At 62.1% G+C, this 55526-nt stretch carries 53 protein-coding genes (1 of these 53 only partly in view); 22 read left to right on the forward strand and 31 right to left on the reverse strand.

Annotated elements, in window-relative coordinates:
* Positions 1-844 carry the 3' portion of a flagellar protein MotY gene (locus LMH93_RS05785; protein ID WP_230064915.1) on the forward strand. The gene continues 137 nt to the left of window position 1, outside the view, so only the last 844 of its 981 coding nucleotides appear in the window; its start codon lies beyond the left edge, outside the window; the stop codon is at positions 842-844.
* 733 nt (positions 845-1577) lie between these two features.
* Complete coding sequence (locus tag LMH93_RS05790; protein ID WP_003254941.1) at positions 1578-2795, forward strand: argininosuccinate synthase; 1218 nt, start codon at positions 1578-1580, stop codon at positions 2793-2795.
* 67 nt (positions 2796-2862) lie between these two features.
* On the opposite strand, the gene LMH93_RS05795 is transcribed toward LMH93_RS05790, so the two are convergent.
* Positions 2863-3345: a hypothetical protein gene (locus LMH93_RS05795; protein ID WP_012051399.1), complete on the reverse strand. Its 483-nt coding sequence runs from the start codon at positions 3343-3345 to the stop codon at positions 2863-2865.
* 368 nt (positions 3346-3713) lie between these two features.
* Between LMH93_RS05795 and LMH93_RS05800 the strand changes: the two genes are divergently transcribed.
* Positions 3714-4337, forward strand: coding sequence for a response regulator transcription factor (locus LMH93_RS05800; protein ID WP_003254939.1), 624 nt, complete (start codon positions 3714-3716; stop codon positions 4335-4337).
* Positions 4338-4407: 70 nt separating this feature from the next.
* On the opposite strand, the gene LMH93_RS05805 is transcribed toward LMH93_RS05800, so the two are convergent.
* The 7 genes from LMH93_RS05805 to metG all read right to left on the reverse strand — a co-directional run bounded on the left by LMH93_RS05805 (position 4408) and on the right by metG (position 10110).
* Positions 4408-4584: a PA3496 family putative envelope integrity protein gene (locus tag LMH93_RS05805; RefSeq protein WP_003254937.1), complete on the reverse strand. Its 177-nt coding sequence runs from the start codon at positions 4582-4584 to the stop codon at positions 4408-4410.
* 104 nt (positions 4585-4688) lie between these two features.
* On the reverse strand, positions 4689-5327 hold the full coding sequence (nth, locus tag LMH93_RS05810) for an endonuclease III (protein WP_003254935.1): 639 nt from the start codon (positions 5325-5327) through the stop codon (positions 4689-4691).
* 4 nt (positions 5328-5331) lie between these two features.
* Positions 5332-5856, reverse strand: a complete 525-nt coding sequence (locus LMH93_RS05815) for an Rnf-Nqr domain containing protein (protein WP_003254934.1) — start codon at positions 5854-5856, stop codon at positions 5332-5334.
* Complete coding sequence (locus tag LMH93_RS05820; RefSeq protein ID WP_230064916.1) at positions 5849-6451, reverse strand: RnfABCDGE type electron transport complex subunit G; 603 nt, start codon at positions 6449-6451, stop codon at positions 5849-5851. Before LMH93_RS05820 ends, LMH93_RS05815 begins: the two co-directional genes overlap by 8 nt.
* A complete protein-coding gene (locus LMH93_RS05825) occupies positions 6448-7419 on the reverse strand; it encodes an RnfABCDGE type electron transport complex subunit D (RefSeq protein ID WP_230064917.1) in 972 nt (323 codons plus the stop codon). The genes LMH93_RS05820 and LMH93_RS05825 overlap by 4 nt, the downstream gene beginning before the upstream one ends.
* A complete protein-coding gene (locus LMH93_RS05830) occupies positions 7416-7964 on the reverse strand; it encodes an Rnf-Nqr domain containing protein (RefSeq protein ID WP_019750608.1) in 549 nt (182 codons plus the stop codon). Before LMH93_RS05830 ends, LMH93_RS05825 begins: the two co-directional genes overlap by 4 nt.
* Before the next feature lie 106 nt (positions 7965-8070).
* Positions 8071-10110: a methionine--tRNA ligase gene (gene metG, locus LMH93_RS05835; protein ID WP_003254925.1), complete on the reverse strand. Its 2040-nt coding sequence runs from the start codon at positions 10108-10110 to the stop codon at positions 8071-8073.
* Positions 10111-10268: 158 nt separating this feature from the next.
* Here metG and apbC point away from each other — a divergent pair, with 158 nt between their 5' ends.
* The gene (apbC, locus tag LMH93_RS05840) at positions 10269-11363 is read left to right on the forward strand and encodes an iron-sulfur cluster carrier protein ApbC (protein ID WP_230064918.1); all 1095 of its coding nucleotides are present in this window, start codon (positions 10269-10271) and stop codon (positions 11361-11363) included.
* Positions 11364-11614: 251 nt separating this feature from the next.
* On the opposite strand, the gene LMH93_RS05845 is transcribed toward apbC, so the two are convergent.
* Positions 11615-11824 (reverse strand): cold-shock protein, encoded by a 210-nt coding sequence (locus LMH93_RS05845; protein WP_003254922.1) that lies wholly within the window; start codon positions 11822-11824, stop codon positions 11615-11617.
* 327 nt (positions 11825-12151) lie between these two features.
* On the opposite strand from LMH93_RS05845, the gene dcd reads away from it, so the two are divergent.
* Positions 12152-12718: a dCTP deaminase gene (dcd, locus tag LMH93_RS05850; RefSeq protein WP_003254920.1), complete on the forward strand. Its 567-nt coding sequence runs from the start codon at positions 12152-12154 to the stop codon at positions 12716-12718.
* A 94-nt stretch (positions 12719-12812) separates the two neighbouring features.
* Positions 12813-13040 (forward strand): hypothetical protein, encoded by a 228-nt coding sequence (locus LMH93_RS05855; protein ID WP_003254918.1) that lies wholly within the window; start codon positions 12813-12815, stop codon positions 13038-13040.
* Positions 13041-13046: 6 nt separating this feature from the next.
* Here the strand turns inward: LMH93_RS05855 and pdeM are convergent, their stop codons facing one another.
* The 7 genes from pdeM to LMH93_RS05890 all read right to left on the reverse strand — a co-directional run bounded on the left by pdeM (position 13047) and on the right by LMH93_RS05890 (position 24124).
* Complete coding sequence (gene pdeM / locus LMH93_RS05860; RefSeq protein ID WP_230064919.1) at positions 13047-13697, reverse strand: ligase-associated DNA damage response endonuclease PdeM; 651 nt, start codon at positions 13695-13697, stop codon at positions 13047-13049.
* Complete coding sequence (locus LMH93_RS05865; protein ID WP_230064920.1) at positions 13694-16144, reverse strand: ligase-associated DNA damage response DEXH box helicase; 2451 nt, start codon at positions 16142-16144, stop codon at positions 13694-13696. The genes pdeM and LMH93_RS05865 overlap by 4 nt, the downstream gene beginning before the upstream one ends.
* Before the next feature lie 67 nt (positions 16145-16211).
* Entirely contained in the window at positions 16212-17327 is a 1116-nt protein-coding gene (locus tag LMH93_RS05870) for a succinylglutamate desuccinylase/aspartoacylase family protein (protein ID WP_230064921.1), read from the reverse strand.
* Between the two features lie 113 nt (positions 17328-17440).
* The gene (locus LMH93_RS05875) at positions 17441-19099 is read right to left on the reverse strand and encodes an ATP-dependent DNA ligase (protein ID WP_003254911.1); all 1659 of its coding nucleotides are present in this window, start codon (positions 19097-19099) and stop codon (positions 17441-17443) included.
* Entirely contained in the window at positions 19096-20112 is a 1017-nt protein-coding gene (locus LMH93_RS05880) for a ligase-associated DNA damage response exonuclease (RefSeq protein ID WP_230064922.1), read from the reverse strand. The genes LMH93_RS05875 and LMH93_RS05880 overlap by 4 nt, the downstream gene beginning before the upstream one ends.
* Before the next feature lie 126 nt (positions 20113-20238).
* Positions 20239-22680 carry a penicillin acylase family protein gene (locus tag LMH93_RS05885; RefSeq protein ID WP_121782949.1) on the reverse strand — a complete coding sequence of 814 codons (2442 nt, stop codon included), beginning with the start codon at positions 22678-22680 and terminating at the stop codon, positions 20239-20241.
* Positions 22681-22783: 103 nt separating this feature from the next.
* Positions 22784-24124 (reverse strand): aminotransferase-like domain-containing protein, encoded by a 1341-nt coding sequence (locus tag LMH93_RS05890; RefSeq protein ID WP_012051411.1) that lies wholly within the window; start codon positions 24122-24124, stop codon positions 22784-22786.
* A gap of 172 nt (positions 24125-24296) precedes the next feature.
* On the opposite strand from LMH93_RS05890, the gene LMH93_RS05895 reads away from it, so the two are divergent.
* From LMH93_RS05895 to LMH93_RS05910, 4 genes are read left to right on the forward strand one after another with little or no spacing between them, the layout of a single operon-like run.
* Entirely contained in the window at positions 24297-25010 is a 714-nt protein-coding gene (locus LMH93_RS05895; protein ID WP_003254905.1) for a serine O-acetyltransferase, read from the forward strand.
* Positions 25007-25795: an alanyl-tRNA editing protein gene (locus tag LMH93_RS05900; RefSeq protein WP_004576216.1), complete on the forward strand. Its 789-nt coding sequence runs from the start codon at positions 25007-25009 to the stop codon at positions 25793-25795. Before LMH93_RS05895 ends, LMH93_RS05900 begins: the two co-directional genes overlap by 4 nt.
* Positions 25792-27003, forward strand: a complete 1212-nt coding sequence (locus tag LMH93_RS05905; RefSeq protein ID WP_100774495.1) for an MFS transporter — start codon at positions 25792-25794, stop codon at positions 27001-27003. The genes LMH93_RS05900 and LMH93_RS05905 overlap by 4 nt, the downstream gene beginning before the upstream one ends.
* Complete coding sequence (locus tag LMH93_RS05910) at positions 27000-27902, forward strand: pyridoxal-phosphate dependent enzyme (RefSeq protein ID WP_014860070.1); 903 nt, start codon at positions 27000-27002, stop codon at positions 27900-27902. Before LMH93_RS05905 ends, LMH93_RS05910 begins: the two co-directional genes overlap by 4 nt.
* Before the next feature lie 167 nt (positions 27903-28069).
* On the opposite strand, the gene LMH93_RS05915 is transcribed toward LMH93_RS05910, so the two are convergent.
* From LMH93_RS05915 to LMH93_RS05930, 4 genes are read right to left on the reverse strand one after another with little or no spacing between them, the layout of a single operon-like run.
* Positions 28070-28267: an SEC-C metal-binding domain-containing protein gene (locus LMH93_RS05915; protein WP_003254900.1), complete on the reverse strand. Its 198-nt coding sequence runs from the start codon at positions 28265-28267 to the stop codon at positions 28070-28072.
* Positions 28268-28274: 7 nt separating this feature from the next.
* Entirely contained in the window at positions 28275-28748 is a 474-nt protein-coding gene (locus LMH93_RS05920; RefSeq protein ID WP_003254899.1) for an LEA type 2 family protein, read from the reverse strand.
* A 2-nt stretch (positions 28749-28750) separates the two neighbouring features.
* Entirely contained in the window at positions 28751-29227 is a 477-nt protein-coding gene (locus LMH93_RS05925; RefSeq protein ID WP_003254897.1) for a YchJ family protein, read from the reverse strand.
* Between the two features lie 2 nt (positions 29228-29229).
* Positions 29230-29724, reverse strand: a complete 495-nt coding sequence (locus LMH93_RS05930; RefSeq protein WP_003254896.1) for a DUF6231 family protein — start codon at positions 29722-29724, stop codon at positions 29230-29232.
* 159 nt (positions 29725-29883) lie between these two features.
* On the opposite strand from LMH93_RS05930, the gene LMH93_RS05935 reads away from it, so the two are divergent.
* From LMH93_RS05935 to LMH93_RS05945, 3 genes are all read left to right on the forward strand, one after another.
* Positions 29884-30576, forward strand: a complete 693-nt coding sequence (locus LMH93_RS05935) for an OmpA family protein (RefSeq protein WP_003254894.1) — start codon at positions 29884-29886, stop codon at positions 30574-30576.
* Between the two features lie 89 nt (positions 30577-30665).
* Positions 30666-31385 carry an OmpA family protein gene (locus LMH93_RS05940; protein ID WP_003254893.1) on the forward strand — a complete coding sequence of 240 codons (720 nt, stop codon included), beginning with the start codon at positions 30666-30668 and terminating at the stop codon, positions 31383-31385.
* Positions 31386-31484: 99 nt separating this feature from the next.
* Entirely contained in the window at positions 31485-31760 is a 276-nt protein-coding gene (locus tag LMH93_RS05945) for a DUF1145 domain-containing protein (protein ID WP_003254892.1), read from the forward strand.
* Positions 31761-31882: 122 nt separating this feature from the next.
* Here LMH93_RS05945 and LMH93_RS05950 read toward each other — a convergent pair whose 3' ends face one another.
* Positions 31883-32347 (reverse strand): CopD family protein, encoded by a 465-nt coding sequence (locus LMH93_RS05950; RefSeq protein WP_003254890.1) that lies wholly within the window; start codon positions 32345-32347, stop codon positions 31883-31885.
* 98 nt (positions 32348-32445) lie between these two features.
* Between LMH93_RS05950 and dinG the strand changes: the two genes are divergently transcribed.
* From dinG to pdxH, 5 genes are all read left to right on the forward strand, one after another.
* A complete protein-coding gene (gene dinG, locus LMH93_RS05955; protein ID WP_003254889.1) occupies positions 32446-34590 on the forward strand; it encodes an ATP-dependent DNA helicase DinG in 2145 nt (714 codons plus the stop codon).
* A gap of 79 nt (positions 34591-34669) precedes the next feature.
* Entirely contained in the window at positions 34670-36904 is a 2235-nt protein-coding gene (locus tag LMH93_RS05960; RefSeq protein WP_230064923.1) for a beta-galactosidase, read from the forward strand.
* Positions 36905-37037: 133 nt separating this feature from the next.
* The gene (locus tag LMH93_RS05965) at positions 37038-38183 is read left to right on the forward strand and encodes an EstA family serine hydrolase (RefSeq protein WP_004576208.1); all 1146 of its coding nucleotides are present in this window, start codon (positions 37038-37040) and stop codon (positions 38181-38183) included.
* A 99-nt stretch (positions 38184-38282) separates the two neighbouring features.
* Entirely contained in the window at positions 38283-39260 is a 978-nt protein-coding gene (locus LMH93_RS05970) for an OmpA family protein (protein WP_003254886.1), read from the forward strand.
* A gap of 19 nt (positions 39261-39279) precedes the next feature.
* Complete coding sequence (pdxH, locus tag LMH93_RS05975) at positions 39280-39927, forward strand: pyridoxamine 5'-phosphate oxidase (protein ID WP_003254885.1); 648 nt, start codon at positions 39280-39282, stop codon at positions 39925-39927.
* Positions 39928-39966: 39 nt separating this feature from the next.
* Here pdxH and LMH93_RS05980 read toward each other — a convergent pair whose 3' ends face one another.
* Entirely contained in the window at positions 39967-40200 is a 234-nt protein-coding gene (locus LMH93_RS05980; protein WP_003254884.1) for a hypothetical protein, read from the reverse strand.
* Between the two features lie 147 nt (positions 40201-40347).
* On the opposite strand from LMH93_RS05980, the gene LMH93_RS05985 reads away from it, so the two are divergent.
* Positions 40348-40812, forward strand: a complete 465-nt coding sequence (locus tag LMH93_RS05985; protein ID WP_003254883.1) for a glycine zipper 2TM domain-containing protein — start codon at positions 40348-40350, stop codon at positions 40810-40812.
* Positions 40813-40880: 68 nt separating this feature from the next.
* Here the strand turns inward: LMH93_RS05985 and nhaA are convergent, their stop codons facing one another.
* From nhaA to LMH93_RS06000, 3 genes are all read right to left on the reverse strand, one after another.
* Positions 40881-42074 (reverse strand): Na+/H+ antiporter NhaA, encoded by a 1194-nt coding sequence (gene nhaA, locus LMH93_RS05990; protein ID WP_029380530.1) that lies wholly within the window; start codon positions 42072-42074, stop codon positions 40881-40883.
* A gap of 294 nt (positions 42075-42368) precedes the next feature.
* Positions 42369-43976, reverse strand: coding sequence for an NAD(P)/FAD-dependent oxidoreductase (locus LMH93_RS05995; RefSeq protein WP_003254881.1), 1608 nt, complete (start codon positions 43974-43976; stop codon positions 42369-42371).
* A gap of 103 nt (positions 43977-44079) precedes the next feature.
* Positions 44080-44754 carry a COG3650 family protein gene (locus tag LMH93_RS06000; RefSeq protein WP_003254880.1) on the reverse strand — a complete coding sequence of 225 codons (675 nt, stop codon included), beginning with the start codon at positions 44752-44754 and terminating at the stop codon, positions 44080-44082.
* A gap of 155 nt (positions 44755-44909) precedes the next feature.
* On the opposite strand from LMH93_RS06000, the gene LMH93_RS06005 reads away from it, so the two are divergent.
* Complete coding sequence (locus tag LMH93_RS06005; protein ID WP_181726247.1) at positions 44910-46328, forward strand: IS1182 family transposase; 1419 nt, start codon at positions 44910-44912, stop codon at positions 46326-46328.
* A gap of 104 nt (positions 46329-46432) precedes the next feature.
* On the opposite strand, the gene LMH93_RS06010 is transcribed toward LMH93_RS06005, so the two are convergent.
* The 5 genes from LMH93_RS06010 to LMH93_RS06030 form a co-directional block, all read right to left on the reverse strand.
* Complete coding sequence (locus LMH93_RS06010; protein ID WP_003254879.1) at positions 46433-47134, reverse strand: ABC transporter ATP-binding protein; 702 nt, start codon at positions 47132-47134, stop codon at positions 46433-46435.
* Complete coding sequence (livG, locus tag LMH93_RS06015) at positions 47135-47902, reverse strand: high-affinity branched-chain amino acid ABC transporter ATP-binding protein LivG (protein ID WP_003254878.1); 768 nt, start codon at positions 47900-47902, stop codon at positions 47135-47137. It lies immediately after the preceding gene.
* Positions 47899-49155, reverse strand: a complete 1257-nt coding sequence (locus LMH93_RS06020) for a high-affinity branched-chain amino acid ABC transporter permease LivM (RefSeq protein ID WP_003254877.1) — start codon at positions 49153-49155, stop codon at positions 47899-47901. The genes livG and LMH93_RS06020 overlap by 4 nt, the downstream gene beginning before the upstream one ends.
* Entirely contained in the window at positions 49152-50075 is a 924-nt protein-coding gene (gene livH, locus LMH93_RS06025; RefSeq protein WP_003254876.1) for a high-affinity branched-chain amino acid ABC transporter permease LivH, read from the reverse strand. The genes LMH93_RS06020 and livH overlap by 4 nt, the downstream gene beginning before the upstream one ends.
* Positions 50076-50262: 187 nt before the next feature.
* Positions 50263-51378: a branched-chain amino acid ABC transporter substrate-binding protein gene (locus LMH93_RS06030; protein WP_019750618.1), complete on the reverse strand. Its 1116-nt coding sequence runs from the start codon at positions 51376-51378 to the stop codon at positions 50263-50265.
* Between the two features lie 360 nt (positions 51379-51738).
* On the opposite strand from LMH93_RS06030, the gene LMH93_RS06035 reads away from it, so the two are divergent.
* Positions 51739-52050, forward strand: a complete 312-nt coding sequence (locus LMH93_RS06035; protein WP_012051427.1) for a DUF2288 domain-containing protein — start codon at positions 51739-51741, stop codon at positions 52048-52050.
* A gap of 192 nt (positions 52051-52242) precedes the next feature.
* The gene (locus LMH93_RS06040; RefSeq protein ID WP_003254870.1) at positions 52243-53130 is read left to right on the forward strand and encodes an NAD(P)-dependent oxidoreductase; all 888 of its coding nucleotides are present in this window, start codon (positions 52243-52245) and stop codon (positions 53128-53130) included.
* On the opposite strand, the gene LMH93_RS06045 is transcribed toward LMH93_RS06040, so the two are convergent.
* Complete coding sequence (locus tag LMH93_RS06045; protein WP_230064924.1) at positions 53030-55294, reverse strand: putative bifunctional diguanylate cyclase/phosphodiesterase; 2265 nt, start codon at positions 55292-55294, stop codon at positions 53030-53032. The two genes, LMH93_RS06040 and LMH93_RS06045, sit on opposite strands and share 101 nt — an antisense overlap.
* Between the last annotated feature and the right edge of the window lie 232 nt (positions 55295-55526).

The following is a 55526-nucleotide window of genomic DNA, read 5'->3' on the forward strand; positions in this document are numbered from 1 at the left end:
CGAAGGTTTCGGCAGCGGTACGTTCGTGCGTCGGGCAGGCGAGCAGCCGGTGTTCCAGCTGCGGTCGGACAGCAATGTACTGGGTGCCGGCACCGCCAGCCTGCTGGCTGCGGCAGCGCCGTGGCAACCTGGGCGTGGCGATATCAACCTGGGCAATGTGCGTATGGCCCGCAGTGGCGTGCTGTTCAGCTCCTCCCAAGGGCAGGCCAGCCGGCTGATCAACGGCTTGCTCGACGGGCGTAGCACCGTCGTGCGCAACTACACCGGTGAGGCGGGCAGGCCGATGGAGGTGCGTGTGCTGCCGGTCAGCTTCGCCAAAGCCTACAATGACTATCAGGTCTGTGCTGGCAAGCTGTTGCCGATGAACTACGACCAGGTGCGCCAGACCCAGGTGGGTTTCCCCGGGGGCGGTATCGAGCTGGATGCAGCAGCCAAGGCGCGGCTGGACGTGATCCTCGATTACATGAAAGCCGACCCGACGGTGAATCATGTCGAGCTCAATGGGCATTCCGACAACAGTGGCAACCGCCTGGCCAACCGCGACCTGTCACGCCGCCGCGCATTGGCCGTTGCCGATTACTTCAAGGCTAACGGTGTGCCGGAGGAGCAGATCACTGTGCGCTTCCATGGCGAACGTTATCCGCTCGCGAAGAACAACAGTGCGTCGAATCGGGCGCGTAATCGTCGGGTGAATATCGAGCTGGATCGGGTGGCGGTGGTTGAGAAACCGGTGGAAAAGCCGGTTGAGCAAGCGGCGCCGGTTGTTGCACCGGTATCAGGGCCTGTTCCAGCGGGGCCGGTTGCTGCACCTGCCTCGGGCGTTCCAGGGGCGAAGGCGCCCTGAGATCTGGTCGGTGCATGTCATGGGCTCGCATCAAGGCCGCCAGGGGTTCGTCACAACATTTTCAGCGCCTGTGAGATCGAGCGCCGCCAGGTGTCCGCCTCGACACATTCTGCGCCTGTGAGACCGAGCGCCGCCCGCGCGGCGCTTCGCGGGTAAACCCGCTCCTACGTTTGTTTCGGGCCAATTATGCCTGTGGGATTCGCGCGCGAACGCCTTGGTGCCTATCTCGATATCGCGTCGTACCAACAAGGCGGTCGCGCACGCCAGGCACAGGATGGACTGGCCCGAAACAAACGTAGGAGCGGGTTTACCCGCGAAGCGCCGCGCGGGCGGCGCTCGATCTCGCAGGCGCAGAATGTGTCGAGGCGGACACCTGGCGGCGCTCGATCTCGCAGGCGCAGAATGTGTCGAGGCGGACACCTGGCGGCGCTCGGTCTCGCAGGCGCAGAATGTGTCGAGGCGGACACCTGGCGGCGCTCGGTCTCACAGGCGCAGAATGTGTCGAGGCGGACACCTGGCGGCGCTCGATCTCACAGGCGCTGAACTCCTCAAGGCATGCACGCTGCGGCTCGACGCCCCTCCATGGTCCTCATGCCACATCCCGCAACCGACCGCCCGTCGCCCCTACGAAAGTTCCTGTCGCTTTGTCGTCAGAAGCTGTCGCCCCACTGTAAATTTATCCGCAACGCCGGTAGAATCGGTCCCTTTCCGTACAACCCCGTGGAGTGATGGCATGGCGGACGTAAAAAAGGTCGTACTGGCGTATTCCGGCGGCCTTGATACTTCGGTGATTCTCAAGTGGCTGCAGGATACCTACAACTGCGAAGTGGTGACCTTCACCGCTGACCTGGGGCAGGGCGAAGAGGTCGAACCGGCCCGTGCCAAGGCCCAGGCAATGGGCGTTAAAGAGATCTACATCGACGACCTGCGCGAAGAATTCGTGCGTGATTTCGTGTTCCCGATGTTCCGCGCCAACACCGTCTACGAAGGCGAGTACCTGCTGGGTACTTCCATCGCCCGTCCGCTGATCGCCAAGCGTCTGATCGAAATCGCCAACGAAACCGGCGCTGACGCCATTTCCCATGGCGCCACCGGTAAGGGTAACGACCAGGTGCGCTTCGAGCTGGGTGCCTATGCCCTGAAGCCAGGCGTCAAGGTCATCGCCCCATGGCGTGAGTGGGACCTGCTGTCCCGCGAAAAGCTGATGGACTACGCCGAGAAGCACGGCATCCCGATCGAGCGCCACGGCAAGAAGAAGTCGCCGTACTCGATGGACGCCAACCTGCTGCACATCTCCTACGAAGGCGGTGTCCTGGAAGATACCTGGACCGAGCACGAAGAAGACATGTGGCGCTGGAGTGTCTCGCCTGAGAACGCCCCGGACCAGGCTACCTACATCGAGCTGACCTACCGCAATGGTGACATCGTTGCCATCGACGGCGTCGAGAAATCCCCGGCCACCGTCCTGGCAGACCTGAACCGTATCGGTGGTGCCAACGGCATCGGCCGTCTGGACATCGTCGAAAACCGTTACGTCGGCATGAAGTCGCGCGGTTGCTACGAAACGCCTGGCGGTACCATCATGCTCAAGGCACACCGTGCCATCGAGTCGATCACCCTGGACCGCGAAGTCGCTCACCTGAAAGATGAGCTGATGCCAAAGTATGCCAGCCTGATCTACACCGGCTACTGGTGGAGCCCGGAGCGTCTGATGCTGCAGCAGATGATCGATGCTTCGCAGGTCAACGTGAATGGTGTGGTGCGCCTGAAACTGTACAAGGGCAATGTGACCGTGGTTGGCCGCAAGTCGGACGATTCGCTGTTCGATGCCAACATCGCCACCTTTGAAGAAGATGGTGGTGCCTACAACCAGGCAGATGCTGCTGGCTTCATCAAGCTCAATGCACTGCGTATGCGCATTGCCGCCAACAAGGGCCGTTCGCTGCTCTGATTGCTGGTGTGTGCGAAAACCCCGGCTCAGTCCGGGGTTTTTTTATGCCCGCGCAAAGGCGGGTCGTTCAACTTCGATGGCTCACATCATCGCCCTCAAGTGCGCTGATCGAAAGCTGCGCACATTGACGTCTCTCCAGATTGCAAAAGCGCCAGACTCGCGTTGGCTCGGGCGGTTGGGCAAGTGCGTGCAAGAGTTGCTGCTCCATCATGCGATAGGCGTCGGGGCCGGAGAACATGAACGTGACAGGCTCGCCCTGTACCGCCTCACGGGCATCATTGGAAATCGCGGGTGTGGCCACACTGTTCAGTGCTGGCGTGTTGGGCTGTGCTGTGCTGTCGGGTAGCGGGTTGTAGAACGACTTGTAATTGAAGTTGAGCGTCAGAAAGAACAGTGCCGTCAGAAAGAATGGAAAGCCTACCAGGAACCAGGTGTAGAGCTTTTGGCTGGACTCGCCGAGAAATGGCAGTGTGGCAAGGGCGGAGGCTTCGATGATCCCCGCGAAGATGGCAATGATCGTCAGCGGGGCGACAGGTTGTGCTTGGGTCATATGGGCCGTCTCCAGCGGTTTTGTCCATCTTTACCTTACTGCTGTACTCAACTAAAGGCTGGATTGTTTCCCAGGGGAGGAATGATCGTCAGAGAACCTCGTTGTATGGCTTTTTCAACGTGTTTGAATCGGAAGTTTTCCTCTGCTGAAGATCAGTATTCAACTGGTACGTTTATGTCTGCGGGTGGTACCGTTTCTTTCGGTAATAAGTAATTTGTTTGTTACAACCATAGTCATTATGTGTAGGAAGTTTCTGTAAGTTCTGTAGGCTTTTTCTGTCCATCGCTTTCGCTGGTAAATCGCCGCGCCAGCAAGCGTCCTGTCGGTTATCGTGGCGTGCCAAAGCAACAACAATGTATGGATATCGCATGAATAAAGTGCTTATCGTGGATGATCATCCGGTCATACGCCTGGCCGTACGCATGCTGATGGAGCGGCATGGGTATGACGTTGTGGCGGAGACTGACAATGGGGTAGCTGCGCTGCAGCTGACGCGGCAACACCTGCCGGATATTGTGGTGCTGGATATCGGTATCCCGAAGCTGGATGGCCTGGAGGTGATCGCCCGCATGGCGACATTCAGCCCGGGTAGCAAGGTACTGGTGCTGACGTCGCAGGCCCCCGGCAACTTTTCGATGCGCTGCATGCAGGCAGGGGCGGCGGGTTACGTGTGCAAGCAGCAGGAGCTTACCGAACTGCTCAGCGCTATCAAGGCTGTGTTGTCGGGTTACAGCTACTTCCCCAACCAGGCCTTGCATGCGTCACGTGGCAGGGGGGCGGGCAGCGAGACGGATATGGTGAATCGCCTGTCTGCGCGAGAAATGACGGTGCTGCAACAACTGGCGCGAGGGCGTTCGAACAAGGAGATTGCCGACAGCATGTACCTCAGTAACAAGACGGTCAGTACCTACAAGTCACGGCTGCTGCTCAAGCTCAATGCACGGTCATTGGTTGACCTGATCGAGCTGGCGCAACGGCAAGGTCTGAACTGATCGCCAAGCCTTGAAGCCTCCAGCCAGGAGGCTTTGCCAGGGCTATCGGTCCTTGACTACGGGACCCGCACTACAGGTCGTAATCGAAATCGGCCAACTGCTTTTGCAGGCGCCGTTCTTCCAGCATGTTGTCGATGGTGCGGCGTTTGCTCAGGTTGGTTTTTGCTGTTTCAACCTGTGGCTCCGCGTCATCGTCTGCGGCAACAAAATCATCATCGATCGACAGGTCGTCTTTATCGGTACTCATGAGTCGCTCCAAGCCAAGGGGCCATTGGCCGTCCTTATAACCAGAAAGCAGACGCTGGTAAAAAAGATTTTTTCAATCGACGTGAGTGGTTTTTGGCAATCGGCTCAATCGTCGGAGGTTTTGTGCTTGTACTCGCACAAATCTTCGATCCTGCAGCTGCCGCACCTTGGCTTGCGCGCCTGGCATACGTAGCGCCCGTGCAGGATCAGCCAGTGGTGGGCGTCGAGCAGGTAGTCCTTGGGTACAAACTTGACCAGTTTCTTTTCCACTTCCAGCACCGTTTTGCCTGGCGCGATGCCCGTGCGGTTACTCACCCGGAAAATATGAGTATCCACGGCCATGGCCGGTTGGCGAAACGCCGTGTTAAGCACCACATTGGCGGTTTTGCGACCGACGCCGGGTAGCGCCTCCAACGCTTCGCGGGTTTGCGGTACCTGGCTGTCGTGGCGCTCGATCAGCAGCCGGCACGCTTCTATGACATTCTTGGCCTTGCTGTTGTAAAGCCCGATGGTCTTGATGTATTCGCTGAGGCCTTCAACGCCCAGGGCATAGATGGCCTCGGGGGTGTTGGCGACGGGGAACAGGCGGGCAGTGGCCTTGTTGACGCCGACGTCGGTGGATTGCGCGGACAGTGTCACGGCGACCAGCAGTTCAAACGGGGTCGTGTAGGCCAGTTCGGTCTTGGGGTCGGGGTTGTCTTCGTGCAGCCTGCGAAAAATCTCCAGGCGTTTGGCGGCATTCATGAAATCAGGGCTTTCCTTGACGATGTGGGTGGGCAGGGCCCGGAAGCAGGCGATTGTACAAGGCCAACAGCAGTCCCAGCAGCAGTAGCGCACCGGGGGCGAGGCTGGCCAGGTGCAGCTCGGCATGGTCAGCCAGCCATTGGCGGCTGGCGCCCAGCAGCAGGCAACTGGCAAAGACAGCGCCGAGGTGCGTTGCGAGCAGGCGCCAGCGGTGTTGGTCAGGCAACAGGTGGTCACTGGCCAGGCATTGCAGGCACAACAATGCGGGATAGTGGCCCAGGGCAATGGCCAGCGGTAGCAGCCAGGCCCGCATGGCCAACTGCAGGCAACTGGCCAAGGCTGCCAGCAGCAGCAGGCTAGCCAGTACATAGGCCCAGCTGGCCATGTGTTTACGCAGTGGCGCCAGCAACAGTTGGTGCAGGCACCCCATCACTACTGCGCACAGGCCGATGGCCGCGCCTTCAGCCAGCGTTCGGGTGGCACCCAGCAGTGGCGCCAGGCTCATGGCCAGCAGGCAGAACCTATTCATGCGCGGCGCCCTCCAGCAATACACTACGCTGCTCGTCGAAATAGCTCAGCGTGTCTTGCAATGCGGCGATCACCGCTCGCGAGGTCACGGTTGCGCCGGCCAATTGGTCAAAGTCACCCTGGTCCCGCTTCAGTGCCCAGTGATCGCCCTGATCGCGGTTGTTGAACTGACTCAGCCAGTGCAATCGCGGATCTCCCAGGCGGTCGCCCAGCCCGGGGCTTTCCTGTTGTTCGACAACCTGGCTGCCGATCAGCCGGCCGTCCGTGGTGATGGCGACGCTCAGTACGATCGGCCCGGCATACCCCTGGGTCTGTGTGATCAGGATAATGGCGCTTGGCTTACCTGCCAAAGTGGCACGGTAAGCCGCCAGGATACGGCTGTTGGGCCTCTGTGCGGCGGGCCTTGGCAGCGGGCTATCCAGGGGCTGGTTGTCATAGCTACCGTCGGGCAGCACGGCCAGCCGCTGGCGGCTTTGCAGCTGCTTTTCAGCGCCGGCGATGGCCGGACCGGTCCACTGCCGCCAGGCCAGGGTGGCAGACACTGCCAATACTCCAGTCAGCAGCAGCAGGCCCACATCCCGAACCCCGCGCTTCATCGGGCTGCCTGCTGACGCTGCACAGCCATACGATCGAGCGCCGGTGCCAAAAGGTTCATCAGCAGGACGGCGAACGCGGTGCCATCCGGGTAGCTGCCCCATGTACGAATCAGGTAGATGAGCACCCCTGTCCCCACGCCGAAGCACAGCTTGGCCCAGTCGTCTCTGGGGCCGGACACTGGCTCGGTCGCAATGAAGAAGGCTGCCAGCATGGTCGAGCCGGAAAACAGGTGCAGCAAAGGCGAGCCATTGGAGTCCGACCCCGAACCGTTCCAGCCCAACAGGCTGAATACCACTAGCCCTGCCAGCAAACCTGCCGGCGCATGCCAACTGATCACCTTGCGTTGCATCAAGAACAGGCCGCCAAGCAGGAATGCCAGGTTGACCCATTCGCTGCCTGCCCCGCCAATGTTGCCAAAGCCTGGATGGCTGGCGAACAGCTCGTCGATGGTCAGGCTGCGGTTGTGGCGCAAGCCGTCGAGCAATGTCGGACGGGCCCAGGCATCGATCTGTTCGCCCCCAGCGAACACCTGCTGCACGCTGTCGAGCAGGCCTGGGGCCTGCCCAGGCCAATGGTTCATCTGCAACGGGAAGCTGAGCAGCACGAAGGCATAACCCACCATGGCCGGATTGAACAGATTTCGCCCGACCCCACCGTAGGCCTGCTTGCCGATACCGATCGCGACACTTGCCGCGATGACCGGCAGCCACCATGGCGCCAAGGTGGGCAGGGCGGCCGCCAGCAGCACGGCGGTCACCAGGGCGCTGCCGTCGTTTAGCGCCTGGCTCAGTGATTGGCTGCGCAGTGCCAGCAGCAATGCCTCGCACAGCAGCGCGGCGCTGGCGCACAGCAACAGGTTCAGCATCATGCCCCAGCCATGCAGCCACAACAGCGCCAGCAGTCCAGGCGTGCAGGCGAGCAAGACCAGGCCCATGCTGGTGCGTAGGCGCGGATCGGGGCTGCTCATTGGCCAAACATTCCGTTGAAACCGGAAAACGCCATGGCCATTACCCCGGCGCCGATCAATTCGATGGGCAGGCCGCGCAGCGCGTCGGGAATATCCGCGTGGGCGCTGCGCTGGCGCAGGTCGGCGAACACCATCAGCGCCAGCCAGAAGCCGCCACCCGTCAGCAAGCCTTGGAGCAGCATGGTTGGCCAGGTGCCGTCGTCGCTTGTCTGTTGCAGGGCCAGCCCAAGCACTGCTGCATTGCTCAACAGCAGCGCTGGCAACCCCACTACAGGCCAGGCCGGGCGCCACTTGGCCAATAGCCAGGGCAGGCCCCAGGCGAGCAAAGCCAGCCAGGGTAATAGCAAAAACAGGGCAAGATCGTGGATGTGCAACGGGGCAAGTACCGCGTGCACCAGCAACTGCGCGCCGATTACGCCCAGGGCGATGCACAGGGCGCAGGCCAGGCCGTGCACCTGCAGTTGCAGCCCGGAGAGTGGCTGTCGGAGCAGGCACAGGTGATTGATCAGTGCGGCGCTGATCAGGACCAGGATGTAGTCATTCATGAGATGACGATAGCCGGGAATCGGGGCGATTGTCCGGGTTTGGCATGAAGGGGCCTGCGTAATTGTGGGGGCGGGCAGGCCGCTCCCACAATGGCCCGCAGGGCGGTTACTTGATGCGCTGGCCTGGCTTGGCGCCGCTGTCCGGGCTCAGCAGGTAGATTTCTTCACCGCCAGGGCCGGCAGCCATGACCATGCCTTCGGACACGCCAAAGCGCATCTTCCGGGGTTTGAGGTTGGCTACCATCATGGTCAGGCGGCCTTCCAGCTTGGACGGGTCTGGGTAGGCCGACTTGATGCCGGAGAACACGTTGCGGCGCTCGTCACCAATGTCCAGGGTCAGTTGCAGCAACTTGTCGGCACCCGCCACGGCTTCAGCCTTGACGATCAGCGCCACACGCAGGTCGACGGCAGCAAAGGTATCGAACTCGATCTCTGCCGACAGCGGGTCCTTGGCCAGCTCGCCATTGCCCGCCGGGGCCTTGGCTTCGGCAGCCAGCAGGTCTTCCTTGCTGGCAGCGACCATGGCTTCGACCTTGGCCGGCTCGATACGGCTCATCAAGGCCTTGAACGGGTTAAGCGCGTGGTTTTCCAGGCGTGTCAGGTGGTCGTTCCAGGTCAGCGGGGCCACGTTGAGGAAAGCCTCGGCGTCAGCGGCCAGCACCGGCAGTACCGGTTTGAGGAAGATCACCAGCTGGCGGAACAGGTTGATGCCTTGGGCGCAGATGGCCTGGACTTCATCCTGCTTGCCTTCCTGCTTGGCCAGTGACCACGGTGCCTTGTCGGCGATCCAGGCGTTGGCGCGGTCGGCCAGTGCCATGATTTCGCGCATGGCGCGGCCAAAATCACGGGCTTCATAGGCTTCGGCGATGGAAGGTGCGGCAGCCAGGAAGGCTTCGGTCAGCTCAGGCGCGGCATCACCGCTGACCATCACACCTTCGTTGCCCTTGTGGATGAAACCGGCGCAGCGGCTGGCAATGTTGACGACCTTGCCGACCAGGTCGGAGTTGACCTTCTGCACGAAGTCTTCCAGGTTCAGGTCCAGGTCGTCGACGCCACGGCCCAGCTTGGCCGCATAGTAGTAACGCAGGTATTCCGGCTGCAGGTGATCCAGGTAGGTGCGGGCCTTGATGAAGGTACCGCGCGACTTGGACATCTTGGCGCCGTTGACCGTCAGGTAGCCGTGCACGTTGACCGCGGTCGGCTTGCGGAAGCCGGCGCCTTCGAGCATGGCAGGCCAGAACAGGGCGTGGAAGTTGACGATGTCCTTGCCGATGAAGTGGTACAGCTCGGCCTTGGAGCCTTCGTTCCAGAAGGCGTCGAAGTCCAGCTCCGGGCGGCGTGCGCAGAGGTTCTTGAAGCTGGCCATGTAGCCGATTGGCGCATCCAGCCATACGTAGAAGTATTTGCCAGGCTCACCCGGGATTTCGAAGCCGAAGTACGGCGCGTCGCGGGAGATGTCCCACTCCTGCAGGCCGGAGTCCAGCCATTCAGCCAGCTTGTTGGCTACCGCGTCCTGCAGGGTGCCGCTTCGGGTCCACTGCTGCAGCATGGCCTGGAAGTCTGGCAGCTTGAAGAAGAAGTGCTGGGAATCACGCAGTACCGGGGTGGCACCGGAGATCGCTGACTTGGGGTTCTTCAGCTCGGTGGGTGCGTAGGTGGCGCCGCATTTTTCGCAGTTGTCGCCGTACTGGTCTTCGGCCGCGCACTTCGGGCAGGTGCCCTTGATGAAGCGGTCGGCAAGGAACATGCCTTTTTCCGGGTCGAAGTACTGGGTCACCGAACGGGTGGCGATGTGCCCGGCTTCACGCAGGCGCGAGTAGATCAGGCTCGACAGCTCGCGGTTCTCTTCGCTATGAGTGGAGTGGAAATTGTCGAAGTCCACCAGGAAGTCGGCGAAATCGCTGCTGTGCTCGGCCTGGACGTTGGCGATCAGCTGTTCCGGGGTGATGCCTTCCTTTTCGGCGCGCAGCATGATGGCCGAACCGTGGGCGTCGTCGGCGCAGACATAGATGCACTGGTTGCCGCGCAGCTTCTGGAAGCGCACCCACATGTCCGTCTGGATGTACTCCAGCATATGGCCGAGATGGATCGATCCATTGGCATAGGGCAGGGCGCTGGTGACGAGAATCTGGCGTGGCTCGGACATGGTGGCTCGGCTACTTATCTGGCTACGGGGTAAAAATGAGGGTGATCGGCCACTATAAAGGGCTGGCGAAGATATTTCACCCCGCAAGCGCATCTGCTGACGATTGACGGGTTAGGATAGGCGGCTGTTTTACATTCAGTTTGCCAATGGGAGTCTCCATGAGTGCCGTCACCCGTGCCGCCGTTGAAGGCGTGCTTCGCCAGTACACCGACCCCTACCTGAACCAGGACCCGGTCAGCGCCGGCTGCGTGCGCGCCATCGATATCCAGGGCGGGCAGGTCAGCGTGCAGTTGCAGTTGGGTTATGCCGCAGGGCTGTTCAAGAACGGCTGGGCCCAGGTGCTGCAGACCGCCATTGGCAGCCTCGAGGGGGTCACTGGCGCCCAGGTTTCGATCGATTGCGTGGTGGCTGCGCACAAGGCCCAGGCCCAGGTGCCATCCATGGCCAACGTCAAGAACATCATCGCCGTGGCCTCGGGCAAGGGCGGTGTGGGCAAGTCGACCACCGCTGCCAACCTGGCCTTGGCCCTCGCCCGTGAAGGCGCACGGGTAGGTATTCTCGATGCCGATATCTACGGCCCCAGTCAGGGGGTGATGTTCGGCATCGCCGAGGGTACCCGTCCACAGATTCGTGAGCAGAAGTGGTTCGTGCCGATCAAGGCCCACGGGGTGGAAGTCATGTCCATGGCCTTCCTCACCGACGATAACACGCCGATGGTATGGCGTGGCCCGATGGTGTCTGGCGCGCTGCTGCAACTGGTCACCCAGACCGCCTGGGATGACCTGGATTACCTGGTGATCGATATGCCGCCGGGTACCGGTGACATCCAGCTGACCCTGGCACAAAAGGTGCCGGTGGTCGGCTCGGTGATCGTCACCACGCCACAGGACCTGGCGCTGCTGGATGCCAAGAAGGGCGTGGAAATGTTCCGCAAGGTCAACATTCCGGTGCTGGGTGTGGTCGAGAACATGGCCGTGCATATCTGCTCGAATTGCGGCCATGCCGAACACCTGTTCGGTGAAGGTGGCGGCGAGAAGCTGGCCAGCCAGTATGGCGTCGACCTGCTGGCGTCGCTGCCGTTGTCGATGCTGATACGTGAGCAGGCCGACAGCGGCAAGCCGACGGCGATCGCCGAGCCGGAAAGCCAGATTGCCATGGTTTACCAGGAACTGGCCCGCCAGGTGGGCGCGCGGATCGTGCTGCAGGAAGCTGCGGCGCCGGCAATGCCCAGCATTACCATCAGCGAAGACTGACGCATTCCCTGTGGGGCAACTGTCTTGCTCAATTTCTAAAAGCTGGCGCGATCCCTGTGGGAGCGGCCTGGCGTCGCGAAAGGGCCGCGCAGCGGCCCCAGGATCTCGGCATAATGCATAGATTGCTGGGGCCGCTTTGCGGCCCTTTCGCGACACAAGGCTCCACACACTTGCAATGCATGGCCTTCAGACAGGCATAAAAAAACCCGCCAGAAGGCGGGTTTTTTTGAAAGCTAGGAAGCTAGATCGACTTAGGCGATCTGAACTTCTTCAGCCTGCATGCCTTTCTGGCCGCGGGTAGCGACGAAAGTAACAGCCTGGCCTTCTTTCAGGGTTTTGAAGCCGTCAGCTTGGATGGCTTTGAAGTGCACGAACAGGTCATCGCCCGACTGAGGGGTGATGAAGCCGTAGCCTTTCTCATCGTTGAACCACTTAACAACACCGGATTGACGGTTGGACATTTTTCTGTCTCCTTGGACAATTTGATAACGGTCAGGAAAAACCCTGCCCGGGACTGAGCGCAAAGAGAGCAGAAAATTCAGCGATGGGCCGATCAGGATCGTGCATCAAACTAGAGATTCTCGGTGTCACGTGCAGCACAGTGGCAACACCTTACCCCACTTTCCGCAACCTGCCAATGGTCAGAAGACGCTTTAGGCAAATTCGGATCGGCGGCGGCTGCAGCCCCCACCCGGCGCGGGATGTGGGATGGAACTTTAACCTGGGCGCCGGGACCGGTAATATGCGCGTCACGATTTTCACCTCGCAACTCTTCAGGACACCCCGCCATGAGCATCAAATCGGACAAGTGGATTCGCCGCATGGCGCAGGAACACGGCATGATCGAGCCGTTCGTCGAGCGCCAGGTGCGCGGCGAGCAGGACAACCGCGTGATCTCCTTCGGCGTCTCCAGCTACGGATACGACGTACGCTGCGCCGACGAATTCAAGGTGTTCACCAACATCAACTCGGCCACCGTCGACCCGAAAAATTTCGATGCTGGCAGCTTCGTCGATATCAAGAGCGACGTGTGCATCATCCCGCCAAACTCTTTCGCCCTGGCGCGTACTGTCGAATATTTCCGCATTCCCCGTGACGTGCTGACCATTTGCCTGGGCAAGAGCACCTACGCCCGGTGCGGCATCATCGTCAACGTCACGCCGCTCGAGCCCGAGTGGGAAGGCCACGTGACGTTGGAGTTCTCCAACACCACCACGCTGCCGGCGAAGATCTACGCCAACGAAGGCGTGGCGCAGATGCTGTTCTTGCAGTCCGACGAAGAGTGCGAAGTGTCGTACAAGGACCGTGGCGGCAAATACCAGGGCCAGCGCGGCGTCACGCTGCCGCGTACCTGAGCCGACAAGCGCGGGGAATTACCCGCGCCTTTGGCACTCCAACGAAGTAACGCCGGTGTGCATGATGTACATCGGCTTTCGTCAGGAGCAGCCAATGAAACTCCATCCCGCAATCAGTGCCAAGCTGGCAGGCCTGCAGCCCAATCACGTAGGGTTGTTGCCCTGGTCACTGCTGGCGCACCCGCTGCCCATGCAAGCGGGGGGCGTGCCCCATCAACCTGACCCCGATACCCCGCAACCGCCGGAACCCGGTGAGACGCCTCCCATGGAGCCGGGTGAACCGACCTTGCCGGACGAGCCGCCTCCCGCCCCTGTCGCCTGAGCGTCGCTAAAGCGGCCAGACGCGGTCAGCGCCAGCCAGGTACAGCCGGCTGGCGCTGGCGGGGGTGATTTCCCACCCTCCGGTGAACTCACCGAATGCAGGTAGCAGGCTGACTTGCTCATCGATCACGAAGCAAGGCAGGCGCAAGCGCTGACGGGCCTTGCCGCGCAGGACGAAGACGGGGTGTACGTGGCCCGCCAGTACCGGGTGTGTGTGGTGGGGCTGCGGCTCGTGCTGCAGGGCAAAGGGCTCCAGAACCCAAGGCTCGTCCACGACCTGAATATCGAGCGAGGCGGGTGGATCGCCGGCGTTGCGGTCATGATTGCCGCGTATCAGCACTATTTTCAGTTCTTTGTGCCGCTTGCGCCAATCATCCACTTTGGCCAGCGTTGCCGGTGCACGGGCCGTGCGGGCATGCAGAAAGTCGCCCAGGATGATCAGTTGCTCACAGTCATGGGCGGCCAGCAGGCGATCGAGCCTGGCGAGTGTCGCCCCAGTCGTTCCACGTGGCACAGGTTGATGCAGGGCGCGGTAGCTGGCGGCCTTTCCGATGTGCACGTCAGCCACCAGCAAGGCGCGGCGGGCGGGCCAGTAGATGGCTTTGTCGGCAAGCAGCCAGAGCGCCTGCCCCCGGTGTTCGATGGGTTGGTAATTCATCCCGCGTCCGCCGCTTGTTCCAGTTCCGCCACCATCCGCGCAATGCGGTCTGCCAGCTTCTCGGTGCTCAATGTCTCGCGCATGCCTTCCACCAACAAGGCAAACGCCAGGGGCCCTGGCCGCTTCAACGCCCGCAGGTCCAGTTGCAACTCACTCATTTTTAGCAGTTGCCGATGCAGCCGTTCGATTTCCAGCTCTTCGCTCAATACTTCATCCCGCGCCTGGCCAAGCAGCAAATTCCCCGCGTCGTGCTTGCGAAACACCTCATAGAACAGCCCGCTGGAGGCCTGGATTTGCCGCGTGCTCTTCTGCGCGGCGGGATAGCCACCAAACACCAGGCCGGCAATCTGGGCAATTTCACGAAAGCGCCGCAGTGCCATTTCCCCGGCATTCAGGCTGGCCAGCACATCTTCCAGCAGGTCCGTGGTGCCGAGCGCTTGTGGCAAGTGCCTGGCCCAGTCCACCTGGGCAGGGCTGAGGAGTTCGAATCCGTAGTCATTGACGGCAATCGATACCGACAGTGGTTGTGCGCGGCTAACCCGCCAGGCAATCAGATTGGCCAAGCCCAGGTTGGCCATGCGCCCGGCAAAGGGATACAGGAACAGGTGCCAGCCCTGGCGGGATTTGAAGGTCTCGGCCAGCAGTGTGCCTGTGGTGGGTAAGGCTGACCACTGCGCCTGAAGCGCAAGCAGCGGGCGTACTGCCCGCATTTCCGGCCCGTCAAAGCGTTCATGGGCGGCAGCATCGAGCTGCTCGACCAGCGCCTCGGCCAGTTCGCTCGAGAGCGGCATGCGCCCGCCGTTCCAGCGCGCTACCGCAGCCTTTCGCGCCGTGCTGCGACGCACATAGGCCGTCATGTTTTCCACGCGCACCAGCTCCAGTACCCGCCCGGCAAATACCAGCGTATCGCCGGGGCGCAGGCGGGCGATGAACGCTTCTTCAACACTGCCCAGCGTTTTCCCGCCGCCGCCCTTGCTCCAGTATTTCAGTTGCAGGTTGGCATCGCTGACGATAGTGCCGATGCCCATGCGGTGGCGCCGTGCCAAGCGTTCGCTGGTAACCCGATAAACACCGTCGGCCTGGCGCTCGACGCGCTGGTAGTCCGGATAGGCGGTCAGTGAGCTGCCGCCGTGGCAGACGAAGTCCAGCGCCCATTGCCATTGGCTGTCGCGCAACTGGCGAAAGGCCCAGGTGCTTCGCACTTCGGCGAGCAGTTGCTCCGGGCGAAAACCGCTGCCCAAGGCCATGCTGACCAGATGCTGTACCAGCACGTCCATGCACAGGCGCGGTGAAAAGCGGGCTTCGATGTGGCCGGCTATCAGCGCCTGCCGAGCCGCCGCCGCTTCCACCAGTTCCAGGCTATGGGTGGGCACCAGGGTGACCCTGGAGCGTCGCCCAGGCGCGTGTCCTGAGCGACCCGCCCGCTGCATCAGGCGGGCGATGCCCTTGGCCGAGCCGATTTGCAGCACCCGTTCCACGGGCAGAAAGTCCACGCCCAGGTCCAGGCTGGACGTGCAGATCACCGCCTTGAGGCTGCCTTGCTTGAGGCTGCGCTCGACCCAGTCGCGGGTATCACGGGCCAGCGAGGCGTGGTGCAGGGCGATCAGCCCGGCCCAGTCCGGGCGGGCCTCAAGCAGGGCCTGATACCAGATTTCTGCCTGGGCACGGGTGTTGGTGAACACCAGGCTACTGGCACTGGCGTCGATCTCATGACTGACCTGGTCGAGCATCTTCAGGCCCATGTGTCCAGCCCAAGGGAAGCGCTCGATCGCTGTTGGCAGCAGGGTGTCGACTTGCAGTGCCTTGTCTTGCCGGCCTTGCACCAGCAGGCCGCCCTGGGGCAGCAAGACATCCCGTGCGTGTTGCAGATTGCCGAGCGTTGCCGACAAGCCCCAGGTCGGTAGGCCTGGGTGCCAATGCCGCAGGCGCGCCAAGGCCAGCTGCAGTTGTACCCCGCGCTTGTTGCCAAGCAGCTCGTGCCATTCATCCACTACCACCAGTTGCAGCGTGGCGAAATCCTCATGTGCCTGTGCCCGGGTCAGCAGCAGGGTCAGGCTTTCGGGGGTGGTGATCAGCACACTGGGTAGCCGCCGGGCCTGTCGGGCGCGCTCGGCACTGTTGGTGTCGCCGCTGCGCACCCCTACGCTCCAAGGCAGCTGGAGCTCATCAAGCGGCGCTTGCAACGCACGTGCGGTGTCGGCGGCCAGGGCACGCATGGGCGTCACCCACACCACCTGTATGGGGGCCAACTGGCGGCCCTGGGGCCTGGGCTTGAACGCACGTAGTGCAGCGAGCCAGACCGCATAGGTCTTGCCGGCACCGGTACTGGCATGCAGCAAACCGGACTCGCCCCGTTCGACGGCAGCCCATACGCGCCGTTGGAAAGCGAAGGGCTTCCAGCCGCGCTTGGCAAACCAGGCATTGGCGAGGTCGGTAGCAGCAGGCATGAGGCAGATGGCCCTCCGAAGGCTGTGCTTCTACAGACCACTTGCCGGCTGCAATGGTTTTACCGGATCAATTGGCCAACAGGTAGCCGCTGCGGCATACCTGTTCGCCGGCCACATGGGCGATGACCATGCCAGCCGTGGCCATGCGCCGTACGCTACGCGCATACAGCAGGCCTGGCTGGCGGTTGCGCAGGGGGGTGACTCGGTCACTGAGTGGGTCGATGACCTCGGCGATCAGTTGGCCGGCCTCCAGGTGCTGGCCCGGTTTGGCGTGGTAAACCAGCAACCCACCCAGTGGCGTTGCCACGGGTTCCACGGCGGCCAACGGCGTGGCGTGGCGTAACAGCGCGGGCAGGGCGGCGCTGGTGCCTTCGATGACACCTGCATGGGTCAGGAAGTCAAGGATCGCCTGGCAGTCCTTGCTGGCCAGATCATGGCTGACATCCGCCTGGCCACGCAGCTCGACGGTGACCGAGCAGCAGCCCAGCGGAATCGGGAAGCGTTTGCCGAAACGTTGCTGCAATTGCCACCAGACCAGGCTGAAACATTCATCGAACGACTGCCCGCCCGAGTCGGTTGCCAGCAGGCTGGCCTGGGCGCCCAGGTAACGGGCCAAGGGTTCGATCTGGGGCCAGGCATCGGGTGTGGTGTACAGGTGCTCGACTGCTTCGAAGTCGCAGTGCAGGTCCAGCACCATATCGGCATCGCAGGCCAGGCGCTGCAGTATCAGGCGCTGGGCCTGCAGGGGGGTGCGGACCGGGTGTGCGTCCAGGCCGCGGCGCAGGTATTCGCGGATCAGTGCAAGGTTGTGCGTCGGGTCCTGGGTGAGGTGTTCTTCGATCAGGTCGCCGATGCTGTCCGACAGGTCGACGAAGTTGCGATTGAAGTTCTCGCCGCTTTGCAGTTCAAAACGCCCCAATGGCGCATCCAGCAGCACTTGCTCCAGGCCCACCGGGTTGGCCACCGGCACCAGAATGATCTCGCGCTGCAGTCGGCCTTGCTGTTCCAGCTCGACCAGACGGCGCTTGAGGTGCCAGGCTACCAGCATGCCCGGTAGCTCGTCGGCGTGCAGTGAGGCCTGTATATAGACTTTGCCACCACTGCGAGGGCCGAAGTGGAAACTGTGCAGTTGGCGGGTGATGCCCGGTACGGGGGAGAGCAGGTCATGGGTTGAATGGTGCATGTTGGTCCTGGCTGCGTGGCGAAAACGGTCTGCGACACGGGTCGGCTCAAAAATAGAAGCATAGTTTCAGCGAATGCGCCTCATCCTGCAGCAGTCGGGCATCGCAAACTTTTTCAGGCCAGTAGCGCCTGCAAGGTGGCCAGGTCATCTGCCTCCTCCACCGGCTTGTCCAGCCGCCAGCGCAGCATGCGCGGAAAGCGCACGGCGATACCGCTTTTGTGGCGCCGGGACAGGGCGATGCCTTCGAAGCCCAGCTCGAACACCAACGTTGGGGTCACACTGCGCACCGGCCCGAACGTTTCCACCGTGGTCTTGCGGATGATGGCGTCGACCTTACGCATTTCTTCGTCACTGAGCCCTGAATAGGCCTTGGCAAAGGGCACCAACGCCCGACCGGGGGTGCCTGCCGGTGCATCCCATACGGCAAAGGTGTAGTCGCTGTACAGACTGGCCCTGCGGCCGTGGCCCCGTTGGGCATAGATCAGCACCGCATCGACGCTGAACGGGTCGATCTTCCACTTCCACCAAATGCCCATGTCCTTGGTGCGCCCCACGCCGTACAGGGCCTCGCGCTGCTTCAGCATCAGCCCTTCCACGCCCAGGCTGCGTGACTGTTCGCGCTGGCGGGCAAGGTCGACCCAGTCCGGGCCTTGCAGCAAAGGCGACAACAGCACGGGGGCAAGTGGGTGTTCATCCACCAGGCGTTCCAGCTGGCTTCGGCGTTCGTGCTGCGGTCGGCTGCGCCAGTCATCGCCCTGCCACTCCAACAGGTCGTAGGCCTGCAACACCACCGGCGCATCGTTCAGCAGCTTTTTGCCCAGCGTTTTGCGACCGATACGCTGTTGCAGCAAGGCGAAAGGCTGCACGGCCAGTTCCGTCTCGGTTTCACCGGGTTTCCAAACCAGGATCTCGCCATCGAGCACCACGCCATCAGGCAACGTCTGTGCCAGGCCATGCAGTTCGGGGAAACGCTCGGTAACCAGTTCTTCGCCGCGTGACCACACCCACAGCTGGCCATCGCGCTTCACCACTTGCGCCCGAATGCCGTCCCACTTCCATTCGATTTGCCAATCGCTTGGTGGCCCGAGCAGGGTATCGAATTGATCGCTGGACACTTGCAGCGGATGGGCCAGGAAGAAGGGGTAGGGCTGGCCGCCACGCTGGTTGTGTTCATCGGCGGACTCTGGGGCGATCAGCCTCTGGTAACTGGCTGCAGTGGGGCGATGGCCTATATCGGTGTAGCCGACCAGGCGCTGGGCCACGCGTTTGGCGTCCAGCCCGGCCAGTTGCGCCAGGGCACGGGTGACCAACAGCTTTGACACGCCCACGCGAAAGCTGCCAGTGATCAGCTTCAGGCACAGCATCAGGCTGGCGCGGTCCAACCGGGCCCAGAGCGGCGGCAGGCGCTGGCGGACTTGCTCAGGCGCTAGCCCGCGCAGGGGCAGCAAGTGCTGTTCCACCCAGGTGGCCAGGCCTTCCTCGTTGCCATTGGCGTGCAGCGGCAGCAGCAGCGAAATGGTCTCGGCCAGGTCGCCCACGGCCTGATAGCTTTCTTCGAAAAGCCAGTCGGGCAGGCCAGCCAGTGCCGTTGCCAGTTCGCGTAGAAGGCGGGTGGGCACCAGTTGGCGTGGGCGCCCGCCGGCCAGGAAATACACCGCCCAGGCAGCATCGTCGGCGGGTGCCATGTCAAAGTAGTCGCGCAGTGCCTCGAGCTTGGCATTGCTGGAGGTGGTCGCGTCCAGGCGCAGGAACAGCGTTGCGAAGGCTTTCATGGCGAGGGGGCGGTGTTGGGCACATCGTCTTCGTCGCCATACTCGGTGACAAAGGCGCGGGCATCCAGGCCTTGTTCGGTGAGGTAGCGCACCAGTACCTCGACCGAGCCGTGAGTGACCATCACCCGTTGGGCACCGGTCTGGCCAATGGCCCAGAGCAGGCCGGGCCAGTCGGCGTGGTCGGACAGCACAAAGCCCCGGTCCACGCCGCGCCGTCGGCGGGCGCCGCGTAGCAGCATCCAGCCGCTGGCGAAGGCATCACTGTAATCGCCAAAACGGCGCATCCAGCTACTCCCGCCGGCTGATGGGGGCGCCAGGACCAGTGCCTGGCGCAGCAGAGGATCGTTGCGCGGTATATCGCCTGCGTAGCGGGTTTCCGGCAGGCGGATACCGGCATCCCGATACACCCGGTTGAGCGGCTCTATGGCGCCATGCACGAGGATCGGGCCGATGCTGGCATCCAGCCCATGCAGAATCCGCTGGGCCTTTCCGAAGGCATAGCAGAACAGCACGCTGGCCTTGCCCTGTTCACGGTTGGCCCGCCACCAGGCATTGATGCTGGCGAAGATCTCACTTTGGCTTGGCCAGCGGTAGATCGGCAGGCCGAAGGTCGACTCGGTGATGAAGGTGTGGCACGCCACCGGTTCGAAGGGCGTACAGGTGCCATCGGGTTCTACCTTGTAGTCACCGGATGCAACCCAGACCTCACCTCGATACTCCAGGCGCACCTGTGCCGAACCCAGCACGTGCCCGGCCGGGTGCAGGCTCAACGTCACGCCTTGGTGCAGCAGGCGCTCACCGTAGGGCAGGGTCTGCAAATGGATGTCCTGGCCCAGGCGGCTGCGCAGAATGCCGGCACCGGGGCTGGCGGTCAGATAATGGCCATTGCCGCTGCGTGCGTGGTCGCCGTGGCCGTGGGTAATGACAGCCCGGTCCACGGGCCGCCAGGGGTCGATGTAGAAATCTCCGGGCGGGCAGTACAGGCCTTCGGGGCGGGCGATGACGAGGTCCATGGCACGGGCACTGGTTCTGGGGTTACCCGTTAAGAGGCATGGTGCTGGACGTTAGTTCGGATGGATTTGGGAGGGCGCTGCTGAAAAACTTCATCAAGCCCCCTCATGCACCCCTGAAGAATGCCGTTACCGCCCCGGTACCAATGTAAGCCGCTGGTTGCCATACGCCCTGCCGAAGTTCTGCTGTTGCAGTGGCAGGCTCATGAAGCGCCCTTTGAACCAGGCATCCAGCCCGTCGCGGTAATGCGCGCTGGCCGGGTTGCCGGACTGGCCGCTGCTGGTCAGTATCTGCAACGGTTCGGCCTGGCCGAAGTCGACGATCATCCGTGCCGAGGCTGGCAGATGCGTGTCGAAGTCGCTGCCCCAGGCGAATGGTGTGAGGGCCAGGGTAGTGAAGTCGCCGCCTGCGGCAAGCGGCGCACGGCTGATCGCATCCCCCAGGCCATGGTAGGCCGGTGCCGGCCAGCGGTACTGGTGCAGCTGGCCCCACTGCCAGGTGCGTCGGTCGGCACCCAGCTGCGCGATCCCGGCCTCCATTGCGCCCGCCAGGCTGCGGGCGAGGATGGCGGGCTTGTCTTCTTTTTGCGGCGTGTTGCGGTCATCCCAGAAGGGGCTGTCATCGCGGCCCAGCAGATGATCGGCCTGCGCCGAGAACGACAAACGTGCATTGCTGACGAATGCCTGCCACGCCGGGCCGGCCTCCGGGCCCAGGTCATCGAGGAAGGTCTGGCGAGCGACCTCCTGCAAGAACAACTCGTACAGCGCGGCATCGGCCGACACCGGGCTCAGGCGGCCATCGAAGGCCTTGAGCCGGGCCAGCGTGTCGCGGGCCTTGTCGCGCTGCCCGGCGGGGAGGGCGTCGATCGCCTGCTTCAGAGGCTGGGCCATGCCGGGTGCGTCGAGCATCTGCTTGAGCTTGTTGGCCAGCAGGGTCACTTGGTCGTTCTGCAGGGCCATCAGGCTGCGACTGTCGTGGCGACCGTTGCCGGCCAGCTGTGCCAGACGTTCGGCACGTTCGGGGTAGTACCAGGTGCTGGACAGCTGCATGCCATAGCCGCGCGGCAGGCTGCGCTGGTTGGCGTGGCCGATCCAGCCTGCGGGCGGGTCCTGGTCGTACGGGTGCAGCATCGGGTCGGCATAGCCGTCCCAGTCGTAACGCCCGTCCCAGCCCGGCGAGGGCAGCAGGCCCTGGCCTTCGCGGCGATTGGGGTAGCGGCCACTGACTTGCCAGCCGATGTGCTCAGGCTCGGCGAAAACAAAGTTGACGGCAGCAGCCGTCACTTCACGTGTGCTGTCGAAGGCCCGCTCCACGTTCTTGGCCCGCGTCAGGTCGAACAGAGCATCCAGGCTGCGATCACCTTTGAATTGGGGCAGGTTCAGCGCCAGGCCCAGGCTGGCGTTTTCTGGCTGGGCCAGCAGGGTGCCGTGGCGGGTGTCGTACATCACTTCGCGCACGGGTCGCTGGCCACGTACAAAGTAGGTTTCGCTGCGGGCGCGGGCCGGCAGCCATTTACCATCGGCCAGGTAGCTCAGCTGATTGCCTTGGCGGCGCAGCTGCTCGAGGAACAGGTCCTGATTGTCGGCCATGACCGCGCTGCTGCTCCAGGCCAGCTTGCCATTGTAGCCGGCCAGCACAATTGGCAGGCCCGGCAATGACAGGCCGGCAACCTGGTACTTGCTGGTATTGATTTGTACCGGGCTCAAGGCCCAGGCGGCGCGGCTGTCGCTGGCCAGCAGGCTCTTGCCGCTGCGGCTGCGCTGCGGGCCCAGGGCCAGGTTGGCCGACCCCGGGCTACCGAGCAGGTCGAGGTCGGCGAGCTTCTGGCTGGCAGCTGCCAGGGCTGGCAGCCCTGGCAACTGGCTGGCCAGGTTCAGGCCCTTGAGCTTGTCCACTTCCATTTCGGCCAACGGCTCGTCCGGGGCCCCGGGCAGCAGCCAGGCCAGCTTGTCGCTACCGGCTTTCTGCGCCAGGGTCAGGGCGCTGAGTTCCTCTTGCAGGTTGACCGACTGGCTGAACGCGTACAGGCAGAAGATCAGCGCCGAGTCTTCAGGCTTCCAGTATTCGGGGCGATAGCCACTACTGGCCAGGCCTGCTGGCAGCTTGTCGCGGTAGCGGAACAGGTAGGCGTTGACCCCGCGCGCGTACACTTCGAAGAAGCGCTTGAGCCGTGGCGATGCGTCGGCGTATTGCTGGGCGGCACTTTGCTTGAGGTTGGCGGCGCGCATGAGGCGGTCGATATCCAGCGCCTCGCTGCCGGCCAGTTCGGCCAGACGGCCTTGGGCGAGCAGGCGCATGGCGACCATCTGTTCGATGCGGTCGCCGGCGTGCACATAGCCCAGGCTGAACAGCGCATCATGGAAGCTGCTGCTTTCGATCAGCGGCGCGCCCATGGCATTGCGCCGTACCGAAACATTCTGTGCCAGGCCTTTGAGCGGCTGCACGCCGCTGGTCGGTGGCACGCTATCCTGGTAGCCGCCCGTCTGGCAGCCGGCCAGCCCGAGCATGCCGAGCAGGGTGGCAGCGGTTGCGAACCGCAGGCGGAAGGGAGGAAAGGCGGGGGCGGCCATGGCAAGGGCTCCTGCAAGGCGAGGCTGGTTTGGAAAGGCGCTAAGGTAGTAAGCGCGCAGGCGCCATGCAAGGTCCCAGGTCGGTTTATTTGATCGCGCCGGGTCAAACCTCGAAGTGCTCGGCCAAGGCGTCGGAAAAATGCGTGCAATTGATGCGCGTGTAGCGTTGGTAGTCACGGCTCACCGCGAATGCAGAGCCCGGCATCAGCAGGATCTTGTGTTGCTCCAGTTTACGCATGAAAGGTTGCAGGTCGGGCAGGTCCGGGTGGTAGACCCAAAGGAACATACCCCCTTGCGGCGCAATATCGAACTGCCAGCCGCGCTCGAGCAGCAAGCGTTGGGTTTGCACTTGCTGGCGGATCAGGCGCTGCTGCACGTCTTTCATGTGCCGGGCATACGTGCCATCCGACAATATGGTGTTGACGAAGCGTTCGCAAAACGCAGGGACGGCGACGCAGGTCAGCAGTTTAAGGCGTGTGAGCGGTTCGATCAGGTCTTGCGAGCAGGCAATGAACCCCACGCGCAGCGATGCCGACAGGCATTTGGAGAAGCTGCCGATGTAGATAACCCGGTCAAGGTTGTCCAGCTCGGCAAAGGTCTGGCGCACAGCAGGGCTGAAGTCCCCATAGACATCGTCCTCGACCACGAAGAACTCGTGCTCCACCGCCAGACGCAGGACGCTGAAGGCGTTGTGCGGGCTGATGTTGCTGCCGGTCGGGTTGTGGAAGGTGCTGTTGCAGAAAAACGCCTTGACCTTGTGCCTGGCCAGGTGGCTTCTCATTTCTTCCACATCTGGCCCGTCCTGGGTCCGCCGAATGCCGACGACGTGCCCGCCAGCCAGTTGGATCAGCTTGATCAGGTTGCCGTTGCCCGGCTCGTCGACGAAAACGTGGTCGCCCGGTTTGATCAGCAACCGTGCAACCAGGTCCAGGCCTTGCGTGGCACCCAGTGTGGTCAGCAACTGGTTGGGCCGGGCTTCGACACGGGTCAGCCGTTTCATGTGCACGCACAGCTGTTTGCGCATGGGCAGGTACCCCTGGATGTCGCCGTACTCTGCCAGCGAGCTTTGCTCCAGCCGCGCCGTGCGACGAATTGCCTTGGCCAGCAGTTCGGTGTCGCGCCACGCGGGGGGCAGCCAGCCGCTGCCCAGCTTGGTGAAGTGCTGGCCGCCCTGCAGCAGCCGGAACAGGGGGTCGCCGGCCATGCATTCGGGTTCGTGGATCACGCTGGTCTGCCTGGCGCGGTTTGCCACGAAGTAGCCTCGCCCAGGTGATGCCGTCAATACCCCTTCGCTGACCAGCTGGGCATAGGCCGACACGACGTCGTGGTAACTGAAGTCCACTGCAGCGGTCAGCTTGCGGATGGAGGGCATGCGTTGCCCGGGCAACCACTCGCCTGCATCCAGGCGTTGTTTCAAAAGGTGATGAAGGCTGCAGGGGATCATGGCAGGTCCGAAACCGTTAGAAAAAAAAGCCTAACAGTTAACGGAAATGCTTGTCGACTGTTCGTTTGCAAATGGCCAGCACATGCCAATATCCCCGTGTCGGAACTTTCGGCTGCCAACAAAGGCGGCACTTTTAGCGTCTGTGCAGACCAGACAACTGGATATCAAGCCCATGCACCCTATGGACATGCAATCAGCCGTCATTGCCAGGCTTCCTGTCCCTGACGAACTGGAGTCATTCAAAGTTGTAAAGAATCTTGTGACCTCGGCGTTATTGGAGTGTTGTTCAATCGTCGAGTTCGAAGCACTGAAAGAAACACCGGTCATTGAACGTGTGACTGAACAGGCACATGCCGATTTACAGGCATTTGCCATGAAAGATCCGGCTGCCGGCCGCGACCTGGTCTTCATTGCAAAAACCTACACCTCTTATTCTGCGGTTTTGCATTATCGGCTGGCCCATTGGATCTATAACAATAGCGCCGCGACCTACGGCGCCGGCGGTCAATGCCTGGCCGCCATGATCTCCAGGCGCGGAAAAATGCTTTCGGGGGCGGAGATCCATTTCCGCAGCCGCATTGGTGCGCGCTTCATCATCGATCACGGCATGGGCACCGTCATTGGTGAAACGTCGACCATTGGTGACGATTGCTACGTGCTTGGCGGCGTAACACTGGGCGCCCGCGGTATCAGTGACAACCCCTCGAGCCCCAGGCACCCGACGTTGGGTAACCGGGTGCAGATCGGCGCTTTCGCCAGTGTGCTGGGCGCAATTCATGTCGGTGACGGTGCGTTTATCGGGCCGGGCTGCATTGTGACCAAAGACGTCCCGGCCGCTGCCCGGGTACAGGTTAAAACATCATTGCAGGTGGTATTGGAATCATGAACGCTCTGAACTATGAAGTTTTAAGAAATACCGAAAAACTGTATTACAAAGACCAGTACCTGGCGGGCGCGAATACGCAAGTAGCGCGGGTGCACAGTGACGGCATCGAGTTGCTGAGTACGGTGGCCTATCCAGAAGGGGGGGGCCAGGAAGCGGACTTCGGCACCATTGAATTACCGGTGGGTACTGTGCGATTCGTCTGGGTTAAAAAACTCTACGGTAGCCCTATTCGCCTGGACGGTTTCAAAGGCGGAAAACTGGGCGGCATTATTATTCACAGCCTGCACCCGGATGATTTACACCTGTTGGATGAAGTCACCGTAGGCATGCCGGCCCGCGTCACTATCGATATTGAACGGCGCGAACGGCTGACGTTGTCTCACAGTGCCAGCCACTTCCTGTATGCCGCCGCCATCGGGCTGCGTGAAGAACTGAAGCAATGGACGATCGGCTGCCATATCAAGGAGGACACGGCCCGTTTCGACTTCCTGGTCGAGGACGCTTTCACGGCTGAAGACGTACTTGAAATAGAACGACGGGCGAATGAACTGATTGGCTGCGATGCGCCGATCGAGCACTACGCGGTTCAAGGCCTGGAAGACGCGCGTTTGTGGACCTACGACGGCATCGAAATCCCGTGCGGTGGTACGCACCTCGATTCGCCTCGGCGTATCGGGCGCCTTAGCGTCAAGCGCAAACGCCTGGGTAAAGGCAAGGAACGGCTGATCTGCGTGTTCCCCGAGGCCGAAATCGACTTGTCCACTTATCACGAGCACGCACTATGAACAGCACGTTACCGCGGCGCACGTACCTGTACTTCACCGCACAGTCGATCAACCTGACGACTGCCGTGATGTCGGTGACGATGGCCGCCATTGTCGGGGCTGCGCTGGCGCCTGATGCCGCATGGTCCACGGTGCCGTACGGGTTCCAGTTTCTGTGCCTGATGTTGGCAACTTATCCGGTCTCTAGGCTGATGAGCCGCATCGGCCGTAAAAAGGCGTTCATGCTGGGCGCGATTCCCCTGGCGCTGTCTGGCGTCAGCGGCTTTCTGGCGGTGGAGCACCAGCATTTTCCAACGCTGGTCCTCAGCCACTCTGCATTGGGTGTGTACATCGCGTTCGCCAACTTCAACCGGTTCGCGGCAACCGACAATCTTTCCCAGGCCTTGAAGCCCAAGGCACTTTCGCTGGTCGTGGCGGGCGGGGTCATCGCGGCTGTCGTCGGGCCGACGCTTACCGAGTGGCTGCGTGACGTGGGTGGTTACCCGCTGTTTTCGCTGTGTTATGCCGCATTTGTCGGCCTGGCGTTGCTTTCATTGTTGATTGCGCTGTGCCTACCCAACGATGCCGGTATGACCAGCGCGGTCAACAGCGCAGCAAAGCCGGCCAGTGTCCGTGCCGAGCCGGCAGGCCCGAGCGTGGTTGTGGCAATGGCTGTCGCTGCGTTGGGCTACGGGATCATGAACCTGCTGATGATCCAGGCCTCGATGCACATGAAACACATGCACGAGGACTTCACTGACGTCCGCCTGGCGATCCAGTGGCATGTGATTGCCATGTTTGCCCCGTCGTTCTTCACCGGCGCCATCATCCAGCGGCTGGGTATCAAGACCACCATTTGTGCGGGCCTGGCCCTGTTGATCGGTTGCTCGGCGATGAATATCTGGTCGCACAGCTACGCCATGATGACCTTGGCACTGATTGCCCTCGGGCTGGGCTGGAACCTCACTTACGTAGGCGGAGGTGCCTTGCTGGCCCAGTCACTGCAGAACAGCCCGGCAGCGATGCAGATGCAGGGCAAGAACGACCTGGCGATTGCCATTTTTGCCACCCTCGGCGCATTCAGCCCCTCGTTGTTGCTGAGCTCGGTTGGCTGGGACGGTACCAACGCCATCTGCATGGTCCTCTGCCTGGGGCTGCTGGTTGCCACCGCCAGCCTGCTGCAGAACAAGGCCTGCCTGCAAACGTCAATGGAAGGTAGCCGCAAATGAGCGAGCTCATCAGTGTCAGCGATCGTATCTACACCAAGCTGGAAATGAACAACCCGGGCGGTAGCCACAAATACCGGGCGGCGCGGCGGATCATCGAACATGCCGTGCGCAAGGGTGACATCATTCCCGGAGTGACGACCGTCATTGAAAAAACCGGTGGCAGCTTCGGCTTTGGCTTGCTGGCGGCCTGCCACAAGTACCAGGTCGCCGTAGAGCTGGCGGTCGGGCTGAGCTTCAGCCAGACCAAGCGGGATCTGCTGGAGTGTTTCGGTGCCCGACTGATCGGCAAGGAAATGCTGATGGCCGGTGCCACACCCAAGGACGTGGTGATGCATCACCTGGATAACCAGGCCGCGCTGGGCAAGTCATACTTCTACACCGACCAGTTCAACAACCCGGTGGGCATCGAGGCCCATCGTTATCAGACCGCCAGTGAACTGGCCGTGCAACTGACCAACGCCGGGGCAGGGCGGCAGATCCTGTTCGTGGGCTGTGCGGGTACTGGCGCCAGTTTCACGGGTATCACCCTGGGGCTGAAAGACCATGGCTTCGACGTGTCGACGGTGCTGGTCGACCCCAATGGCTGTGATTCGAGGGCTGGCGTGTTCACCGATCATCGTTTTGAAGGCATGGCCGTGGGCGTTTGCCCGCCGTTCATGGACTGGTCGCTGGTGGACGAGCGGGCTCAGGTGCAACATGCAGAAATGCTCGCCGCACAGCGCTGGTTCTACATGCAGAGTGGCATTTTTGTCGGTAATACAGCCGCTGCCTGCCTGGCGGTTGCCCAGCGCATGGCCCAGCACCCGCGGTATGTCGAGACCACCCTGGTGACCATCGCCTATGATGCCGGCCTTTGGTACCAGGATCTGCTGGGGGCTAACCGGCGAAAGGCCGCGTAGCCTCCTGTGTCAGGCTCATGATCCAGAGGCTGGCACGCTACCTGGGGAGCGGGCAAGCACGCGAAGCATGCGACGCGGTGTATGGCACGGGCTTCGCCCGTGTTCGCGGGCGCGCCCGCTCCCACAGTGATCGCGCAATCGCTCAGATGTTGAATCGCGTCAGTCGATCAGGCGCCGTGGCACTTCTTGTACTTCTTTTCGCTACCGCACGGGCACGGGTCGTTACGGCCAACGTCCTTCAGGGCGTTGCGCACCGGCTCCTGGTGGCCGTGGTTGCAGTGCGGGCCGTGTACATGGCCGTGGTCGTGGTGGTGATCATGGTCATGGTTGCAGTCAGGGCCATGAACGTGGGGTTGTTGGGACATTGCAGGGTTACTCCGGTATGTGATCGCCGGGGATTATCTCACCACTGCGCGAGATGTGCAGGTCCTGATGGATGAGCAATCCGGTCGCCAGTTCGCCCTGCAGGGTGTAATGCAGCGGCTGCTTGCTTCTGAGCAGCTTGGCCAGTGGCTTCAGGTGCTGCCACAGGTTGGTTCGTGCGGTGATCTTGAAAGTGCGCCCTGCATGCCCGCCCACGCTGCGCCATATGCTGGCTTCATCCTGCACCAGTAGCAGGTCATTGAGGCGTATTGCATACGACACGTTACGAATGAACAGGCGGCTGTCATTGGGGTTGTCGACCCGCAGGTGCAACACGAACTCCTGTTCCAGCAACCTGGCCTTGACCGTTTCGACCTCGACCAGATGCACTTCGGGTTCGCGCCAGTCCTCACCCCAACTGGCACAGCCCGTCAGCCATGCCAGTAGCGCACCGAGCAGTAGCAGACGGGTGCGCTTGATCATGTTCAGTTCCCTACGTAGCTGGCGCAGCATTTCTTGAATTTGTGCCCGCTGGCGCAGGGGCAGGGGTCGTTGCGCCCGGCCTTCAACCCGACCGTTGGGTCGATGAAGTACCAGCGGCCGGCATGCTGGACGAATGCCGAGCGTTCGCGGTGCTGATGATCGCCGTCTTGGTCGTGCCAGCGTGCGGTGAAGGTGACGAAGCTGTGCTCGGGTTGGCCGCCCAGCACTTCTGCGCTTTCCACCTCCAGGCCCAGCCAGGTGCTCTGTGCACTCCAGTCGGCCATGGCAGCACGGTCCAGGCCGGCTTGCTGGGCCGGTAGGGTGGTGGCTACCAGGTAGTCGACCAGGCCTAGCACGTAGGCACTGTAGCGTGAGCGCATCAGGGCCTGGGCATCCGGTGCCGGGGTACCGGCATGGTAATGCCCGCAGCAGGCGTCAAGCAGGTTGCCACTGCCACAAGGGCAGACCGAGACACTCATCATCACCACCAGTACTTGCCGAAGTTTTCAGGGTTGGCCCAGAACCTGGCATTGAGCCAGTCCGGGACCTGCTTATAGTCATGTAGATCATAGGTGAACAGGCTCAAAACCTGTTGCTCACGGCAGAATTTCTCGCTGGCCGACATGGCCAGGGCGAAAAAGTCGGTGTCCTGCCAGCCGCAGGCAGCCAGGTCGGCCAGCACTGCAACCCGGCTGGCATTGAGGTTGCGAATGCCGCCGAGCAGCTCCAGGCCGGTGCGCTTGGGCAAGTGCTCCAGGCAGTCCACCAGTACCGCCAGGTCAAAGCGCTTGGCGGCCAGTTCAGCCGGCAGCGGGCCAGGGGCGGCGGTGTCGATGGTCACCTGGGGGTGCGCCTGGGCGAAGGCGTCCAGCGCTGGAAAGCGCGTACCCACCAGCAGCAGCCGTTGTGGAGTGAAGCGCTCGAGCAGGGCTGCCAGGGCCTGTTGCGGGGTGCGTTTGGAGAAACCTTCGGTCATTGCCATTCCTCGTTCAAGTCATCCAAGACTAGCGGGCTGCGGCGTGCGGGCAAAGGGGCATGTGACCGTGTCGTAGCTTATTGCTGGCAGGGTTGGAATGCGCGGTCTTTACTCCCAGAGATCGGCCTTATGCCGATTCCCCCTAGGAGAAGCAATGAAATGAGCATAGTACGCACAGCGATACCCCTGGTACTGCTCACCAGTGTGTTGACTGGTTGTGCAGGTTTGCAAAAAACCGACTGGCCGAAATGTGCCGCCGTCGGGGGTGTAGGCGGCGCCGCCCTGGGCGCCATCGAAAGTTCCAGCTGGGCTGGCTGGGGTGCGTTGCTGGGCGGTGGCCTGGCGGCGGGCTATTGCTGGGCCCATGGCGATGGCGACGAGGATGGCGACGGCGTGCCCGACAGCCGTGACAAGTGCCCTGGCACCCCGCGTGGTGTGCAGGTCGATGCCAACGGATGCCCGCCTGAGCCGGTTGCGGTGGTCGAAGAAGTGGTGGTGCAGAAGGAAGAAGTCATTGTCATCCGCGATGTGCACTTCGAGTTCGATTCTGCGCGCCTGACGGCCAGTGACAAAGAGCGCCTCAATACCATTGCCACGCGCCTGAAACAGGAAGCGCCCTCTGCCCGCCTTAGCGTCAGCGGCCATACCGACAGCGTCGGTTCCGACAGCTACAACCAGAAACTGTCCGAGCGACGTGCCCATTCGGTGACCGATTACCTGGTCGAGAGCGGTGTACCGCGCAGCAGCTTCGTTTCGGTGGTCGGCGCGGGTGAAACCCAGCCGGTGGCAGACAACGCCACGGCCGAAGGGCGTGCCATGAACCGTCGTACCGAGATCAAGATCCAGCGGTAAGACGGCGGGCGCCCGTGCCTCGAGCAGTGGCACGGGCGCGTCTTCATGCCGGCCAGCCGTTTGTGGCTAATGACACAGGAGCATTCAGCATGAGTGTGACGTCGAAGGCGGCATTGCCGCTGTTGGTGGCTGCCAGCCTGCTCGCGGGCTGCGCTACGCACAGCGATGGCAGCGCGCCCCTCAATCAAAGGACCTGGCCCATCTGTAGCCTGCTGGGCGGCTTGGTCGGTGGTGGCCTTGGTGCCATCGAGAGTTCTTCCTGGGCTGCCGGTGGCGGCGCCTTGGGTGCCATCGCCGGCGGGCTGATTTGTTACGCCCAGGACGGTGACGAAGATGGTGACGGCATTTTCGACCGGCGCGATCACTGCCCCGAGACCCCTGCCAACACGGCGGTCGACCACATGGGTTGCCCACTGAAGCAGTACCCGGCCGCGCCACCTGCCAGTGCACCCGAACCCTCGCCAGAGGTGATCACCCTCGATGACAACGGCGCGGTGATGTTCGCCTTCGACTCCGCCGAACTGACGCCGGCGGCCCAGCAACGCCTGCAAGGCCTGGTGGCGAAACTCAATTCACCGACGGTGACCAAGGTCCGTGTGATCGGGCACACCGACGGTGTGGGCTCCGACAGCTACAACCAGGCACTTTCCGAACGCCGCGCCAGCAGCGTTGCCGAGTACCTGATCGGCCAGGGCCTGGAGATGGGCAAGGTCACCAGCCAGGGCCGTGGGGAAAGCGAACCGGTTACCGACAACGAAACCGAGGAGGGCCGCGCGCGCAACCGACGGGTGGAGCTGCACCTCAACTGAGTGGTGCTGGCGCCTGTCTTGGCCTTGCCGTTAATGTTGTTCGCACGGTTTGCTTGATCAGGCCACCTCGACATGACAACTCTCTAATAGGGGCGTGGTATGAAGTTCATCCTGGGCCTGGGCAAGGTCCTGACGGTCGCTTTCTGGGGAGTGGTGCTGTTCAATCAGCTGATGCCACAACCCTTGCCCTTCAATCTGCTGATCAATGCCGCAGGCATCGTCTTGTTTGGCCTGCACCTGCTAGAAGTGCTGTTTTTCAATCGCAGCCTGCGCGGGCGCAGTCACCGCTGGTTTGACCGTTTGCAAATCCTGCTGACGGGTATCTTCCATGTCATGTCCATTCCCCGTCCGCGGGAGGCGCCGCGGGTGAACTGATCTTGCAGCGCCTCTGATGCTCACTGCGATCCCTTGCCGGAGCGGGCTTGCCCACGAACACCGGCAACGCCGGCGCCATGCACCGTGGCACCGGCTTCGCTGCAGGTTGCACGCAGCGCCTGTCAGATGACCAGTCGCGAACTGGCCACCGCCACCACTGCCAGCCCCAGCAGCAGATTGATCCCCACCATCCGCCGAATGCGCCCCAGTACCGCCGCACCCGTCGGCCAGTCCTCGGCCTGCACCGCTGCCTTCAATTCCGGCAGCAGCAACGCCTGAATGCGCATGAACAAGGCAAACATGGCGATCCCGCCACCGATCATCACGTGCACGTACCGGGGCGCCGTCTCGAAACCGCTGAAGCGCATGTGCAACATGCCGATACCACTTATCGCCAAAATCGCCACCGCCAGCCAGACCCAGCCGAAGAAGCGTCGGAAAACTTCCACCCACAAGCGCAGGCGGGCAGGCCCTTCAAGGGCTGCAACCGTTGCCGGGCGCAGCACCAGCCAGGCGAAGAACATGCCGCCGACCCATACGAGTGCGGCCAGAACATGCAGGGTGTAGGGCAGGGCAAAGGCGAGCATTCGGATCTCCATGCGGCAGAAAGGGCAATAGCGGGGTATGATAGCCGCCCCATGCGAAACACTGAAAATATATCCAGCCCTCCGGGCGCCTGCAGACCATGATCAGCAACGAACTCAAAGCCACTATCCAGGGCGCCTATTCGCGTTTTCTCGAAGCCAAGAGCCTCAAGCCGCGCTATGGGCAGCGCCTGATGATCGCCGAAGTGGCCAAAGTGCTTGGCGACATTGCCTGCGACGATGAAGGCCGCCGCGCTGGCGAGCCTGCCGTGGTGGCCGTGGAAGCGGGCACCGGTACCGGCAAGACGGTAGCCTACAGCCTGGCGGCCATCCCGGCTGCCAAGGCCGCCGGCAAACGCCTGGTGATCGCCACGGCCACCGTGGCCCTGCAGGAACAGATCGTCTTCAAGGACCTGCCCGACCTGATGCGCAGCAGCGGCCTCAACTTCAGTTTCGCCCTGGCCAAGGGCCGTGGCCGCTATCTGTGCCTGTCCAAGCTCGACATCCTGTTGCAGGAAGGCCACGCCCAGTCAGCCACGGCTCAGTTGTTTGAGGAAGAAGGCTTCCGCATCGAAGTCGACGAGCGCAGCCAGAAGCTGTTCAACAGCATGATCGAGAAGCTTGCCGGCAACCGCTGGGACGGTGACCGTGACAGCTGGCCAGAGGCCCTGGAAGACCAGGACTGGGCACGGCTGACCACCGACCACAGCCAGTGCACCGGCCGCCACTGCCCCAACTTCCAGCAGTGCGTGTTCTACAAGGCCCGCGAAGGCATGGGCAAGGTCGATGTGATCGTCACCAACCACGACATGGTCCTGGCCGACCTGGCCCTGGGTGGCGGTGCAGTGTTACCCGACCCACGCGATACCATGTACGTGTTCGACGAAGGCCATCATCTGCCAGACAAGGCCATCGGCCATTTCGCCCATTATTCGCGGCTGCGTTCCACCGCCGACTGGCTGGAACAGACCGCCAAGAACCTGACCAAATTGCTGGCCCAGCATCCGCTGCCCGGCGACCTGGGCAAGTACATCGAGCAGGTGCCGGAGCTGGCGCGAGAAGTACGCACCCAGCAGCAGTTCATGTTCACCCTTTGTGAACAGGTGGCTGACTTCCGTCCCAGCGAGGACACCGAAGGCCGTGAGCGCCCGCGTTACCGTTTCGAGGGTGGGGTGGTGCCGGAGCAGATTCGTGAAGTGGGCATCGAACTGAAAAAGGGCTTTGCCCGCCTCAACGATCTGTTCACCCGCCTGGCTGACCTGCTCAAGGAAGGCATGGACGGCGAGGTCAATATCGGCATCGCCAGCCATCAGGCCGAAGAGTGGTATCCGCTGTTCGGTAGCCTGGTCACCCGTGCCCAGGGTAACTGGGAGCTGTGGACGGCCTTCACCGCCGAAGACCCGGAAGACAGCCCGCCCATGGCGCGCTGGCTGACCTTGGCCGAAAGTGGCGCGCTGTTCGACATCGAAGTCAACGCCAGCCCCATCCTCGCCGCCGATATGCTGCGGCGTAGCCTGTGGAGCGTGGCCCACGGCGCGCTGGTGACCTCGGCGACATTGACCGCGCTGGGCAAGTTCGACCGTTTCCGCATGCGCTCGGGGTTGCCGCGCGACGCAGTCACCTGCGTGGTGCCCAGCCCGTTCGTGCATGGCGATGCCGGCCTGTTGCGGGTCCCCGACCTGCAGGCCGACCCACGCGATGCAGCAGCGCACACCGCGGCGATCATCCGCGAGCTGCCGAACATCGTCGAGGATGCCCGTGGCGCGCTGGTGTTGTTCTCGTCACGCAAGCAGATGCAGGATGTGTTTGACGGTCTGGACCGTGACTGGCGCAAGCTGGTGCTCATCCAGGGTAACCTTTCAAAGCAGGAAACCCTGAACAAGCACAAGGCGCGGGTCGACGATGGCCAGCACAGCGTGCTGTTTGGCCTGGCCAGCTTTGCCGAAGGTGTCGACCTGCCGGGTGCGTATTGCGAGCACGTGGTCATCGCCAAAATTCCCTTTGCTGTGCCCGACGACCCGGTCGAAGCTGCGCTGGCCGAGTGGATCGAGGCACGTGGCGGCAATCCGTTCATGGAAATTGCCGTGCCTGACGCCTCGTTGAAGCTGATCCAGGCCTGCGGCCGCCTTCTGCGTACCGAGCAGGATCGCGGCGTTATCACCTTGCTTGACCGGCGCTTGGTCACGCAGCGCTACGGCAAGGCTATTCTCAATGCGCTGCCGCCGTTCCGGCGGGAAATTTCCTGACCGCCGGAGCACTTGCGCCGGCGCATTGTCCATCACCCGTCTTGGGCCCATCAGGGTCCTGAAGGAGAGCCCCAGCCTTATGATCCGCCGCACCCTGCCCGCCGTATTCGCCTTGTTGTGCAGTTCACCCTTGCTGGCCGGGCAGCAAACGCTGTTCAGCTTCGTGCGCCCGGCTTCGGTGGTCAATGTGGCGACGGTGGATGCCGGCATGCCGCAGTACAACGCGGAACAAACGGCCGAGGGCGAGGTGTTGCGGCGTGTGGTGTTCAACCCGGCCCAGCAGCCGACCCTACGCCTGAGCCCGCAGAGTGGGGTGTGGGACTGGTCCGCTGGGCAGTTCCTGACCTTGCGCCTGCAAAGTGCCATGGACTGGGCATTGACCGTGGATGTCACCGTGCAAGGCAGCGATGGCCGCACCTTGACCAGCCGTATCGACCTGCCCGCGGGACCCGCGCAAACCGTGCTGGTGCCCCTGACGGCCAGTTCGCCGCTGGACCAGGGCATGCGCGCCGGCCCGCCGATGCCCTGGAACCATGGTGGTCAGCGCCTCCTTTTGACCAGCAGTGCCGGTGCAGTCGACCTCAAGCAGGTGACCTCGGTCAGCCTGAGCATCCCCAGCCCCAAGGTGGCGCAGAGCCTGCTGATCGAGCGTGTCGGTATCCAGGATGACGACCAGGCGTACAGGGCGGCCTACCACGAGCTGATTGATGCTTATGGCCAGTCGACTCGCGGTAACTGGCCCGAGAAGGTATCCAGTGACGAGCAGCTCAAGGCGGCCGATACCCGTGAACAGCAACAGCTCAAGGGCTGGTTGGCAGAGCGCGGCAAGCAGCAGCTGGACGCTTACGGTGGCCTGGTGGGCGGTCCGGCCTTTGCAGCCAAGGGCTTCTTTCGCACTGAAAAGCGTGATGGCCGCTGGTACCTGGTAACGCCGGATGGGCACCCGTTCTATTCCCTGGGGGTAAACGCCGTGGCGGCAGACGGCGGGCGTACGTATGTCGCCGGGCGCGAAGGCATGTTCAAGGCCTTGCCCGCTGAGGGCGATGCACTGGCCGCGTTCTATGGCGAAAGCAACAACGACGATGGCAATGCCTCGTCGCAAGGGCGCAATTTCAAGCAGGGGCGCTGGTTCGACTTCTACGCCGCCAACCTGCAGCGTACCTATGGCAAACCCTGTCCGCCCGCAGTGGAGGGCCAGCCAGCCGATTGCGCGCCGCCGGTGCTGGATGCCGACCGCTGGCAGGCGCATGCGCTTGATCGCCTTCAGGCCTGGGGGTTCAACACTGTTGGCAACTGGAGCGAGCCGACGCTTGGCCAAGCCAGACGCATGCCGTATACCTTGCCGCTGTCGATCGTAGGCGACTACGCCAGCATCAGCACTGGCATGGACTGGTGGGGCCGCATGCCCGACCCGTTCGACCCGCGTTTTGCCATGGCCACCGAACGTGCCGTGGCCATCGCCGCGCGTGATCACCGTGACGACCCTTGGCTCATCGGTTACTTCGCAGATAACGAACTGGCCTGGGCAGCCCCTGGAAGCGACCCCAAGAGCCGCTATGGCCTGGCCTACGGCACCTTGCGTCTGACCACCGACGTGCCAGCCAAACGCGCATTCCTCAAGCAGTTGCGCGACAAGTATCGCAACCAGGAAGGGTTGTCCAAGGCCTGGGGCATCGAACTGACCGCTTGGGAACTCATGGAAGATCCTGGCTTCGAGGCGCCGTTGCCTGACCCGGAGCACCCGGAAATCGAACGTGACTACCAGCACTTCCAGCGGGTATTTGCCGAGACCTACTTCAAGACCATTTCCGATTCGTTGAAATGGCATGCGCCCAATCACATGCTCCTGGGTGGCCGCTATGCGGTCAGTACACCGGAGGCGGTCAAGGCCTGTGCCGAGTTCTGCGATGTTCTGAGCTTCAACTTCTATACCCTCAAGCCACAGGACGGCTACGACTTTGCCCGCCTGGCGGAGCTGGACAAGCCGGTGCTGGTGTCCGAGTTCCAGTTCGGCTCGCGTGATCGCGGGCCGTTCTGGCCGGGGCCATTGGAGCTGGCGCGGGAAGAGGATCGCGGCCCGGCCTATGCAAACTTCCTCAAGGCCGCCATGGCGCAGCCGATGATCGTTGGCGCGCACTGGTTCCAGTACCTCGACCAACCGGCCAGCGGTCGCCTGCTCGATGGTGAGAACGGCCACCTCGGGTTGGTGGCGATTACCGATATGCCCTATCCAGGGTTTGTCGATGCCGTGCGCAAAAGCAATCTGCAAACCATGAACCAACTGCGTGCCGAGCTGGAAAAACCGGCCCCCTGAGATCAGGCAGATGCAGTCAACCCAGGTGAGAGCGGCCTTGTGTCGCGACCACTTGGCCCAAGCCTGTTTGCAAAACACCCAACTACTGAAACAATGCACACCTTTTTGGATATGGTCGTACGGAGAGCAGCGGGTGCAGATCCAGGGTCACTATGAGCTGAAGTTCGAAGCTGTGCGCGAAGCTTTTGCCGCACTGTTCGATGATCCCCAGGAGCGTGGCGCCGCGCTGTGCATCCAGGTGGGTGGCGAAACCGTCGTTGACCTGTGGGCCGGCAGTGCCGACAAGGACGGCCAGCAGGCCTGGCACAGCGATACCATCGCCAACCTGTTCTCCTGCACCAAGACCTTTGCGGCCGTTACCGCCCTGCAGCTGGTCGGCGAGGGCAAGCTGGCCCTCGATGCCCCGGTGGCCAACTACTGGCCCGAGTTCGCCCAGGCGGGTAAGCAGTCGATCACCTTGCGTCAGCTACTCAGCCACCGTGCCGGCTTACCGGCCATACGCAAGCTGTTGCCGGCTGAAGCCTTGTATGACTGGCAGTTCATGGTCGATGCCCTGGCAGCCGAGACACCGTGGTGGACGCCAGGCACAGAACACGGCTATGCCGCCATCACCTATGGCTGGCTGATCGGCGAGCTGATTCGCCGTGCCGACGGCCGTGGCCCTGGCGACTCGATCGTGGCCCGCACCGCCCGCCCATTGGGGCTGGATTTCCATGTTGGCCTGGCCGACGAAGAGTTCCACCGCGTGGCGCATATCGCCCGTGGCAAGGGCAATGCTGGAGACAGTGCAGCGCAACGCTTGCTGCAGGTGACCATGCGCGAGCCTGAGGCACTGTCGACCCGTGCCTTTACCAATCCGCCCGCGATACTGACCAGCACCAACAAACCGGAATGGCGGCGCATGCAGCAGCCAGCGGCCAATGGCCATGGCAACGCACGCAGCCTGGCAGGGTTCTATGCCGGGCTGCTGGACGGCAGCCTGCTTGAATCCGAACTGCTCGATGAGCTGACCCGCGAGCATAGCCTTGGCCAGGACCGTACCTTGCTCACCCAGACCCGTTTCGGCCTGGGCTGCATGCTCGACCAGCCCGATGTGGCCAATGCCACCTTTGGTCTCGGCGCCCGCGCCTTTGGCCACCCCGGTGCCGGTGGTTCGGTCGGTTTTGCCGACCCGGAGTACGATGTGGCCTTCGGTTTTGTGGTCAATACCCTCGGCCCTTACGTGCTGATGGACCCACGCGCCCAGAAACTGGTACGCGTCCTTGCCAGTTGCCTTTGATCGGGTAATGCGGGTATTGCAACACCCCTTTGACTATCCTCAATGCCAACGCCTGAAGTTCGTAGGCAAAATATCTTTCTATTTCATGGTGTATCGCTGATGTCTTCACATAAAACCTTAGCACTCGCCCTGTGCCTGACCGCCGTTACCGGCTGCGCCAGTCACTCCCCGGACGGCTCCAAGGAAGGTGGCTCCAGCTGGTGGCCTTTCGGTTCGGACAAGGTTGCCGAGCAGGAAGTGAAGTCAGCCGTCACTGAAAACGTGGCCAAAGCCGATGCCAAATCCGAAAGCTCCAGCCGCTGGTGGTGGCCGTTTGGCGGTGACGACAAGCAAGCCAAGGGGCCGGTGGTGCCAAAGATCGATCAGAAGGCCACTCAGGCCTGGCTGGACGAATACGAGCCCAAGCTGCGCGAAGCGATCAAGGACAGCAAGCTGGAGCTGGAGCGTCGTGACAATGTGCTGGCGGTAACCCTGCCGGTGGACAGCTCGTACAATCCCGATCGCCCGAACATGTTGCTGCCCATGTCCCTGGGCCCGATCACCCGCGTCGCCAAGACAGTCGAAGGCGACCCCAAGACTGCCGTACTGGTACTGGGCCATGCCGACAGCAGCGGTGCCGCCGTTGCCAACCAGAAGCTCAGCCTGGAGCGCGCGGCTTCGGTATCGGCCATCTTCCGCCTCAGCGGCCTGCAGCGTGACCGCCTGACCCTCAAGGGCATGGGTTCGGTGATGCCGCGCGCTGCCAACGACAGCGCCGAGGGGCGCGCCCTGAACCGCCGCGTGGAAATGTTGCTGACCCCGCAAAACACCATGGTCGCGCTGCTGGCCAAATACCAGCAGGCCGCCCCGGCACCCGTCCCGGCCTCGATGGTGGCGGTGCAGGATGCCAAGGCACCCGCCGCCAAGGCCGCTGGCAGCAAACCGGCCGTCAAGGCTGCGGCGAAGAAACCTGTAGCCAAGGCCAAAACGCCTGCGAAGACTGCAGCCAAGAAAAAAGCTGCGCCGGCCAAGCCTGCCGCCAAGAAAGCTGCCGTTGACAAGAAAGTAGCTGCCAACAGCCCTGCGAAGACCAACTGATCGTCAAGGAACCGCAGTAATGACCCAATCCCTGGCCGATATGCGCCGCGACTACACCCGTGATGGCCTGGCCGAAGCCCAGGCACCAGGGGAGCCGTTCGCCCTGTTCCACCAGTGGTTCGCCGATGCGGTGAAAACCGAGCAGGTACCGGTAGAAGCCAACGCCATGACCTTGGCCACGGTGGACGGCGAAGGTCGCCCGCATTGCCGTGTTTTGCTGTTGAAGGGGCTCGACGAGCAGGGTTTCACCTTCTTCACCAACTATGACAGCGCCAAGGGCCAGCAACTGCAAGCCAACCCCTTTGCGGCAATGACCTTCTTCTGGCCGGCCCTGGAACGTCAGGTGCGCATTGAGGGCCGGGTGCAGAAGGTCACGGCGCAGGAGTCGGATGCCTACTACCAGGTACGCCCGCTGGGCAGTCGCCTAGGGGCTTGGGCTTCGCCACAGAGCCGCGTGATTGCCGGGCGTGAAGAGCTGGAGGGCCTGGTTAAGGCCACCGAAGCGCGTTTCTCCGACACCCAGCCGCACTGCCCTGAGCATTGGGGGGGATACCGTTTGTTGCCCGAGCGCATCGAGTTCTGGCAGGGGCGGGCAAGCCGCCTGCATGATCGTTTGAACTATCGGCTGGTGGATGGGCAGTGGCTGCGAGAGCGGCTGGCGCCCTGAGCAACTGGGGCCGCCAAGCGGCCCCAGTCATTGATCAAGCTACCCCGGATAACCTGCCGCCTCGCGCTCCAACCACCCCGCCAGTTGCTTACGCCCCACCTTCTCCTGGCGCGCCTGCGCCAACCTTTCCAGCATGAACGCGCGTTTTTCAGGATCGGCCCCTGCCAGCGACAACGCCAGGTCGCGGTCCATCCAGCGGCGCATGCGCACATACAACCACCAGTGGAAATACAGTCCCGTAACGGTGGTGACCACGACGATGAAGTAATCCATGGCTATTCTTGGTCTCACTTGAAAGGCCTTCGACACAGCCCGGCAGGCTGTACCCCGGCTGAATGAAAACAATTTTATTACGTTTGTACCGTGACAGCCGTCAATGTGCAGCGTCTAATGAGCACCTGACTTATGGAGACTTTACCCATGCGTAAATCCGCTTTGCTGGTGGCGACCTTTACCACCATGTCGCTGCTGCTGGGGGGCTGTGCCTCGAGCCTGACCGGTGACAGCTACTCTCGTGACGAAGCCCGCCGCGTGCAAACCGTGCGTATGGGTACCATCGAATCCCTGCGCCCGGTCAAGATCGAGGGCACCAAGACCCCGATTGGCGGCGGTGCCGGTGCCATTGTGGGTGGCGTAGCCGGCAGCGCGGTGGGCGGTGGTCGTGGCAGCATCGTGGCTGCCGTGATCGGTGCCGTGGCCGGTGGCTTGGCGGGTTCCGCAGCAGAAGAAGGCCTGACCCGTACCCAAGGTGTCGAAATTACCGTTCGTGAAGATGATGGCAGCATGCGCGCCTATGTGCAGGCCGTGCAGGAGAACGAAGTCTTCCGCGTTGGCGAGCGCGTGCGCATCATGACAGTTGACGGTACCAGCCGCGTTTCGCACTGACCGTAGCGCAGTAAAACAAAACCCCGACATGGCTGCTGCCAGTCGGGGTTTTTCATGCTTCAGCCAAGTCAGGCAACGCTGGTTTTGCGACTGGCCATTGCGGTGACGGCGTAGCCGATCACCGCGGCAAAGAACGAACCAGTAAGAATACCCATGCGGTCCATGCCGGCATACTCACTGCTACCCGGGGCGAAGGCGAGCGAGCCTACGAACAGGCTCATGGTGAAGCCAATGCCGCAGAGTATCGCCACCCCCAGAATTTGCCCCCAACCCGCACCCGCAGGCAGCGCGGCCAGGCGCAGCTTGACCGCCACCCAGGTCAGGCCGAAAACCCCCACGGTCTTGCCCAGCAACAGGCCGACCGTGATGCCCATCGGCACGGGGTGGATGAAGCTGTCTACGGTCATGCCTGCCAGCGAAACGCCGGCGTTGGCGAAGGCGAAAATGGGCAGGATGGCATAGGCCACCCAAGGGTGCAGGGCGTGTTCCAGCGCCAAAAGAGGTGACGATTCAGCATTGCGTGTACGCAGGGGGATGCACAGGGCCAGGGCGACACCGGCCAGAGTGGCGTGCACGCCACTTTTGAGCACGCAGACCCACAGGATCAGGCCAACGATCATGTAGGGCCCGAGCTTGACGACGCCAAGCCGGTTCATCGCCACCAGTACCACCAGACAGGCCGCAGCCAGCAGCAGCGACACACTCGACAGGGTGCCGGAGTAGAACAGGGCGATGACAATGATCGCACCCAGGTCGTCGATGATCGCCAGGGTCATCAGGAACAACTTCAGTGACACCGGTACGCGCTTGCCGAGCAGGGCCAGGACGCCGAGGGCGAAGGCGATGTCGGTGGCGGTAGGGATCGCCCAGCCCGCCACGGCTGCAGGGTTGTCACGGTTGATGAACCAGTAGATCAGCGCTGGCACCACCATGCCGCCCACGGCTGCGGTGGCAGGCAGGATCACTTGTGAAGGCTTGGACAGGTGACCGTCGACCACCTCGCGTTTGACCTCCAGGCCGATGAGCAGGAAGAACAGGGCCATCAGGCCGTCGTTGATCCACAGTAGCAATGGCTTGGCGATGTTCAGCGCGCCGACCTGGACGGCGACGGGTACGTCGAGCAAGCCGCCGTACAGGTAGGACAGTGGCGAGTTGTTGATGATCAGGGCCAGAACGGCGGCGGCGATCAGCAGCAGGCCGCTGGCGGCTTCGAGCTGGAAGAAACGGGTAAACAGGCTACGCACGGGCTGTAGGCCCTCCATGAGCAGTTTACGAAGGGTGCGGGCGTACACCCTAGCCTGTAGAGATATGCTTTCAAACAAAAGACATATTCGTTTTTGTTATATGTTGTTGCGGACAGGCCTGGGGCAAGCCTAGATGGATTTGGGGAAGGATGGGGGGAAGTCTGGAGTAGGTGCTGGAATAGCTGGAGTAGGTGCTGGAATAGACTGATGCCGGACCGGGCCCTTTCGCGGGTAAACCCGCTCCTACAGGGGACCATTGTTCCGTGTAGGAGCGGGTTTACCCGCGAAGAGGCCCTGTCAGTCGATAAAGAGTCAGAGGCCGAGCATATCCCGCGCCACCGCCTCTGCGATGCGAATGCCATCCACACCGGCTGACAGGATCCCGCCCGCGTACCCGGCCCCTTCACCCGCCGGGAACAGCCCTTTGAGGTTCAGGCTCTGGTAATCCTCACCGCGGGTAATCCGCAGTGGCGACGAGGTACGCGTCTCGATCCCGGTCAACACCGCATCATGCAGGTTATAGCCCTTGATCTGCCGGTCGAACGCCGGCAGTGCCTCCCGAATCGCCTCAATGGCGAAGTCCGGCAGGCTCGGCGCCAGGTCACCCAAGGTCACGCCCGGCTTGTAGGACGGCTCGACACTGCCCAGTGCGGTCGAGGGCCGGCCGGCGACAAAATCACCCACCAGCTGCGCCGGGGCCTGGTAGTTGCTGCCGCCCATTACATAGGCGTGCGCCTCCAGGCGCTCCTGCAGTTCGATACCGGCCAACGGGCCACCCGGGTAGTCGCGCTCGGGGTCGATGCCGACGACGATGCCGGAGTTGGCGTTGCGCTCGTTACGCGAATACTGGCTCATGCCGTTGGTGACGACCCGCCCAGGCTCGCTGGTGGCCGCGACCACGGTGCCACCCGGACACATGCAGAAGCTGTATACCGAGCGGCCATTCTTGGCGTGGTAAACCAGCTTGTAGTCGGCGGCACCCAGTTTCGGGTGGCCGGCGTACTTGCCCAGACGTGCCTTGTCGATCAGCGTTTGCGGGTGCTCGATACGGAAGCCCACCGAGAACGGCTTGGCTTCCATGTAGACACCTTTTGCGTGCAGCATGCGGAAGGTGTCGCGGGCGCTGTGGCCCAGGGCCAATACCACATGGCGAGAGTGCAACTGCTCGCCGCTTTCGAGCACTACACCGGTCAGTTGGCCATCTTCGATCAACAGGTCGGTGACCTTCTCCTGGAAGCGCACGTCGGCCCCCAGGGCGATCATGTCCTGGCGCATCTGTTCGACCATGCCGGTAAGGCGGAAGGTACCGATGTGCGGCTTGTTGATGTAGAGGATTTCGTCCGGCGCACCGGCCTTGACGAATTCTTCCAGCACCTTGCGGCCGTGGTGTTGCGGGTCCTTGATCTGGCTGTAAAGCTTGCCGTCCGAGAAGGTACCGGCGCCGCCTTCACCGAACTGCACGTTGGACTCAGGGTTGAGCACGCTTTTACGCCACAGGCCCCAGGTGTCCTTGGTGCGCTGGCGCACTTCCTTGCCGCGTTCGAGGATGATCGGCTTGAAGCCCATTTGTGCCAGCAACAGGCCGGCAAAGATGCCGCACGGGCCGAAACCGACCACGATCGGGCGCTCCTGCAGGCCTGCCGGGGCCTGGCCGACAAACTTGTAGGTGACGTCTGGGGCTGGGCCGATGTTGCGATCATCGGCGAACTTGCTGAGCAGCTCGGCTTCGTTGCTGGCTTCCAGGTCGATGGTGTAGATGAACAGCAGTTCGCTGTTCTTCTTGCGCGCATCGTAGCTGCGCTTGAACAGGTTGAAGCTGAGCAGTTGCTCGTCGCGGATGCCCAAGCGCTGGACGATGGCTTCGCGCAACGCTTCGTCGGGATGGTCCAGGGGCAGCTTCAGTTCGGTGATTCGTAGCATGGCAGGGTCCAGTATCCCGGCCATGGGCGGCCGGCGGCTTTACACAAACCGCCAAGTATAAGCTGTTAGACGCCCTGACTGGCAGGATAAAAGCGCCCGGCGATCAGTTGTCGCGCGCACCACCGTAGTAACCGCAGCCGCGCAGGGTCTGGCCGTCGATGCGCAGTTCGGCGCGCAGGTGGTGGATGGCGCCGGTGGCGCTGTCGACGCAGCGTTGCGGGGCGACCCACAGTTCCACGTGCTGGCCGTTGGCTTCGCTGGTCAGGGTCAGGCCGCCGCCGGGCACTTCTTCTTCGAGAAATGGCAGTGGCAGCGGGTCTTTGCCGATGCGGTTGAGCACCATGCCCTTGCCGCTGGCCTTGATGTCCCAGTCCGGTTCATGGCCATTGGCGCGCAGGGTCAGCTGCTTGAAGTTGGGGTCGTCGCAAGCGCGGGTGGAGGGTTCCAGGCGGTACAGGCGGCTAACTTCCAGCTGGCCGTCGTTGTCGGCCTGCTTGGCGCCCGTGAGGCGACCGCGCACGTCGGCGAACAACTTGGCATTGGCGTCCTTGGCCAGGTTGGCGGACTCCTGCAGGATGCCGGTGCCGGCGACGTCGTTGATCACGAAGCGGCGTGCTTCGCTGCAGGGCTTGAACAACAGGCGGCCGCCGTTGGCGCTCAGTTCGCCCTGCATGCGTGTGGTGCCGATGTTCGGGTCACGGGGCTGCTCGGCCAGTAGCTGGCAGCCAGCGAACAGCGGCAGCAGGGCACTGAGCAGCAGGGTAGGGGTGAGGCGCATGGGGCGGGCTCCGGGGAATCTTTGCCAAAGAGCTGGCCACGATACACGTCCTGCGGGCAGAAAAAAGGGCCCGAACAGATTGTGTGAAAACCTAGCAATCTGCCCGGCCCTTTAAGAGAATGCTCCGTATCGAAAGATATGGAGCATTTTTCGTTATGGCCTACATACAAGGAGAGTCCCGCAGCCAGACCAGCCTGTTCCCGGTCTCGTTGGAGGAATTGATCCCTGAAGATCACCTCGTACGGGTCATTGATCTGTATGTCGCCAAGCTGGATCTGGGTCAACTCGGCTTTGAGAAAACTCAGCCCAAGGCCACCGGGCGCCCCGCGTACGACCCCGCCGATCACCTAAAGCTCTACCTTTATGGTTACTTCCAGCGCATTCGCTCGTCCCGGCGCCTGGAAGCCGAATGCCAGCGCAACATCGAAGTGATGTGGCTGATCAATCGGCTCAAACCCGACTTCAAAACCATCGCCGACTTCCGCAAGAACAACAAAGCTGCGTTCGTCGCGACATGCCGAGCCTTTGTACAGTTCTGCCGAGCTGCCGGTTTGATTGCCGGTGACTTGGTTGCCATCGACGGGAGCAAGTTTCAGGCAGTCGCTTCCGCGCGACGCCACCTGAACTTGAACCAGCTCAAGCGTCAGGACGAGAAGCTGGAGAAGCGGATTGCCCAATACCTGGCGGACCTGGATGCCGCAGACAAGTCTGAGGGCGAGCAAGTGATAGATCGCACTGCGATCAAGGCGGCCCTGGCGAAACTTGAGGCCAAGCAGCAAGACAATCGCAGTTGCCAAGCCTTGATGAAATCGATGGGGCTGGAGCAGTTCAACACGCACGAAAACGATGCCCGGATGATGCGCACGCCCAAGGGGGCGCGTGTTGCCTATAACGTGCAGACTGCCGTCGACGCAGAACACTGCCTGATTTTGCATCACGAGGTGACGCAAGAGGGTGATGACCGTAAGCAGCTCGAACCCATGGCTAAAGCAGCCAAAGCCGAACTTGGGCAAGACGCTCTGACCGTGACTGCGGACATGGGCTACTCAAACGGCCAACAGTTCCAGGCGTGTGAGGAAGCCTCCATTACCGCTTACGTGCCGCCAAACCGAACCTCGAACCCAGGCGGAGAGGCATTGTTCGAACGCCAAGACTTTACCTACGACTCTGACCACGATCGGTACCAATGTCCAGCAGGCCAGTGGCTAACCCTGAAGCAGCGTTACAAAGGCGACCGGATCTACCAGGCAGCAATCAGCGACTGCGCTGGATGTGCGCTGAAAGCCCAATGTACGACGGCCAAGCGCCGCTACGTCTCGCGTCACGCACAAGAAGAAGCCTTTGAACGAATGACGAAGCGGATGCAACTGCATCCAGAGATGATGGAACGACGCAGATCCATCGTGGAGCACCCGTTTGGTAATCTCAAACAATGGCTATTTGGGAACGGACGGTTCTTGCTACGGCAACTCGAAGGGACGAGAGCCGAAATGGCCTTGGCCGTGACCGCATACAACCTCAAGCGGGCGATCAGCGTACTGGGTACCAAGAAAATGATGCAGTTGATGGGCTGAGGAGCCTTTTTTCAGCACAAAAACAAACGCCCCGAACAAGTCGGGGCGTTTGGTCTAGGACCTATCAGTGTGTTTTCACACAATCTGCGAAGGCCCTTTTTCATTCAACCCCCCAGGTAGGCATCGCGCACCTTCGGGTCGGTCAGCAGTGCCTCACCGGTGCCCTGCATCACCACCCGACCGTTCTCCAGCACATACGCCCGGTCAGCGATCTTCAGCGCCTGGTTGGCGTTCTGCTCCACCAGGAACACCGTCACGCCATCGCGGCGCAGCTGTTCGATGATGTCGAAGATCTGCTGGATGATGATCGGCGCCAGGCCCAGCGAAGGCTCGTCGAGCAGCAGCAGCTTGGGCTTGCTCATCAGCGCCCGGCCGATGGCCAGCATCTGCTGCTCGCCACCGGACATGGTGCCGCCGCGCTGGATGTAACGCTCTTTCAGGCGCGGGAACAGTTGCAGGACCTTGTCCAGTTGCTCCTGATAGTCGCCCTTGTCGGTGAAGAAACCGCCCATGGCCAGGTTTTCCTCGACCGTCAGGCGAGCGAACACGCGACGGCCTTCCGGCACTACCGCGATGCTTTTGCGCATGATGTGCGAGGACGGCTGGCCGACCAGCTCTTCACCCAGGTACTTGATGCTGCCGCTGTGCGCCTGCGGCGAGCCGCACAGGGTCATCAGCAAGGTCGACTTGCCGGCACCGTTGGCGCCGATCAGGGTGACGATCTCGCCCTGGTTGATCTCCACGTTGACGCTGTGCAGCGCCTGGATCTTGCCGTAGAAAGTGGAAACGTTTTCGAACTTCAGCATTTACGCTTCCCCCAGGTAGGCTTTGATCACGTCAGGGTTGTCGCGGATCTCCTCCGGCGTGCCATGGGCCAGGGGGGTACCCTGGTTGATCACCACGATATGGTCGGAAATGCTCATCACCAGCTTCATGTCGTGCTCGATCAGCAGCACGGTGACGTTGTGCGACTCACGCAGGTAGGCGATCAGAGCCTTGAGGTCTTCGGTTTCCTTCGGGTTCAGGCCGGCTGCCGGTTCATCGAGCATGATGATGCGTGGCTGGGTCATCATGCAGCGGGCGATTTCGAGGCGGCGTTGCTGCCCGTAGGCGAGGGTGCCGGCCGTACGGTTGGCGAACTCGGTCAGGTTGACCTTCTCCAGCCAGTACTGCGCGCGTTCCATGGCCTCCTTCTCGCTGCGGCGGAAGCTCGGTGTCTTGAACAGGCCGGCGAAGAAGTTGGTGTTGAGGTGGCGGTGCTGGGCGATCAGCAGGTTTTCCAGTGCGGTCATTTCCTTGAACAGCCGCACGTTCTGGAAGGTCCGCACCACGCCCTTGCGGGCGATCTGGTGGCCGGCCAGGCCCTGAATCGGCTGGCCATCGAGCAGGATGGTACCGCCGCTGGGCTTGTAGAAGCCGGTCAGGCAGTTGAACACGGTGGTCTTGCCGGCGCCGTTCGGGCCGATCAACGCCACCACCTGTTTTTCCTTGACGGTCAGGGCCACGCCGTTGACCGCCAACAAGCCGCCGAAGCGCATGCTCAGGCCGCTGACTTGCAGAATTTCGCGGCTCATCGACGCAGCTCCATGTGTGGACGTTGCATAGGCAGCAGGCCTTGCGGACGCCAGATCATCATCAACACCATCAGCGCACCGAACATCAGCATGCGGTATTCGCTGAACTCACGCATCAGCTCAGGCAGCAGGATCATCACGATGGCCGCGAGAATCACGCCCAGTTGTGAGCCCATGCCACCCAGCACGACGATGGCGAGGATGATCGCCGACTCGATGAAGGTGAACGACTCCGGCGTCACCAGGCCTTGGCGCGCGGCGAAGAAGCTGCCGGCGAAACCGGCAAAGCAGGCACCCAGGGTGAATGCCGAGAGCTTGATCACGGTCGGGTTCAGGCCCAGTGCACGGCAGGCGATCTCGTCTTCACGCAGGGCTTCCCAGGCACGGCCGATCGGCATGCGCAGCAGGCGGTTGATCACGAACAACGCCAGCAGGGCCAGCAGCAGGGCCACCAGGTACAGGAAGATGACCTTGTTGATCGAGTTGTATTGCAGCCCGAAGAACTCGTGGAAGGTCTGCATGCCCTCGGCCGCACGGCGTTCGAAGGTCAGGCCGAAGAACTCCGGCTTGGGGATGTTGCTGATGCCGTTGGGGCCGCCGGTCCAATCGGTGAGGTTACGCAGGAACAGGCGGATGATCTCACCGAAACCGAGGGTCACGATCGCCAGGTAGTCCCCACGCAGGCGCAACACCGGGAAGCCGAGCAGGAAGCCGAAGGTGGCAGCCATCAGGCCGGCAATCGGCAGGCACACCCAGAAGCTCCAGCCCAGGTAATGCGAGAGCATGGCGTAGCTGTAGGCACCGACGGCATAGAAGCCTACGTAGCCGAGGTCGAGCAGGCCCGCCAGGCCGACCACGATGTTCAGGCCCAGGCCCAGCAACACGTAGATCAGGATCAGCGTGGCGATGTCGACCGCACCGCGAGAGCCGAAGAACGGCCATACCAGTGCCATCACGATCAACCCGATGATGACGTAGCGCTGGGTCTTGGGCAGGGTGAGGTAGTTGCTGACTGCCGGGGGGATCAGCTTGCGATCCGATCGGCGGCCCATCACCGAACTCCACTGCTTGTCGAACAACACGCGCAGGAACATCAGCACGGAACACACGGCGATGATGCTGATGGTGAACGAGCCCTGACTGTGCACGACCAGGCTGATGCCGTCGATGCTCAGTTTCAGGCCCAGTACCGGGAAGGCCACGGCCCAGACCAGCAAGGCGCTGAAGAACGCCTGTTTGAGATTTCTGTTCATACTTTTTCAACCTCCGGGCGGCCCAGGATGCCGGTCGGCCGGAATAGCAGGACAAGAACCAACAAGCCGAATGCCACCACGTCCTTGTACTGGTCGCCGAAGATATCGGCACCGAACGCTTCGGCCACGCCCAGCACCAGCCCGCCGAGCATGGCGCCCGGGATGCTGCCGATGCCACCCAGTACCGCCGCGGTGAAAGCCTTCAGGCCCACCAGGAAACCGGCGTTGGGGTTGATCACCCCGTACTGCATGCTCAGCAGCACGGCCGCCACGGCAGCCAGGGCGGCACCGATGACGAAGGTGAGGGCGATGATGTTGTTGGTGTTGATGCCCAGCAGGTTGGCCATCTTGATGTCCTCGGCACAGGCGCGGCAGGCGCGGCCCAGGCGGGAACGAGAGATGAACAGGGTGAGCAGGGTCATGGCCACCAGGGTGACAACGAACACCAGGACTTGCATGTAGCTGATCAGTACTTCTTCAGCACCGCCTGGCCCGAAGGAGAAACTCCCGGGGATCAGGTTGGGGATGGACTTGTCCTTGGAGTCCTGCGAAAGCAAGACCGTGTTCTGCAGGAAAATCGACATGCCGATGGCGGAAATCAGCGGGATCAGACGGTTGCTGTTGCGCAGGGGGCGGTAGGCAACCCGTTCGATGCTGTAGCCATAGGCACTGGTGACGAAGATCGTCGCGACGAAGGCGACGGTCATCAGGATCGGCAGCGAATGGATACCCATCATGGCCAGGCCCGCCAGGGCAATGAAGGCCACGTAGGAACCGATCATGTACACCTCGCCGTGGGCGAAGTTGATCATGCCAATGATGCCGTACACCATCGTGTAGCCGATGGCGATCAAGGCATAGGTGCTGCCGATGGTCAATCCATTAACCAGTTGTTGGAAGAAATGGTAGATCTCAGGCATTACAGCGCTCCTAAAAACCTGATTTGCATTTCGCTGGCGGGGGTAAGGCCAGGAAACCGCGGGTGACGGTTTTAAGATTTTCAGGTGAGCCTGCCCCCGGATCGCGGGGATCGGGCCCATGAACCTCGTAAAACAAAGCCCACTGCTCGCACAGTGGGCTTTTACGGTCAGCTATTTAGTCACGCAGTTACTGAGGGGAGACTTCAGTCTTCGGCTTGCCGAAGTGCCATTCGTAGACCACGAACTTGAAGTCTTTCAGGTCGCCTTTCTCGTCGTACGACAGGGTGCCGGTCGGGGTCTTGAAGGAACCGGCGTGGATGGCGGCTGCCACCTTGTCGGTGTCTTCGGACTTGGCCGCTTCGATACCTTTGGCGATCAGCTCCACAGCCGAGTAGGCCGGGAACACGAACGGGCCGCTCGGGTCCTTGCCGTCAGCCTTGATGGCGTCGACGATGGCCTTGTTCTCAGGGTCTGCGTCGAACGATTTCGGCAGGGTGACCAGCAGGCCTTCGGAAGCGTTCTGGGCGATCTGCGAAATGGAGTCGTTACCCACGCCTTCCGGACCCATGAACTTGGCTTTCAGGCCTTTTTCCTGAGCCTGGCGCAGGATCAGGCCCAGCTCTGGGTGATAGCCGCCGTAGTAGACGAAGTCGACATTGTTCTGCTTGAGCTTCTGGATGATCGAGGAGAAGTCCTTGTCACCGGCATTCAGGCCTTCAAAGACGGCAACCTTGGTGCCTTTCTTCTCAAGGGTTTGCTTGACGGCGGTGGCGATGCCTTCACCGTACTGCTGCTTGTCGTGCAGGACGGCAACGACCTTCGGCTTGACGTGGTCGGCGATGTAGTTGCCGGCGGCCGGGCCCTGGGCGCTGTCCAGGCCGATGGTGCGGAAGATCAGCTTGTAGCCACGGGCGGTGATTTCCGGCGAAGTGGCGGCCGGGGTGATCATGATCACGCCTTCGTCTTCGTAGATGTCGGACGCAGGCTGGGTGGAGCTGGAGCACAGGTGGCCGACCACGAACTTGACGCCGTCGTTGACCACTTTGTTGGCGACTGCCACGGCCTGTTTAGGGTCGCAGGCGTCGTCGTATTCCTTGGCTTCGAGCATCTTGCCATCCACGCCGCCCGCGGCGTTGATATCCTTGATGGCTTGCTTGGCGCCGATGAACTGCATGTCGCCGTACTGGGTCACAGGACCCGTCTTGGGACCGGCGATGCCGATCTTGATGGTATCGGCGGCAAACGAATGGCTGGCTACCCCGGCCAGTACCATTGCGGCGAACAGCTTGGAAATCTTGATCATAGTGCTCCACTCATTCTGTTGTAATTCTTATAGTCCTGGCGGCCAGGGCTACAGACCGGGCGGGATTTGCGGCGTGGCCATGCCAACGCGCTAGCCCACCTTCCCCCGGAACATGTCCCGGAACTGTACCGGTACAGTGTAGAGCGCTGTTCGAGCGCTTGAAAAGCGGTCGAAAAGTGCGTCTTTCCTGCGTTGTCGCTTGGTCGACAGAAAGATACAGAAAGGCGCCATCAAACTGCCTGCATCTGCGACCCCGTCCCACAACTTCGGGGTCAATCGACCAAATTACATATTTGAAACCGGGTTTTTCTGCAAAAATGCCGGCCTTTTTTATTGACCGATTTTTTGCGGATACCACCCATGACTGATCAAACAAGCACCCTCTATGCCAAATTGCTTGGCGAGACGGCAATCATCGAGTGGAAAGCGCTGGAGCGTTTTTGGGCCAAGGGTGACCTGATTTGGGTCGACCCTAGCCTTGACCTGATCGCCGTTGCTGAGGCGATGGCCGAGAATCGCAGCGAGATCTTCGCCAAGTGGCGTAGTGATGGCACTGTTGGGCCGGTATCGGCCGAGCAGGCATTGGACCTGCAAAGCCGCGACCCAGAGATCTGGGCGGTGGTGGTTTCGCCGTTCATCGTGATACAGGTGAAGGGCCAGGAAGAAGCGTGATCTTTTTTGGTGCGCAAAAATACGCATCAGCTCCGTTTTGGTGCTTGAAAGCGATCAAGGCGGGTAGAGGGAAGTAACAATTCGGCGTGGCGGTAACAGTTTACGGGATGCGTAATGTGGCCGCCGTTCTGCCAGGCGCCAACGGAATCGTAGCCCGCCTGGGAAATGTTCGAATCAGTCAGGAGTTTATCGATGAGCACTGCACTACCTTCGCTTGGATTCGCCGGCATCGGCCTGATGGGCCTGCCCATGTGCCGCCGCCTGCTGGCAGCGGGTTATCCGCTGACGGTATGGAACCGCAGCCCGGACAAGTGCGCCGCACTGGTCGCTGCTGGCGCGCGCCTGGCCAGCAGCCCGGCCGAATTGTGCCGTGACAGCGACATGGTACTACTGTGCCTGGCCGACACGGCGGTGGTGCGTGAGGTGGTGTTTGGCGAGCAAGGCATTGCCCAGGGCGGGCGCAGCGGCCAGTTGCTGATCGATTTCTCTAGCCTGGAACCCACCGCCACCCGTGAAATGGCTGCCGAACTGGCAGCACTGTGCGGCATGGCCTGGCTGGATGCACCTGTCTCTGGCGGTACGCCCGGTGCCGAAGCGGGCACGCTGGCGATCATGGTGGGCGGTGAAGCGGCCGATCTGCAGCGTGCACGCCCGGTGCTGGAGGTGCTTGGTCAGCGCGTGACGCATATGGGCGCGGTAGGCACGGGGCAGGTGACCAAGGCGTGCAACCAGATGATCGTCGCGTGCAATGCCCTGGTAATTGCAGAAGTGGTGGCACTGGCCGAACAGTCGGGCGTGGACGCGACGCTGATCGCTGAGGCGCTGGCGGGTGGCTTTGCCGATTCCAAGCCATTGCAGATTCTTGCGCCGCAAATGGCCGAGAGTCGCTTCGAGCCAATCAAGTGGCACGTACGCACGCTGCTCAAGGACCTCGATGGCGCGGTCAAGTTTTCCCGCGAGCAAGGCTCGGCGACGCCGCTCAGTGGCCTTGCCGCGCAACTGATGCGCTTGCACGGTAGCCAGGGTTACCTGCAAAAAGATCCGGCGACCCTGGTTGAGCTGTACCGCAACAAGGTGTGATCCGGCTGCTCTGGCGCTGCAACCGCTCCAGCAGTGGGCGCAACTCGGCCAGCGGTACGGGGCGCCCCAACAGGTAGCCCTGCAGGTAGTCGCAGCCATGGCTTTCGAGGAACGCCTGCTGTTCGGCGGTTTCCACGCCCTCGCTGACTACCCGCAGGTGCAGGGTATGCGCCATGGCGATGATCGCCTGGACAATTTCCCGGTCTTTCTGGCTGCCCGGTACATCCTGCAGGAAGGTGCGATCGATCTTCAGCACATCCAGCGGCAGGCGCTTGAGGTAAGCCAGTGACGAGTAGCCGGTACCAAAATCATCGATCGAAAGTGCCACCCCCAAAGCCCTGACGCGTTTGAGCAGGCTGACCGTGCGCTGGATATCGCCCACCAGGGCGTTCTCGGTCACCTCCAGCTCCAGGTGGCGCGGCGCAAGGGCGGCGTGGAACAGCGCCTTTTCTACTTCCTTAGGCAGTTCGTCGTGGCTGAGGGTGACTGCCGAGCAATTGACCGTGACCTGGACCTCGCCGTAGCCGTGGCGCTGCAAGTGGGCCAGGTCGGCACAGGCATGGCGCAGCACCCACAGGTCCAGGTCGATGATCAGGCCGTTGGCTTCGGCAATGCCGACAAAACGGTCGGGCCCGAGCAGGCCGTGTTGAGGATGCTGCCAGCGTACCAGCGCTTCCAGTTTGGCCACTTGCCCGCTGCGCAGGTCGAAGATCGGCTGGTAGTGCACACACAGCCCGCGCTCCTCGAGCAGGGCCAGGCGCAGCTCTTCTTCCAGTTGCAAGGCGATCGACGCGCGAGCCTTCAGGCTGTCATTGAAGAAATTCAGGCTGTTGCGCCCGTTGTCCTTGGATTGGTAGAGGGCCAGGTCGGCATGCTTGAGCAGCTCTTCGGCTGTGCTGCCATCGTCCGGGAAGATACTTATACCAATGCTGGTGGTCATGACCATGCGCCGCCCGCCCAGGTCGATGGGTTCTTTCATCCGTTGCATGATGCGCTGGGCCAGGTGGCGGGCTTCGTCGCGGCTGTTCAGGCTGGTGACCACACAGAACTCGTCGCCACCAAAACGCGCAACCAGGTCGTGGCTGCGGGTAGCGGCCTTGATGTGGTGGGCGATCACCTTGAGCAGCTCGTCACCGGCATCGTGGCCAAGGCTGTCGTTGATACGCTTGAAATGGTCGATGTCGAGAAACATCACGGCCAGGCGGTTTTCGCTGGCCTGAGTTTCGACCAGGCGCTCGGCGAACACCTGGTTGAATCCGCGGCGGTTGAGCAGGTTGGTCAGGGCATCATAGTGCGCCGCCTGCTGCAGCGAAGCGCGGGCCTGGTCCAGTTGGCTGAGCAGTACGCTGACCCGGCGCAGGTCGTGCTCCTTGCTTTGCAGCTTCTTGTCGGCCAGTGCGGCGCTGATGCTGGCGCCACTGATCAGCAGGGTGATGAAGCCGATGCCCAGTCCCAGCTGCAGGCTGTTGTCGCCAGACGGCAGGCGCAGTGCGGTATCGGCAGGGATGATCAAGGTCATGGCCGACATCGCGGTGAAATGAGTGGCGACGATGCCGCCCGCCATCAGCAGGCTGGCGCCGTACTTCATGGCCTGGTACAGGGTGCCGCTGCCATTGCGCAAGTAGCGGGCCAGGTACAGCGAGGTCAGGGCGGTGAGCAGGGCAATGGCGGCAGAGGCAAGTAGCAAGCCGGTTTGGTAGTACTGGCGGGCACCCGTTTCCATCGCGGCCATGCCGACAAAATGCATGAGGATGATGCCCAGGCCGATCAGCCCTGCGCTCAGCACGAAGTGGTGCGCGCGCATCTTGCTGCGTTCGAGGCTGTGCATGGCCAGCCAGGCCACGCCCAGTGCGATGAGCAGCGAAAGAATGGTCAGGGATACGTCGTAGTGCACGTCCACCGGGGCCCGAAAGGCCAGCATGCTGATGAAGTGCATGGCCCATATGCCGCCTGCCAGGCAGCAAGCTCCAAGCATGTTCCATTGCCGGTGGGCGGTGGGGTCGTCGCTGTGGGACTGGCGCTCGGCCATGTCGAGGGTGGCGAAACAGGCCGCGCAAGCAACGAAATAGGCGAGCAGAACCAAGAGCGGTTCATGACGGCAGTCGATGACGATGCGCCCGGTTGCGGGAAGATCGGCGAACAGTTGCAGCCCCAGCCATTCCATGGAATGCCTCTTGATCGAGTTTTCACTCGTCTGCGCTACAACCCTGTGCAGACTGTCCAGAGGCAGTATAGGAAGGAGTGCTTACGCCTTCCTGACTAATGGCACAATGATTTCTACGATTTGGTTATAACTCCAATCGCAGTGAGGAATAAATTTGGGGCCCTGATGCCTTCCTGTGGGAGCGGGCGAGCCCGCGAAGCATCCACTGCGGTGGATGCCACCGGCTTCGCCG

The sequence above is a fragment of the Pseudomonas sp. CIP-10 genome, assembly GCF_020911845.1.
Lineage (GTDB): Bacteria > Pseudomonadota > Gammaproteobacteria > Pseudomonadales > Pseudomonadaceae > Aquipseudomonas > Aquipseudomonas alloputida.

Bases quoted from the DNA above. Each gene is read 5' to 3' on its own strand.
- LMH93_RS05790 (WP_003254941.1), top strand. From the start codon at position 1,578: ATGGCGGACGTAAAAAAGGTCGTACTGGCGTATTCCGGCGGCCTTGAT.
- LMH93_RS05795 (WP_012051399.1), bottom strand. From the start codon at position 3,345: ATGACCCAAGCACAACCTGTCGCCCCGCTGACGATCATTGCCATCTTC.
- LMH93_RS05800 (WP_003254939.1), top strand. From the start codon at position 3,714: ATGAATAAAGTGCTTATCGTGGATGATCATCCGGTCATACGCCTGGCC.
- LMH93_RS05805 (WP_003254937.1), bottom strand. From the start codon at position 4,584: ATGAGTACCGATAAAGACGACCTGTCGATCGATGATGATTTTGTTGCC.
- nth (WP_003254935.1), bottom strand. From the start codon at position 5,327: ATGAATGCCGCCAAACGCCTGGAGATTTTTCGCAGGCTGCACGAAGAC.
- LMH93_RS05815 (WP_003254934.1), bottom strand. From the start codon at position 5,856: ATGAATAGGTTCTGCCTGCTGGCCATGAGCCTGGCGCCACTGCTGGGT.
- LMH93_RS05820 (WP_230064916.1), bottom strand. From the start codon at position 6,451: ATGAAGCGCGGGGTTCGGGATGTGGGCCTGCTGCTGCTGACTGGAGTA.
- LMH93_RS05825 (WP_230064917.1), bottom strand. From the start codon at position 7,419: ATGAGCAGCCCCGATCCGCGCCTACGCACCAGCATGGGCCTGGTCTTG.
- LMH93_RS05830 (WP_019750608.1), bottom strand. From the start codon at position 7,964: ATGAATGACTACATCCTGGTCCTGATCAGCGCCGCACTGATCAATCAC.
- metG (WP_003254925.1), bottom strand. From the start codon at position 10,110: ATGTCCGAGCCACGCCAGATTCTCGTCACCAGCGCCCTGCCCTATGCC.
- apbC (WP_230064918.1), top strand. From the start codon at position 10,269: ATGAGTGCCGTCACCCGTGCCGCCGTTGAAGGCGTGCTTCGCCAGTAC.
- LMH93_RS05845 (WP_003254922.1), bottom strand. From the start codon at position 11,824: ATGTCCAACCGTCAATCCGGTGTTGTTAAGTGGTTCAACGATGAGAAA.
- dcd (WP_003254920.1), top strand. From the start codon at position 12,152: ATGAGCATCAAATCGGACAAGTGGATTCGCCGCATGGCGCAGGAACAC.
- LMH93_RS05855 (WP_003254918.1), top strand. From the start codon at position 12,813: ATGAAACTCCATCCCGCAATCAGTGCCAAGCTGGCAGGCCTGCAGCCC.
- pdeM (WP_230064919.1), bottom strand. From the start codon at position 13,697: ATGAATTACCAACCCATCGAACACCGGGGGCAGGCGCTCTGGCTGCTT.
- LMH93_RS05865 (WP_230064920.1), bottom strand. From the start codon at position 16,144: ATGCCTGCTGCTACCGACCTCGCCAATGCCTGGTTTGCCAAGCGCGGC.
- LMH93_RS05870 (WP_230064921.1), bottom strand. From the start codon at position 17,327: ATGCACCATTCAACCCATGACCTGCTCTCCCCCGTACCGGGCATCACC.
- LMH93_RS05875 (WP_003254911.1), bottom strand. From the start codon at position 19,099: ATGAAAGCCTTCGCAACGCTGTTCCTGCGCCTGGACGCGACCACCTCC.
- LMH93_RS05880 (WP_230064922.1), bottom strand. From the start codon at position 20,112: ATGGACCTCGTCATCGCCCGCCCCGAAGGCCTGTACTGCCCGCCCGGA.
- LMH93_RS05885 (WP_121782949.1), bottom strand. From the start codon at position 22,680: ATGGCCGCCCCCGCCTTTCCTCCCTTCCGCCTGCGGTTCGCAACCGCT.
- LMH93_RS05890 (WP_012051411.1), bottom strand. From the start codon at position 24,124: ATGATCCCCTGCAGCCTTCATCACCTTTTGAAACAACGCCTGGATGCA.
- LMH93_RS05895 (WP_003254905.1), top strand. From the start codon at position 24,297: ATGCACCCTATGGACATGCAATCAGCCGTCATTGCCAGGCTTCCTGTC.
- LMH93_RS05900 (WP_004576216.1), top strand. From the start codon at position 25,007: ATGAACGCTCTGAACTATGAAGTTTTAAGAAATACCGAAAAACTGTAT.
- LMH93_RS05905 (WP_100774495.1), top strand. From the start codon at position 25,792: ATGAACAGCACGTTACCGCGGCGCACGTACCTGTACTTCACCGCACAG.
- LMH93_RS05910 (WP_014860070.1), top strand. From the start codon at position 27,000: ATGAGCGAGCTCATCAGTGTCAGCGATCGTATCTACACCAAGCTGGAA.
- LMH93_RS05915 (WP_003254900.1), bottom strand. From the start codon at position 28,267: ATGTCCCAACAACCCCACGTTCATGGCCCTGACTGCAACCATGACCAT.
- LMH93_RS05920 (WP_003254899.1), bottom strand. From the start codon at position 28,748: ATGATCAAGCGCACCCGTCTGCTACTGCTCGGTGCGCTACTGGCATGG.
- LMH93_RS05925 (WP_003254897.1), bottom strand. From the start codon at position 29,227: ATGAGTGTCTCGGTCTGCCCTTGTGGCAGTGGCAACCTGCTTGACGCC.
- LMH93_RS05930 (WP_003254896.1), bottom strand. From the start codon at position 29,724: ATGACCGAAGGTTTCTCCAAACGCACCCCGCAACAGGCCCTGGCAGCC.
- LMH93_RS05935 (WP_003254894.1), top strand. From the start codon at position 29,884: ATGAGCATAGTACGCACAGCGATACCCCTGGTACTGCTCACCAGTGTG.
- LMH93_RS05940 (WP_003254893.1), top strand. From the start codon at position 30,666: ATGAGTGTGACGTCGAAGGCGGCATTGCCGCTGTTGGTGGCTGCCAGC.
- LMH93_RS05945 (WP_003254892.1), top strand. From the start codon at position 31,485: ATGAAGTTCATCCTGGGCCTGGGCAAGGTCCTGACGGTCGCTTTCTGG.
- LMH93_RS05950 (WP_003254890.1), bottom strand. From the start codon at position 32,347: ATGCTCGCCTTTGCCCTGCCCTACACCCTGCATGTTCTGGCCGCACTC.
- dinG (WP_003254889.1), top strand. From the start codon at position 32,446: ATGATCAGCAACGAACTCAAAGCCACTATCCAGGGCGCCTATTCGCGT.
- LMH93_RS05960 (WP_230064923.1), top strand. From the start codon at position 34,670: ATGATCCGCCGCACCCTGCCCGCCGTATTCGCCTTGTTGTGCAGTTCA.
- LMH93_RS05970 (WP_003254886.1), top strand. From the start codon at position 38,283: ATGTCTTCACATAAAACCTTAGCACTCGCCCTGTGCCTGACCGCCGTT.
- pdxH (WP_003254885.1), top strand. From the start codon at position 39,280: ATGACCCAATCCCTGGCCGATATGCGCCGCGACTACACCCGTGATGGC.
- LMH93_RS05980 (WP_003254884.1), bottom strand. From the start codon at position 40,200: ATGGATTACTTCATCGTCGTGGTCACCACCGTTACGGGACTGTATTTC.
- LMH93_RS05985 (WP_003254883.1), top strand. From the start codon at position 40,348: ATGCGTAAATCCGCTTTGCTGGTGGCGACCTTTACCACCATGTCGCTG.
- nhaA (WP_029380530.1), bottom strand. From the start codon at position 42,074: ATGGAGGGCCTACAGCCCGTGCGTAGCCTGTTTACCCGTTTCTTCCAG.
- LMH93_RS05995 (WP_003254881.1), bottom strand. From the start codon at position 43,976: ATGCTACGAATCACCGAACTGAAGCTGCCCCTGGACCATCCCGACGAA.
- LMH93_RS06000 (WP_003254880.1), bottom strand. From the start codon at position 44,754: ATGCGCCTCACCCCTACCCTGCTGCTCAGTGCCCTGCTGCCGCTGTTC.
- LMH93_RS06005 (WP_181726247.1), top strand. From the start codon at position 44,910: ATGGCCTACATACAAGGAGAGTCCCGCAGCCAGACCAGCCTGTTCCCG.
- LMH93_RS06010 (WP_003254879.1), bottom strand. From the start codon at position 47,134: ATGCTGAAGTTCGAAAACGTTTCCACTTTCTACGGCAAGATCCAGGCG.
- livG (WP_003254878.1), bottom strand. From the start codon at position 47,902: ATGAGCCGCGAAATTCTGCAAGTCAGCGGCCTGAGCATGCGCTTCGGC.
- LMH93_RS06020 (WP_003254877.1), bottom strand. From the start codon at position 49,155: ATGAACAGAAATCTCAAACAGGCGTTCTTCAGCGCCTTGCTGGTCTGG.
- livH (WP_003254876.1), bottom strand. From the start codon at position 50,075: ATGCCTGAGATCTACCATTTCTTCCAACAACTGGTTAATGGATTGACC.
- LMH93_RS06030 (WP_019750618.1), bottom strand. From the start codon at position 51,378: ATGATCAAGATTTCCAAGCTGTTCGCCGCAATGGTACTGGCCGGGGTA.
- LMH93_RS06035 (WP_012051427.1), top strand. From the start codon at position 51,739: ATGACTGATCAAACAAGCACCCTCTATGCCAAATTGCTTGGCGAGACG.
- LMH93_RS06040 (WP_003254870.1), top strand. From the start codon at position 52,243: ATGAGCACTGCACTACCTTCGCTTGGATTCGCCGGCATCGGCCTGATG.
- LMH93_RS06045 (WP_230064924.1), bottom strand. From the start codon at position 55,294: ATGGAATGGCTGGGGCTGCAACTGTTCGCCGATCTTCCCGCAACCGGG.